This window comes from Enterococcus plantarum, from assembly GCF_001730295.1.
In the GTDB taxonomy this organism is placed as follows: Bacteria; Bacillota; Bacilli; order Lactobacillales; family Enterococcaceae; genus Enterococcus_L; species Enterococcus_L plantarum.
On sequence record NZ_MIKA01000001.1, the window covers coordinates 173,014 to 230,684 of the forward strand.

Sequence of the window (57,671 nt, forward strand, 5' to 3'; positions counted from 1 at the left end):
ACATTCATTTAAAATTATCATCTTTTGGATAGGGCAGAACATGCAAGGAGTAGTCGTCCTCGATTGTTTCTTCATAAGTTGATTCTTGATAATAATGATTTTCAGTTTCTTGTGTAAAATCGTTAGGATAAGCAGATTCGTTTTGAGTTGAATCGATTGCTAGTTGTGAGGCAGTAAGATTATTCTGTGCTAACCGTTCTTTCGCTGCTTCTACTGCTTTTTGAGTATTGTCATGGTGTGATTTGTGATTACCACCAGTGAATGTTAAATAAATAATCAACGCAATCATTATAATTGTTATTATAATTAAACCAATAAACATGCCAAATGAAATAAACATGATGGTAAACCTCCTTTATCTTTCCTATTCCACTTCAGTTTATCAAATGTTGCGCGTACAGTCATCTATTTTCTTATATATTCATAATTAAAATGAAGCAGAATAGTAGTAGAATAGGAAAAAACAAATAGAGAAAATGTTTAAAACGGAGCAGTTAGACAGAAAGAATCCAGCAATGACTTAAAAATTTATTTAAAAAGACAAGAATTCTGTAGGTATTGGATTGTTTGTGGTAAAATGTAGAAAGCAAGTTTTTTGGAGGAATGAATTTGAAGTCTAAAGAGTTATTACATACAATATTATTTTTTGTTGGTTTAGCAGCTTTACTATTTTTATTAAGACAATTTGTGTTCACGCCAGTTGTTGTCAAAGGGCATTCGATGGATCCGACTTTAGCAGATGGTGAAAGAGTAATTGCTTTAAAAAATACGGAAATTAAACGCTTCGATATTGTAACATTTCCAGCACCAGATGAACCTGATAAGAATTACATCAAGCGTGTGATTGGTTTGCCGGGTGACACGATCGAGTATAAGAATGATGTGTTGTATATCAACGATAAAGAAGTGAAAGAACCTTACCTTGATGAATTCAAGGGAGAAGTCAAAGACGGATTACCATTGACTCTTGATTTTACGCTGTCGGAAGTTACTGGTGAGAAGAAAGTTCCAGAAGGTGAATATTTTGTAATGGGTGATAATCGTCGGAATTCCAAAGACGGACGCATGATCGGTTTTATCAATAAGGATAAAATATTAGGGGATGTGAAATTTGTTTTGTGGCCCCTTGATCGATTTGGAACGATTTAATGAAATAACCATTCAATGACAATATAAGAAAGTTCTCTTTTAAGTAAGAGGCTTTTTTTTTTAATAGTAAAAATGATATCCACACTGGAATTATGATAAACTAAGAAGAGGAAACATTTATAAAGGATGTGAAAAAAATGAGTCTACAATTTATCCGTGGAACTGCTGAGATGGATTTAGAAGAAGCACTTTTACAAGCGTCTGTCCAGTGGTTATCTGATGAAGGGTCACATGAAGTTTTTTATTTAGTACCGAACCACATGAAATTTGAGCAAGAGATCAATGCACTTAAACGAATAAAAGAAATCCAAGAGAATCATAGTGATTCGATTGCAACGATGCGCTTTCAAGTATTTAGTTTTTATCGATTGGCATGGTACTTTTTACAGCATACACAATATTATGGCTCTGAAATCCTTTCTGAAGCAGGAGCCGCAATGGTCTTCAGAAAGATCTTATCAGAAAATGAAGAATCACTAAAAGTCTTTCGTGGGGAAGTCAATAAATCAGGATTTATTCAGCAGTTATTTGACTTGTATCAGGAAATGAAAGAAGGCAATATTGATTTAGATGAGTTATTTGGTCAATTATCGGGAACAAATTCAGATAGTAAAGAACAGGATTTACAATTAAAGATTCAAGATATTAAATTAGTATTTTCAAAATTTGAAGAAACAATGACTCAATACGGAATCAAATCAGCAGAAATTATTAATTATTTGACAGAATATCTAGAAACAAAAGACTTACACAATGTTTTATTCGTAATCAATGGGTACCATAATTTTTCCGCAAGGGAATTGAAATTGATTGAAACATTGATGCGTCGCGGAGGCGAGGTTAAAGTTTCTTTAGTGTTGGATAAAAAATATCCGAATGAGTTACCATCGCCAATGAACTTATTTTATGAGACAGGGACGACCTATCAAAAATTGTATCAAATAGCTAGAAACGCCAATGTAGCGATATTGCCGGATTACGTGGAAAAAAAGAAGAAATTGATTGCAAACGGTAGTATACAGACTCTTGAAAAGTATTGGATCGAGGCTCAAGAAAGTCATCCGAAAAAAGGCAAACGAGGAATCACGGATGACCATGTGCAATTTTGGTGTGCAGAAAATCCCAAGGAAGAACTCAATCACATTGCAAAAGAAATTAGAAGATTAGTTGTGGAAGAACATTATCGGTATAAAGATATTCAGCTGTTAACAAGAGAACTGGATAGTTACGAAACACTGATCGAACCGTTATTTTCGATGCATGAGATTCCCGTTTATTTGGATCGTGATATGGCAATGGAACAGCATCCTCTAGTTGAATTCATTCAGTCTTTGTTTGCGATACATGCGTACCATTATCGTTACCGTGATGTATTGCGTTTTTTAAGAACAGAATTATTTTTTCCAATTGAGGATCAAACCTCAGTTGAAGACTGGCAAATACAGCGAAATGAATGGCGTCGTAAAATAGATGTAGCTGAGAATGTTGTTTTAGCCTATGGATATGAAGGATATCATTGGGTGAAAAAGAAGGATTGGCACTTTATCCGTTATGATTTCGAAACAGAGCAGCAGGATGATACTGAATTAATTGAAAAAGATTCGAATGCTGTACGAAATATGATCCAACAAACTGTCCCAACGTTTTTTGAACAAATTCAAGAAACGAAAACAGGAATCGAAGCAGCAGACTATTTTTATCGTTTTTTAGTGAATAATGGGGTCGAAAAACAATTAATGATGTGGCGCAATCAAGCAATCGAGAAAGGTCAATTGGAAGACGCTCGTAATCATGAACAAACGTGGGAAGCATTAATGACGTTACTAGATGAGTATGTGACAATTTACGGAAATGATTCCTTTGATTTAACGCTTTTTGAAGAAATTTTTTCTAGTGGTTTAGAAGGTCTACGCTATAATAAAGTTCCGACTGCAATTGATCAGGTACAAGTTCGATCAATGGATCTTGCTCGACCAGGACAAGCTAAAATTGTTTTTGCTATTGGTTTGACGGATCAAGTATTGCCGCAAAAATTTGATAATAAGACCTTATTATCTGATGAGGAGAGAGAATACGTCAATGGACATTTAGACGATGGGCAATTTTTATTGAATGATACGAGAAAAAGCATAGCCAAGGAACCCTTTAACGCGTATATCATGTTTACGTCGGCGACGAATCGTTTGTATTTTTCTTATCCTACTGTGAAAGATACCGCTAAAGACGTAAAAGTATCACCTTATTTAATCAATATTCAAAATGACTTAGGGATTCGGATGCAACAAAGAAATGGACTCACAATTTTAGATAATGAACAAGTCAGTCTTGAACATATCGGGACATACCGAACATTAATCAGTGATTTAACCAATCTAAAACGACAAAAGAAGGAAACGCAAGAAGGAATGTTGTCTTTCTGGCTTGTATTAGAACGTGAATTAATGAAACAGTCACAAGCAGCACTGGCAACCCACGTTTTTGAAAGTCTTGGACATCAAAATTTACCAGAAAATCTAGAGGAACAGTTGGCAGATGAGTTATATACTAAGACTATTTATACTTCAGTCTCTAGAATGGAGAGTTTCTATCGTTGTCAGTATCAATATTTTTCACGTTTTGGATTAGGATTAAAAGAAAGAGATGTTTTTGGTTTATCGCCAGCTGCAACTGGAGACTTTTTCCATGAAGCGTTAGATCAGTTCTTTAAATTATTGATTATGCAGAACAAGCAATTATCTGAGCTGACAGATAGAGAAGTGAATGAGTTTACAGAACAAATCTTGAATACTGTATTTGGTGAGATTAAATTTTCGATTCTTGATACATCTAGTCGAATGAATTATATCCGTTATCAACTTGGCCAAACAATCAAAAAAGTGAGTTGGGCATTAAAACGTCAAAGTGAACGTAGTGGGATGACGACGATTCAAACGGAAGTTCTATTTGGACAAATTGCAAGCCAAAAAGGAATTAGAGGTCTAGAATTACCATTGAAAAATGGCGGTAATATCAGTGTTCGGGGGAAAATAGATCGTTTAGATCAGTTAGTGACACCAGATTCTCTATACTTAGGAGTCGTTGATTATAAATCTAGTCATAAGAAATTTAATATTACAGAAGCTTATTATGGCTTAGCGATGCAGATGCTAACTTACTTAGATGTTGCTTTGATGGATGCTGTGAGTTTGGTTGGTCAATCAGCTAAAGCAGCCGGATCATTCTATCTGCATGTTCACAATCCCATTCTTCCATATGAAACCGAAGATAAAAAAGAGCAGCAGCTGTTAAAGAAATTCCAATTTGATGGCTTGTTATTGAATGACCCAGTCTTGCTTGAGAATCTAGATAGAAGTTTGCAAGCCAAACAAAGTTCATTGATTTTCCCAATTGAGGAATCAGCCAAGGAATTGATCAAACCTGGGCGTCGTCAAGAAGATAAATTTGTAACAGAACCTGAATTGGAAGTATTATTGACTCACAACCGTAGTAAATTTATTGAGGCTGGTAACAAGGTGACAAGTGGTGAAATCGATTTAAATCCAGCCTATCAAGGAAAAGAACGCATCGCATGTCGTTTTTGCCCATTTAGAAGTGTGTGTAATTTTGATGTTATGTTAAAGGAAAACAATTATAATCGAATTGAGACCTTATCTAAAAAAGAAGTGATGGATCGGTTGATTGAAGACGAGCAGGAAGGAGGAGCGAGTGATGAGTAAAGTTATTCCATTACGTCCAGAAAATGAACAATTTACCGATAACCAATGGCAAGCTGTTTTTGATGGAGATGAAAATATTTTAGTCTCTGCTTCTGCTGGTTCTGGAAAAACAACGGTCCTTGTTCGTAGAGTAATCGAAAAACTCAAAAGTGGCGTTGATATTGATCGAATGTTGATTGTAACGTATACGGAAGCGGCAGCAAAAGAAATGAAAGAGCGAATTCAAGTCGCTTTACAAAAGGCAATAACAAACGAAAGTGAGCAAGATAGAAAACAACATTTTATGAGACAATTGACCTTACTTCCGACTGCGAATATCAGTACATTGCATGCTTTTTGTTTAACTGTGATTCGACGCTTTTACTATTTGATCGAAATGGATCCTGTCTTTCGATTGTTGACGGATGAGACCGAAATGTTACTGTTAAAAGAGGATGTGTGGGATGAACTTAGAGAAAAATTCTATGCTGAAAACGAAGAAACTTTTTATCAGCTGACGAGTAATTTTTCTAATGATCGTAGTGATGAGGGTTTGACGAAATTGATCTTTTCACTATACGAGTTTGCACGTGCTAATCCAGATCCAGACGAATGGCTGATTCATCTAGCAGATAGTTATCAAGTTGTTGGAAGTTTAGGTGATTCAGCGTTATTCCAAAAGTATTTAAAACCGCAAGTTATGGAAAGTCTATTGCGTTGTGTAGATCGTTATGAAGAGATGATTCGTATGTCGGAAGGCGAAGAAAAGTTAGAAAAAATCGCTATTCTCGCTAGAAATGAAAAAGAGTTCGTTGAAACCTTTACTAGTCAATTAGCAGATAATGATCTAGAGTCAGGATTTGACATTTCAAAAACAATTACCTTTGCCCGTTATCCTACAGTGCGTGATGAAGAGTTGAAAGAAATAGCAGCCCAGGCGAAAAACTTGCGCGAGCAAAATAAAAAAGCTATCAACGACATTTTAAGTAATCTCTTTACGTTGTCTCCAGAACAAATGAAGGAAATTTTAGAACAATCACAGCCGCTTGTGCAAGAAATGGCTAAAGTAGGAAAAGCATTTATAGAGACATACAGCAAACAGAAATTAAGAAAAGGTCTCGTTGATTTCAATGATTTAGAACATTTTACATTGGCAATCTTAGCAAAAAAAGAAGCAGGCACATGGCTTGCGACAGAAGCATCTAAGTATTATCGAGAGAAATTCGACGAAGTATTAGTCGATGAATACCAAGATATCAATCGATTACAAGAAACGATTCTTTATTGGTTAAGGCGACCAACTGCTGAGGAAGGCAACCTGTTTATGGTTGGTGATGTGAAGCAATCAATTTACTCTTTCCGTTTAGCTGATCCAACACTATTTATTGAAAAATATAACCAATATGGGCAAAATAAGGATGGAAAACGGATTGTTTTAGCTGAGAATTTCCGTTCTAGGAAAAATGTTTTAGATTTTACCAACTTAGTGTTTGAACAGTTGATGGATGAACGGGTGGGTCAAATTGCATACGATGAGGCAGCAAAACTTGTACATGGCTTTGACCAATTTGCTGAAGCTGAAAATTATGATACAGAACTATTGATTTATGAAAAGAAATCGGTGCAGTTGGAAGACACACTTAAACTAGATGATACTCAATTGATTTTAGAAGACAAAACTGAAGGCGAACTGCATATGACAGCGCTGAAAATCAGAGAGTTGATCGACAAGAAATTTTTGATCTATGATAAATCGACCAAAGAAAATCGACCACTGACCTATAAAGATATAGTGTTGTTGACACCAACGAAGAAAAACAATTTAACGATTTTAGAAATATTCAAACTAGCTGGAATCCCTATTCAAGTGAATGATGCGCAAAATTATTTCCAAGCGACAGAAGTTCAGACAATGGTCGCACTCTTGCAAATTATTGATAATCCGTATCAAGATATACCGTTAGCAGCCGTTTTACGTTCGCCCATTGTTGGGTTGAAAGAAAACGAGTTAGTGATGATCCGTTTGGCAGCTAAAAAAAGTTCGTATTACGAAGCGTTTTTGACATTTAATCAAAACGAAGCTGTTGAAAAAGAGCAACAGATATTAAAAGGAAAAACAACGAAATTTGCTGACTGGTTAGAACAATGGCGAGAAATTGCTAGACGGAACCAATTGTCAACATTGATTTGGCAAATTTATCAAGATACTGCGTATTTGGATTATGTTGGTGGCATGCCGGCTGGTAAACAAAGACAGGCAAATTTATTCGCGTTAGTTGATCGAGCAGCCAGTTATGAACAAACAAGCTTCCGAGGATTGTTTCAATTTGTTCGTTTTATTGAAAAAATGCAGGAAAAAGATAAAGACTTAGCTGAACCTGTGATTTTGAGCGAAGAAAATGCAGTTCGAGTGATGACCATTCACGCGAGTAAAGGGTTGGAATTTCCAGTAGTATTTATTCTAGATATGACTAAAGAGTTTAATCTTGGAGACTTGAATGAACGCTATATTTTCGATGATCGTTTAGGTGTGGGAATACGTTATCTTGACCAAACAGATCGAATGCTTTATGAAACTTTACCATTTCTAGCAATCAAACAGGCAAAACTAAAAAAATTACTATCAGAAGAAATGCGAAAATTATATGTAGCTTTGACCAGAGCAGAGCAAAAACTTTATTTAGTAGGATCATATAATAACAAAGAAGCGGCTTTTAAAGAATGGTTAAAAGTGGGAGATGTTCAGACGAAAGTCTTGCCTAGTGAAAATCGTTTACAGGGAAAAAGTAGCTTGATGAACTGGGTCGGGATGAGTTTGATTCGCCATCAAAAAATGGCTGAATTTCAAACGGAGTTCGTTGTGGAGAAAATTGCTGGAATCACCAACCATTCTGCTGGTTTTACTATTGGGTTTATGACTGAAAAAGACATCCAAGAACAGTTTGCCACACTCCAATTTGTTGAGACAAGTTCTGAAAAACGAGAATGTATTGAAAAAAGTGATTCAAACATTATAGAAAAAGGTCTTCGCCGATTAAATTATGACTATCCATATCAATTGTCAACCAAAACGACGAATTACCAATCAGTATCTGAAATTAAACGAGTATTCGAGGACCCAGATAATAAAGAAATCGCTAAAATTGAAGTAGACGAAAAAAATACAATGCAGCCAACACCTATGATTGTTCATCGAATGAGTGAAGGCGAGTTAGGTAAACCTAGATTTATTGAAACGATTAGAAAACCATCTGCAGCAGAAATTGGTACTGCAACACACTATTTATTGCAGCTTTTGGATTTAAATGAAGAACCGACGAAAGACAGTATTGTTCAATTGATCAATGAATTAGTTGAAACGAATATCATTCAAGATAATGTGGCAAAACAAATCAGTAGTGATGAAATTCTTTCATTCTACCAAACGAGTTTAGGTCAACAATTATTAGAAAATCCGGACAAAGTTGTTCGTGAACAACCATTTTCAATGTTGTTGAAAGCGGAAGAACTCATCAAAGATTATCCGAAGGAGACCCAAGATGATTTATTGATTCATGGAATGATCGATGGCTATCTTGAACAAGAGGACAACTGTATTCTTTATGATTATAAAACTGATTTTGTTCAAGACATTGACAATAGTGCAGAAATCAAAAAAATTATCTTGCGATATAGAGGCCAATTGAATTTATATCGAAAAGCATTAGCTCAAGCAACTAATAAGGATGTCAAGCAGGTGTTGCTCGTATTATTGTCTGCCAGAATTATTATTGATATGGACAAAGAAGAGATTGTTGAAAAAATGAATTAATGAAAGCAAACCTACTTACAAATTGTAAGTTGTATGCTATACTCAGTTCACGAGGTGAGGAAGATGGAGCAAGTAAAAACAACCGAGTTTTCATTATGTCCTAAATTCGAGAAAGCATTTGCGATTTTAGGGAAAAAATGGAACGGTTTGATCATTGATGTCTTGTTGGAGAACGGTCCTCAACGATTTGGTGAGTTAAGACAAAAAATCCCTGAACTAAGCGATCGGGTTTTGGTGGAGCGCTTAAAAGAATTGGAAGGCGAAGGGATTATCTCAAAAGCAGTTCGCTGTGATGAGAGTAGCCGTCTAGAGTATTTTCTCACGAATAAAGGCAAGGACTTACAACAAGCAATGGAACAAATTCAGAGTTGGGCAGAAAAATGGGTTACTTCAGAAGAATGCTGTTGACCTTAGACTTAATTTCTTGTAAACTGTAATCAATTGAATAACAAAAAAACAGTGATGGAAAAGAGTAGTTTTGTAGATACGGAAAGGGAAAACCTGTCATAGACTGGAAACAGGTTGCGTAATCGGAAAATGAAGTTCACTTCCGGAGTTTGTTTGTTCCAAAGAGAACAGACCGGTGAAAGCCGTTATAAGAATTGAGTGCATGATTTTTTGTCATGAAGTAGGATGGTATCACGATAGCTCGTTCCTTTTAAGAGGAGCGGGCTATCGTTTTTTATTTGATTCATGCTTTAGAGGCATGTGTACATAATGTCTACAGCCTGGAACTCAGTTCAATTATCAAACAATAGAAAGGAATAGAGACATGACATTAAAAGCTCAATTAGAAGCTTTACGAGATGAAACATTGAATAATATCCAACATGTTACTGATCTTAAAGCGCTAAACCAAATCAGAGTAGAAACATTAGGAAAAAAAGGCCCCATCACCGAAGTGTTGAGAGGGATGAAAGATCTATCAGCGGAAGAACGTCCAGTAGTTGGAAGTTTTGCGAATGAAATTCGTGATCTATTGACTGAAGCTTTAGAAACACGGAAAGAAATTTTAGAGACTGAGGCATTAAATGCAGCTTTAGACCAAGAAACAATCGATGTAACGTTACCTGGTAAACAACTGGCTCATGGGACTCGTCATGTGTTATCTCAAGTAATGGAAGAAATCGAAGATATTTTCGTTGGCATGGGGTATCAAGTTGTAGAAGGATATGAAGTTGAGTCAGATCATTACAATTTTGAGCGTATGAACTTACCTAAAGATCACCCAGCTCGTGACATGCAAGATACATTTTATATTTCTGACGAAATTTTGATTCGTACACATACATCACCTGTACAAGCTAGAACTATGGAAAAACATGATTTTTCAAAAGGCGCATTGCGTATGATTTCTCCAGGGAAAGTATTCCGCAGAGACACTGATGATGCGACACACAGTCACCAATTCCATCAAATCGAAGGCTTAGTTATCGATAAAAATATTACAATGGGCGACCTCAAAGGAACACTGGAAGTTGTTATGAAAAAAATGTTTGGGGAAGATCGTAAAATCCGTCTACGTCCAAGTTATTTCCCATTTACTGAACCTTCAGTGGAAGTTGATGTTAGTTGCTTTAAGTGCGGTGGTGCTGGCTGTAATGTCTGCAAACAAACAGGTTGGATCGAAATTTTAGGTGCAGGGATGGTTCATCCAGATGTCTTATCAATGTCAGGAATCGATCCAAATGAATATACCGGTTTTGCTTTTGGCTTAGGTCCAGATCGTGTAGCAATGTTGCGTTACGGCGTTAATGATATTCGTAATTTCTATCAAAATGATTTACGTTTCTTAAATCAGTTCAAGGTAAAGGAGTAGTCGACGATGTTAGTTTCTTATAAATGGTTAAGTGAGTATTTAGATCTTTCAAAAATTTCTGCAAAAGAATTATCTGATCAAATGTCTTTGACTGGAATCGAAGTCGAAGGCGTTGAAGTACCAGAAGAAGGCTTGAAAAAAATTGTCGTGGGTGAAGTCAAAGAATGTGTACCTCATCCAAATTCAGATCATTTATCGATCTGTCAAGTTGACATCGGTGAAGAAGAATTGTCGCAAATCGTTTGTGGTGCACCAAATGTCAAAACGGGCATTAAAGTGATCGTAGCTTTACCAGGTTCTCGTATCACTGGGAACCAAAAAATCAAAAAAGGTAAAATGCGCGGTGAAGTATCAAATGGCATGATTTGTTCATTACAAGAATTAGGCTATTCTGATAATGTGATTCCTAAAGCATATTCTGATGGAATTTATTATATGCCAGAAGATGCAGTTAACGGGGAGGATGTCTTTTCTTATTTAGATATGGATGATCAGATTATCGAATTATCCATTACACCTAACCGTGCTGATGCTTTAAGTATGCGTGGCGTTGCATACGAAGTAGGGGCTATTTACCGCCAAACACCTAAATTCAATGATGATTATGTAGATGAAGATACTAGCGAAACAGCAGAAAACTATCTTTCTGTTGAAGTGGAAGATAAAAAAGATGTACCAGCGTATCAGATCAGAATCATTAAAGATGTAAAAATTGCTGAAAGTCCATTGTGGTTGCAAACGCGCTTGATGAATGAAGGCATTCGTCCAATCAATAACGTAGTGGATGTAACAAACTACATTCTTTTACTATTTGGTCAGCCGTTACATGCGTTTGATTATGATAAGTTAGAGAGTCAAACGATTTTAGTAAGACGTGGCAAATTGAACGAAGAAATTGTTACTTTGGATGGTGAAACAAGAAAAATATCTGAGGAAAATATCGTCATTACAAACGGAAAAGTTCCAGTGGCTTTAGCTGGTGTAATGGGTGGTGCGAATTCAGAAATCACTGATGGAACAACTACTGTTGCCTTAGAATCAGCGTTATTTGATTCTCTATCTATCCGTAAAACATCAAAAGAGTTTAATTTACGTAGTGAATCTTCAAGTAGATTTGAAAAAGGAATCAATCATGCAACGATTGGCGAAGCTGGTGATGTAGCGGCTGCGATGATTGCTAAATTAGCGGGCGGGACGGTCGTTTCTGGAAAAGTGATTGGCTCTGAATTAACTCTTGAAGATGTAGTAGTAAGTGTCACGATTTCACGAATCAATGAATACCTAGGTACTGAAATGGATCAAGCAACCGTTAGTGAAATTTTTGATGCGTTAGGATTTTCGTACGAACGTGATCAAGATAAATACATTGTGACAATTCCACCAAGACGTTGGGATATTTCAATTGAAGCAGACTTGATCGAAGAAGTTGCGCGTATTTATGGCTATGATAATTTGCCATCGACGTTACCAAAAGGAGAAACAGTAGCTGGCAGTTTAACGAGCGGTCAACTAGCAGTTCGTAAAATCAAAAGTTTGTTAGAAGGCTGTGGGGCCAGTGAAGCCATCAGTTATGCTTTAACAACCGAGGAAAAATCTCGTCAATTTATGATGAGAGAAAGTTTAACAACAAGTTTACAATGGCCAATGAGTGAAGAGCGGTCCGTTTTAAGAATGAATTTGATTTCAGGTTTATTAGACGATGTAGCCTATAATGTTGCACGTAAAAACAACAATGTTGCTCTTTATGAAGTTGGGCGAGTGTTCTATCAGTATAATGACCCTAAAAAGGAATTACCATATGAAGAAAATCATTTAGGGATCGTATTATCAGGAAGTAGTGCAGTGAAAGATTGGCAAACAAAAGAAGTGCCCGTTGATTTTTATACAATTAAGGGAATGCTTGAAGTGTTATTCGATTCTGTAGGAATTTCTGACAAGATCGTTTACGAAGCAACAAAAGGTAATCAAGACTTACATCCAGGTAGAAGTGCTTTAGTAAAATTAAATGATAAAGTGATCGGTTTTATCGGACAAGTTCATCCAACAGTCGCGAAAGAATATGAGATTCCTGAAACATATGTAGCTGAATTAAATCTTCAAGCACTTATAGAAGAAGAAAACGATGCGTTAGTTTATCAGCAAATTTCCAAATTCCCAGCAATTTCAAGAGACATTGCGTTATTAGTGGATGAAACTGTTACAAACCAAGATTTAGTTGCCATCATTTCAAAACATGCTGGTAAATTCCTGCAATCTGTTCATTTATTTGATGTTTACCAAGGAGAGAATATCGCTGAAGGAAAAAAATCAATGGCGTATAGCTTAACGTTTGTAAATGCAGAAGCAACGTTAGTAGATGAAGAAATCACTTTTTCAATGGAAAAAGTGGAAAAAGCATTAGTAGAGGAATTTGATGTAACGATACGATAAAAAAATAAAAGTGTATCGCAAATCTATCAATAGTTTTGCGATACGCTTTTTATTTTTTATGCCCAATTTCTCGAAAGCCATCTTGAAAATTGGGAAATTGAAAAGTTGATGACGAAATACATCAAAGCCACAAGACCATAAATAGCAAAGACTTGTTCAGTTTGCGCGTAACGTCCCATTAAAATATAAGATTTACCAAATAGTTCTTGTAATGCAATGACCGAGTACAAGAAACTAGTATCTTTGATCACGGTCACAAATTGAGAAACGATAGCTGGCAATACATTTCGAATCGCTTGAGGTAAGACGATATGCAACAGAATTTGAACATTACTAAACCCTTGTGAACGGGCAGCTTCTTTTTGTCCTTTGTCTACACCGTTCAACCCACCACGGATAATTTCAGCTAATGCAGCAGTAGTGAAAACAGTGAAACTGACAATACCAGCTGGAGTAGATTTGATTTTAAAAATCAAGAAAATGACATATATCCATAATAAATTAGGAATATTCCGGACAATTTCGATATATAAACTAGCTAAAAATTTTAGAAATCCACTTTTTTTGTTTCTCAATACGGCTAAAAGGGTTCCAAAGATTGTACTTAAAACGATTGAAACAAAAGAGATATAAAGAGTAAGCTTCAAACCATCGAATAAAAAGCGCAAATTATTGCCGGTCAGAAGTTGACTCATTTGATCTGAAAAAGACATGTTTGCATCCTCCTATCTGGTATAAGCTTTCTTGTTATTTTCTTCAAGTTTCCTAGCTAAATTAGCGAGTGGGAAACAAAGGATAAAGTAAAGTAATCCTGCTACAGTAAACGCTGGAATATAATTCAAATTAATTGAAGACCAACTATTCGCAGTGAACATTACATCTGCTCCGGATATAATCGCAACGGTCGACGTGTTTTTTATCAAGTTGACTATTTGATTCGTAAGCGGTGGTAACATAATTCGCCATGCTTGTGGTAAGACCACGTAGCGCATAGTTTTTCCATAAGAAAAACCTTGAGAATAAGCTGCTTCAAATTGACCTTTTGGAACAGCACCAATTCCAGAGCGAACAACCTCTGAAATATAAGCACCATGGTATAGACCAACGCAAATAATAGCAATAGTCGTGGTTGAAAAAGTCAACATCGGACTAATTAAAGGAAACCCATAATAGACTACGATAAATTGAATCAACAAAGGGGTATTTTGAAAAAACTCAACATAAATTCGACTGATTACATTTAAAAATTTATTCTGCATAGCGGATAGACTACCGAAAAAAATTCCTAATAGCATAGCAACAATCAGTGAGCCAATAGCCAATAAAATAGTATAGAGGAAAGCATCGCCAAAAAGTTTCCAGTCTTTAAATAATGCTTCCCAACGATAGAGTGCAAAAGGACCTGCATTCGCTATAATGAACATGTATTTTCCTCCTAAATTCTAATAAATTGCATAGAACCGCGAAGTGCTAGTCTAGATTCCACGTTTTGTAAATTTTTTCTAAGGTACCATCTTTTTCCCATTTTTCAATGGATTTATTCAACTGATCATTCAATTCAGTATTGGCTTTTTTCGTTGCGATGCCATATTCTTGTGGTGAGAAACCATCTTTAAGGATTTCTGTACTAGCGTCGACATATCCTGTCAAAATCGATTTATCAACTGAAAAAGCATCGATTCGTTTTGAAGTTAAGGCAGTTTTTAGTTCCGGATAAGAACCAAGTTCTTGGTATTTAAAGGATACACCTAATTCTTTCGCTTGTTTTTCAATGGCTTCTTTTGTAGTCGCTGATTGAACGACGCCAATAGTTTTTCCATCTAAACTAGCAGTATCAGTGAATTTATCTGCCTTTCTAACTAAGAAACCAACTTCGTCTTTATAATAAGGTGTTGTGAAATTATACGTTTCTTTTCGCTCATCGGTAATGGTAAACGTCGCGATGACCATATCCAATTCACCATTATCTAATAAAGGACCACGAGTTTTAGCTGTTACACCAACAAACTCAACATTATCCTCGCTGCCTGTTAATTCTTTTGCGATTAGACGAGCGATGTCTGGTTCCATTCCCTCGTTTTTATTTGTGTCTGGATTCATATAGCCGAAATTAGGGACATCTTCTTTTACACCAACTTTAATAACACCAGCATCTTTGATTTTTTGAAGAGTAGTGGTTCCTTTACTGCCAGAATCAGCAGAATTCTTATCATCTCCACCGTTACCACAACCTACAATTAAACCGAGTAATAGAGTAAGGGATAATGCTGCCACTAATTTTTTTGTCTTTTTCATTTTAAAATTCCTCCTTGTAACTGATTTTGTGTATTAATTATGAATAATTTTGCTTAGGAACTCTTTCGCACGTTCATTTTGAGTATTAGTGAAAAAATGTTCGGGTGTTCCTGTTTCGATAATTTGACCGTCATCCATGAAAATGACTTTATCAGCTACTTGGCGAGCAAAGCCCATTTCGTGGGTTACACAAATCATCGTGATGTTTTGTTTGGATAAATCAACCATAACATCCAAAACTTCTTGGATCATTTCAGGATCAAGTGCCGAAGTCGGTTCATCGAATAGAATGATCTCTGGATGCATATTCAATGCTCGTGCAATAGCTACTCGTTGCTGTTGTCCTCCAGAAAGTTGAGCAGGGTAAGCATTCGCTTTATCAGCTAACCCGACTCTCTCTAAGTATTCCATGCCAGTCTTGGTTGCTTCTTCTTTACTAACGCCTTTGACTTTAATGGGTGCTAGCGTAAGGTTTTGGATGATTGTTTTGTGTGCATACAGATTAAAACTTTGAAAAACCATGGCCACTTTTTGGCGAACCTTTTGAACGGGAGCTTTCGGTTCGGTAATGTCGATTCCATCAACAAATATGTGTCCATCCGTGACTTTTTCTAACCGATTGATACAACGAATCAAAGTACTTTTACCAGAGCCGGAAGGGCCGATGATTACGATCTTTTCTCCTTCGTTGACTTTTAAAGAAACGTCCTTTAATACGTGATGTTCCCCAAAAAACTTATTTACATGTTCCAACGAAATCATGGTCATTCTCCTTTATGTATAGAATTGTCACATCATTTTTAAAATAAGCGATGCGATAGTGAACAAATAAATGATTGTATACTTTAAAATAACGATTGATATTATTTTAAACTGAGAATACGGTAAGATTCTTTTATAAAACTACTTATCCAATGTGTTAGGAATAGTGTGGAACACAGTAGTTATATAATGTTCTTTTTATAAAAACAGTTTTCTTTTTTATTTAATCCTATCATCATAAATCTATCCATTCGTTAATGTTAGAAATTATAACATATGGAAAATGAGATTGCTAGTTTTTTTTACTTAAAAATAAAAGTCCTTAAAAAGCACACAAGAAATAAAATTCCCGTATAAAGAATGATATAATAGAAGCAATTGATGTTGAAGCTTGAAAAAAAGTAGTAAAGAGTAGAGAATAAGAGTGTTGAAAAAATACTGTAAAGGTTTGATTGACTTGAAGATTCATGAAGCAATAGGTTTTATAGATTCCGGTGTCGGAGGACTGACGGTAGTGAAAGAGGCATTAAGGCAACTACCAAATGAACGTTTGATTTACCTTGGAGATACAGCACGCTGTCCTTATGGGCCGAGACCAGCTGAACAAGTAATCGAATTTACTTGGGAAATGACCAATTTTCTTTTAGAAAAAAATATTAAAATGTTAGTGATCGCCTGCAATACTGCGACAGCAGTTGCATTAGAAGAAATCAAGGCGAAATTAGATATCCCTGTTGTAGGTGTGATTATGCCAGGAACAAGGGCTGCATTAAAAGCAACGAAAAATAGTCGCATCGGTATTATCGGCACTGTTGGAACAATCAAAAGTCGCGCTTATGAAGAGGCATTATTAAGTAAAGCACCCAAAACATTTGTTTCAAGTTTGGCTTGCCCAAAGTTTGTTCCAATCGTCGAAAGTAATGAGTTTCACTCATCTGTAGCAAAAAAAGTTGTATCAGAAACGTTAAACCCATTACAATTAAAGAACTTAGATACCTTAGTTTTAGGTTGCACTCATTATCCATTATTACGCCCTTTGGTTCAAAACGTTATGGGAGACCAAGTAAAATTGATTGACTCTGGGGCCGAAACAGTGAGTGAAGTTAGTATGCTATTGGACTACTTTGATATAGCGAATACCCCACAACACCAAAATGAACCAAATGAATTTTATACAACGGGCTCTGCGAAAATGTTTCACTCCATTGCTAATGACTGGTTAGATATTGAGGTATTAAACGTTGAGCAGGTGCGATTATCGACGAAGACATGTGGAGGAAGATAAATGATTAGACATGATGGAAGACAAGCGAAAGAATTAAGAAAAATTACCATTGAGACGAATGTTTATAAATATCCTGAAGGATCAGTAGTAATTTCGTTTGGCGATACAAAAGTAATTTGTTCTGCGACGGTGGAAGAAAAAGTCCCACCATTTTTAAGAGGTGAAGGAACTGGTTGGGTGACAGCTGAGTATAGTATGTTGCCAAGAGCCACTAACACAAGAAATATCCGTGAAAGTGCTAAAGGTAAGTTGACTGGACGAACAATGGAAATTCAACGCTTGATTGGGCGTTCATTACGTGCTGTAATCGATTTAAAGAAACTGGGAGAAAGAAGTATCATCGTGGATTGTGATGTTGTACAAGCAGATGGCGGAACTAGAACTGCTAGTATTACAGGTGCTTTTGTCGCTATGAAGATCGCAGTAGATAAAATGATTAAAAGAGGAGAATTACAAGAAAATCCAATCAAAGAGTATTTAGCGGCTGTTAGTGCTGGGATTTTAAGTGATGGAAATTGTGTTCTTGATTTAAATTATTTAGAAGACTCTGCTGCTGCTGTAGATATGAATTTAGTAATGACCGAATCTGGTAACTTTGTTGAACTCCAAGGAACGGGAGAAGAAGCAACTTTTTCAGGAGATGAGTTGAATGCACTCCTATTCTATGGCAAAACCGGCATTGAACATTTGATTGCCTATCAGAAAGAAGCGTTAATGACTCAAGTAAATGAAAAAACGTTTACTTCAGAAGAACAAACTATCGTGATTGCGACGAGAAATTCTGGAAAAGCGAAAGAATTCAAAAAAATGTTTGCTGAAAAAGGCTATCAGGTCAAAACATTATTGGATTACCCAGAAATACCGGATGTTGAAGAAACTGGGAAGACGTTTGAAGAAAATGCTCGTTTAAAAGCAGAAACGATTGCGGATCATTTAAAACAACCAGTTTTGGCGGATGATTCAGGATTGATTGTTGATGCATTAGGTGGCAGACCAGGGATTTACTCCGCACGTTTTGCTGGAGAGCCCACGAATGATGCTGCGAACAATGCTAAATTACTACATGAATTAACGGGAGTACCGAAGGAAAAACGAACGGCTACCTTTCATTGTACGCTCGTGTTCGCTGCCCCGAATAAAAAAAGTTTAGTTGTTGAAGGGAATTGGTCAGGAGAAATTGGAACGATTCCAAGAGGCGAAAATGGCTTTGGCTATGATCCTTTGTTTTTCGTACCAGAAGAGCAAAAAACAGCGGCTGAACTTTCAGATGAACAAAAAAATGAAGTCAGTCATAGAGGTCAAGCTGTGGCAAAACTAAAAAATCAATGGGTAGAATGGTTGGAAAACTAGGAGGTTGTACATGAAATATCTAGTAGTAAGTGATAATCATGGTGATCGTGATGTGTTAGTTGATTTAGCACAAGCTTATCGAGGGAAAGTGGATAAAATGTTTCATTGTGGGGATTCAGAATTAGCGCCTACTGATGAGTTGTGGGATGATTTTATAGTTGTAAAAGGCAATTGTGATTATGATCCTGATTTTCCCAACACAATCGTTGAAAAAAGTGGATCAGATACTATTTTTATGACACATGGTCATCTAGCCAATGTCCGCTCAGGTTTGACAAGTTTAGCATTGCAAGCTGAAGGAGCCAAAGCCAATGTGGCATTATTTGGTCATACACATGAGATTGGTTGCGAAGTCCGGGCAAATGTTCTTTATTTGAATCCAGGGAGTATCAGTTTACCTAGAGGGCCGATCCAACTTAAATCTTACGCAATTGTTGAGAGCACACCAGATCAATTTATTGTTCAGTATTATGGTCGGGATCACAATCCGTATAAAGAACTGCATTTTATTTTTAATAAAAAATAGCTTTTAGATGAGGCTGGGACAGAAACTTATTTCCGAAGGGATTGCTTCTGCTCCCGCCGTTTAATCGCTAAATGTGAAGAAAATCAGTTTAAATCTTAATTTTTTTTAAGAGTTATGAAAAAAGTTTGAATTTGAAGACATTTGCATCCGTTTTCTGTACAATGATAGTTGTGGCAAAGAAAATGAAATGGAGGCACTCCAATGATTGGAACTGCTGTAAAAGAATTATTATTAGAAAAACAAGAAACATTTTTAATACCAGCGGAAAATGTCGCAAACGTAATGTGTTTGAATCCGCTAAGTCATGCTCTATTGGTTCTATCCCAAGTGAAATATTCAAAAATCCCTGTTCTAGATAAAGGTGATCGTTTTGTCGGATTGATCAGCTTATCTGATGTAGTGGATAAAATGTTCGATATTAGTTCTGTTGATTTTGAGAAATTAACTAGTTTTACGGTAGCCGATGTGATGGAAGTCAACATTCCAGTGATTGGTGAACAGTGGGAATTAGAGGATGTTCTTCATTTGTTAGTCGATGCAGCATTTCTGCCTGTAGTAGATGACAATCAATGCTTTAAAGGGATCATTACACGCAAAGAACTCCTAAAAGCAATTAATCATATGGCTCATGAGTTAGAACGGAAAAATGTTATTTTACCTAAATCCGATGGAGAGTCTATAGAAATGAAAGTGATTTGAGTATCTGAAATTAACTATTCACATTTATCTGATTATTTGATAAGCTAAACAATGAAAAGAGTTTAAATAGTGGTTCAAAAGGAACAGCGAATTTGGAGTGTATCTATTTTATAGTTGATACGTTGCAATAGGCTGAGAATGGTCAAATCGTATACTTTTGTGCAACACTCTTAATTTGAAGGGAGTTAATTTGATGGACGCATATGAAATTATTAATTATATCGGGAATGCTGAGAAAAAGACACCGGTAAAAGTTACTTTGAAAGGGAAACTGAAAGAAGTAACTTTTCCAGATGAAATTCAAGCATTCACGAATTGTAAAACCGGGACTTTATTTGGTGAATGGAAAGTAATCAAAGAATTTTTGGAAAATAATAAAGAGAACATTATAGATTATGTGATTGAAAATGATTCACGCAATTCAGCGATACCTATGTTGGATATCAAAGAAATCAACGCACGAATCGAGCCAGGAACAATAATTAGAGATCAAGTGGAAATTGGGGACAATGCTGTAATCATGATGGGTGCCGTTATTAATATCGGAGCTGTGATTGGTGAAGGTACAATGATCGATATGGGTGCAATTTTAGGTGGACGTGCAACTGTCGGTAAAAATTGTCATATTGGTGCGGGAACTGTTTTAGCCGGTGTAATTGAACCACCGAGTGCAGAACCTGTCGTTATTGAAGACAATGTCTTGATCGGCGCAAATGCTGTTGTGTTAGAAGGAATTCGAGTAGGCGAAGGCGCTGTTGTTGCAGCTGGGGCTATTGTAGTTGATGATGTTGCACCTTATACTGTCGTTGCAGGAGTACCAGCTAAAAAGATAAAAGATATAGATGCAAAAACGAAAAGCAAAACGAACATGATGGAAGAGCTACGTAAATTATAAACAAAAACATAATACAATTGATTTTGGAAAATGAGGTTGGAATGTAACTCGCAGAGTTATGTCCAGCCTCATTTTTTTGTTATATTAAACTTTCAAATATGTAAGATAAATGTTTGCTTATTCAATTCTCTAATCGTTTGTTACTGCTTATAATCGAGTATATAAGATAAAATAGGAGGAACAAGTATTATGAAAAGCAAAAAAAAGAAATTGGTTATTGGTGGTATTCTAATTGGTGTCTGTTTGGGCAGTTATTTGCTATTTTTTTCAGGTAAAAAAAAGGTTGAACCAAGTTATAATGTGTTTACGTTAAAAGCAATGGACCCACTTATTTTAAAAGGGGAAGTTAAAGCATCTCAAACAGAAGATATTTTTTATGACCAGACTTTAGGGACAGTTAACAATATTCCAGTAAAAAATGAACAAGAAGTCAAAAATGGAGATATTGTACTTAATTATTTAAATGGTGAGGCGCAGACGCGAGTTGACCAACAACAACGATCTGTAAATAAAAGTAGCTTATCAGCGCAACAGGCAGCTCAAAATTTAAGCTTGGCACAAGCACGTTATAATGAGGCTCAAGCCAACGTTAATCAAGCAAATGCTGACTATAATCAAGAAATAGATCCTGAGAAAAAAGAGGAGTTAAAAGGAAGGATCGAACAATTAAAAGCAGAGGCGATTAGTACTAACAATGAAGTGATCCAAGCGCAGCAAGCGTTAGATTTAGCTTATGTAGATGTGAATGATGAATCTGCAGCTTTAGAATCAGAACAAGGAAAAGTAACGTCATCTGTTAAAGCTTCAATCGATGGGGTAGCGATGGTCAATGAAGCAGGAAAGAAATCATTGGAACAACCTATAATCCAAGTGTTAAGCAAGACGAAGCAAATTAAAGGAATCGTTACAGAGTATGATCTAAATAAACTAAAAACGGGCCAAGAAGTCAGTGTGACTTCAATTGGTTCCAATCAAACTGCTAAGGGGAAAATTAACAGCATTAACCAGTTGCCTAAATCGACAAGCGGGAATGATTCAGAGATTCCGACTTATGAATTTATTGTGGATGGTGATTTCCCATGGGCATACGGGTCATCTACTCAAGTTTCATTACCACAAACACAATTAGTCTTGCCAGATAAGTCGATTGTAAAAAGAGATAATGAAACGTTTGTATATGTTTATAAAAACGGTCGAGCAACGAAAACAACTGTTAAGGTTTCAGAAGTAAATGGAATAAAAAATGTGGAGTCCGGTGTGTCAAAAGGAACAAAAATCATTGGAAATCCAGATGATAACTTAAAAGATAATGCAGAAGTGCAGGTGGTTGAAAATGATTAAACTTGAACAAATCAACAAATTTTATTCTTTGGAAGAAGAAAAACTCCATGTTTTAAAAGATGTTAACTTTGAAATCAAAGAAAAAGAATTTGTGGCGGTGATGGGGCCATCTGGTTCAGGAAAATCGACCTTGATCAATCTAATAGGGTTCATTGATAAAAAATTTGAAGGAAAATACTTATTTGAAGGTAAAGAGATTACAGATTTTTCTGATCAGGAGCTTTCTGCTATTAGAAATAAATCAGTCGGCTTTGTTTTTCAAAACTTTAGTCTAATTGAAAATAATACTGTTTTTGAAAATGTTGAGTTGCCATTATTATACAATGGTTCAGCTTATACAAATACCAAGGCAAGAGTACAAGAAGTACTAGAAAAGGTCGGCTTAGTTGATAAAGGAAACAAGTACCCAAAACAACTTTCTGGTGGGCAGCAACAGCGAGTCGCTATAGCAAGAGCAATCGTGAATGCACCAAATTTTATCATTGCTGATGAACCGACGGGGGCTCTAGATTCGAAAACGTCGGAAGAGATCATGCAATTATTCCAAGATTTAAATAAAGATGAAGGAGTAACGATTATTTTAGTCACTCACAATCCAGATATGATCCATTATTGCGGACGTCTAATTCGCGTTAAAGATGGTGTTATTGTGGAAGAGGAGCTGATTAAATGAATAATTATGTCATTTGGAAGACCGCTCTAAAATCAATTTTAAAGAATAAAAAACGCAGCTTTTTAACAATGTTTGGTATCATTATTGGAATTGCCTCGGTGATTACGATTGTTTCTATCGGTAACGGATTTAAACGGGATATGATCGATAAAATGTCAATGGTAAATACAAATGAAAATGTTAGCAATATTACGTTTAACTACTATGATGTGTCTAATGCATTTACCGAAAGTGACGTTTTTAAAAAAAGTGACCTTGACTTGATTAAGAATCTAAAAGGGATTAGGAAAATCGATTTTTATAAGCCAAAACAAAAATTGACCGAACGGCAAGTAGAATTAAATGTTCGCGGTAAAAAATTAACAAAAAAAATAGAACGTGTTGAACAGACCTCTGAACCTTTGCTGGTAGGGCGTCAAATTGATCCTAATGACAACGAAACCTTAAATAAAGTGGTTGTCATTGATGAGATATTAGCACAAAAACTATATGATGATCCAGAGAAAGCTGTTGGAAAAGGATTCGAAGTGATGAATGAACTCTTTACAGTAGTGGGCGTTATCGCAAGTAGTAATGGGACGTTATCTATGGAAAACCAAGCAGCATTGGCTTACTTTCCAATAAAAAGTTACGATCATTACTTCAATAAAGCTGAAAGTCAATCAATCTTGAATATCGAAACAGAAGTGGGAGAAAATCAAGAAGAGATATTGAAAGAAGTGTTAAAACAACTTAATTTTAATGGTAGTATGAGAAATGTTGGAGAATATGAAACCTATAATCCAAAGTCTGATATAGAGCAGATGGGAAGCATTTTGGATAATCTTACACTATTTATTTCGGCTGTAGCAGGTATCTCGTTGTTTATTGCTGGAGTAGGTGTCATGAATATGATGTATATTTCTGTTTCAGAACGGACAAAAGAAATCGGAATCCGACGTGCCTTAGGGGCGACAGAGAAAGATATTAGAAAGCAATTTTTAACAGAAGGACTGACATTGACATTACTGGGCGGTTTAATTGGTTATTTATTAGGAATGATTCTTGGGTTACTTGCTTCTATATTTTTACCTTTCTCGGTACGACCAGATTTGTTTACAATTGGTTTGGCTGTAGGTATTTCTGTATTAATAGGAGTTGTCTTTAGCTATATGCCAGCATCAACGGCGTCTAAAAAAGACTTAATCGATATTATGAAGTAGTAAAAGTAGTCTGTTTCATGAATTGCAGAAAAATCCAAAAATTTTCTTGATGAAGGATTGACAGAAGACTCTTTTTATTCAACAATAGATATAGTGAAATAGAAAAGAGGCAGATGAATAGTGATCAAAGAACAGTTAATTGAGATTCGTAGACAACTGCACCAAATACCAGAAATTGGGTTAGAAGAAGTAAAAACTCAAAAATACTTATTAGAAATTATACAATCGATCAATAAAGTTTTTATAGAATATAAAACCTGGCAGACGGGGATTTTAGTGTTCGTTCATGGGAAAAATCCTAAAAAAACGATCGGTTGGCGCGCTGACATTGATGGGTTACCGATAACAGAGGAAGTCATTTCTGATTTTCAGTCTATACATAATGGCTATATGCATGCATGTGGGCATGATTTTCATATGACGATTGGCTTAGGTTTGTTGGATCAAATGACCAAAGAACAACCTGAAAATAACTATTTATTTTTGTTTCAACCTGCAGAAGAAAACGAGGCAGGTGGGATGTTAATGTATGAAGATGATGCATTTGGATCTTGGCTTCCGGATGAATTTTACGGACTTCATGTAAATCCTGAGCTCCCTGTTGGTAAGATTACAACTAAAGTAGGGACTCTTTTTGCAGCGACTTGCGAAGTTCAAATCAGATTAACGGGTAAAGGTGGACACGCAGCATTTCCTCACGCGTCTAACGATATGATTGTAGCTGGAATGAGTCTTGTACAACAAGCACAAACCATTGTCAGCCGAAATGTTAATCCAGTTGAAGGGGCGGTTGTCACGTTTGGAACATTTAATGCAGGGTCCGCGACAAATGTAATTGCTGGAGAAGCAACGATTTCGGGTACGATTCGAACGTTGACAGAAGAGATGAATCAATTGACGCAAATCAGAATCAGAGAAATCGGTGAAGGGATCGCGAAGTCATTTAATTGTATGGTAGAGGTATCTTTAGATCAAAAAGGATACGTTCCTGTCATTAATAATAAGCAAACAACAGAAAACCTTATGTCATTTATGGAACATGAAGCAGATGTTCTATTTGAAGAGGCAGAAGTGGCTATGACGGGTGAAGATTTTGGCTATTTATTATCGAAAGTACCTGGAACGATGTTTTGGTTAGGAGTCGATAGTAAGTATGGATTACATTCTGCAAAATTTGAGCCTAAAGAAGATGCGATTCCATTTGCTGTAGAGCATGTTAGTAATTTTTTAAAATCATTAGATAACTAAAAGAACGAGGTTGGGACAAAAGTGTTTAACTCCGAGAAATAAGAAGGAATTTACGAAAATTGCTCTTCAAATTTTTGTGACCAAGTAGGTACTGTGCAACATCAACTTGTTCCTTGTTGTGTTTTACAGCAATTTCGGCTTATTACCGAAGGAGTTGCTTCTGCGCCCACCGTTTATTCGATTACTAAGAGCCTGAAACATAACCTTTTTAGTTATGTTTCAGGCTCGTTCTTTTAAGTTAATGTGATGGGGGTATTTGGAATAGTAAAGTTCGCTTCAGATAATTTTTTAACATATTGAGCCAAAAATTCTTCTCTGATAGGGGCTTGTTTTCCATTCAAGACGTACATTGTTGTGCGAACAGCGAAATTTCCATTTCCAAGATCAACCATGCCAAAAATTGTTGGTCCCGTTTGAATACTTTCTGAATACTTTTCCTTCAATTCAAGATTGACTTGGTCAATGATAGCTATGATTTTGTCGTATCCTTCATCCGGAATGATCCGAACGTCGATCAAAACTTGCATATTTGAGCGAGAAAGATTACTTATCGTTGTGATATTTCTATTTGGGATAAAATGAATTGTTCCATCTAAAGCTTTCATTTGAGTGGTTCTAAGCCCCACTGCTGTCACGGTTCCTTCAATACCAAGAGCGGTTAAACGAACATAGTCCCCAACATCCATTTGTTGTTCTAAAATAATGAAAAAACCAGTAATGATATCATTCATAAAGCCTTGTGCACCTAAACCGATTGCGACACCCGCAATACCAGCTCCCGCAAGAAGAGAGCCAACTGGAACGCCTACAACTGTTAGTAAAGAATAAACAAAAAAGAAAAAAAGTGTATATTGAAAGGCGTTGTTGATCAAGGTATGAAGTGTTTTTAAACGACTTTCACTGAACGATTGTTTTTTGCTATAATTCCCGTATGTTTTATCGATAAGAGCTTTCCCTATACGATTTAGAAAAGCGAAAAGAAGAATCAAAAATAAGAGATAAATCGTTTTTTCAATTAAAGTTGCAATGATCTGATCCCAATTAATGCCATTCCAAAAGCGCTGAAAAGCGTTGACTTTATTTTCTGTAGCGGTTTTTAAATCAAGTGTCGAATCCATTGTGCTTTCAAGTGTTTTACTGGATAGTGGTTGCCCAAGAATAAACAAGGATATCCCAACTTTCTTTTTTAATCTATGATTACTCTATTATTATACTAGAATTTGAAAAAAGATGTCATTATTTCTATAAAAAGCTTAACAAATTCATTTGAAATGTGTTACAATATTCTGAAAATAAGGAGTGATCGTATGACAATAGATTGGGATAACTTAGGTTTTGATTATATAAAGACACCATTTAGATACATTTCTACTTGGAAAGATGGTCATTGGGACGAGGGTAAACTAACAGAAGATAATATAGTGCATATCAACGAAGGATCAGCAGCGTTACATTATGGACAGCAATGTTTTGAAGGTTTGAAGGCTTATCGTTGTAAGGATGGATCGATTAATCTATTTAGAGTCGATGAGAATTCTAAACGAATGAATCGCAGTGCTAAGCGACTATTGATGGCCGAAGTGCCAGAAGACAAATTTATCCATGCAATTGAAGAAGTGGTAAAGGCGAATGCGGAATTTATTCCTCCTTATGGTTGTGGTGGTACATTGTACATACGTCCACTTCTGATCGGTGTTGGGGAAGGGATCGGTGTACATTCAGCTCCAGAGTTTCTGTTTACTGTTTTTTGTATGCCTGTAGGTGCGTACTTTAAAGGCGGATTAACTCCGACAAACTTCATAGTTTCTGATTATGATCGTGCAGCACCGCAGGGGACAGGGGCAATTAAAGTTGGTGGAAACTACGCTGCGAGCTTATTACCTGGTGAAGAGGCCAAAGAGAAACACTTTTCTGATTGTATTTATCTTGATCCAGCAACACATACTAAAATCGAAGAGGTTGGCTCCGCTAATTTCTTTGGGATCACTAAGGATAATCGTTTTGTCACACCATTGTCACCATCAATTTTACCAAGTATAACGAAATATTCACTGCTTCATTTAGCTGAGCATAACCTTGGAATGGAAGCCGTAGAAGAAGATGTTTACGTTGATTCATTGGATCAATTTAAAGAGGCTGGAGCGTGCGGAACGGCAGCGGTAATTTCACCTATTGGTGGTATTCAAACATATGATGATTTCCATGTATTTTATAGTGAAACAGAAGTTGGGCCGGTAACACAAAAACTTTATGATGAACTAACTGGGATTCAATTTGGTGATTTACCTGCACCAAATGGCTGGATTAGAAACATAAAAATATAACATTATTAAAAGAAGATTGGCGAATAGCATAGTATAAAGAAAATGACGAACAAGGTTCGTTGTTTTCTTTTTTACTTTTATATAGAGTATAAAATCGTTATTTTAACAACTTTTTGATCATAAACTAAAATAATTGCGTATTACTATTATAGGAATAATGATCAAGAAGGAGATAATTTATATGAAAGAAAAGATACTAGTTAGTATAGTAATAGAATTAATGATTAGCTTAATGATTTCACCAGTGTTAGCTAAGGCTGAATCACTGATAGATTTCGAACGACGAGAAGAGTCAAGTGAGGATAAGGTTGAGAGAAACAGTTCAGAAATCAACCAAAAACAAGAGGCATTGCAACCTCGTGAAGATACTCAGACTATTTCAGAATCTGCAAACGATCTATCTGAGAATTCTGAAGAAGAGCAAAATAGGAGCATTCCAATTTTACAAGAGATGATGATCATAAAAAATCAAACAACAGAAAATTTCATCGAAGAAGTTAGAGAGTTAGCTCGAAAAATCGCATGTGATTATGATTTATATGCTTCGGTGATGATTGCACAGGCTATTTTAGAGTCTGCATCCGGCAGTAGTACTCTAGCCACAGCACCTAATTATAATTTATTTGGCATTAAGGGAGACTATAACGGCATGACAGTTGTGATGAAAACACAAGAAGAAGATGGTGAAGGAGCGCTGTACACTATTAATTCTGAATTCAGAAAATATTCTTCGCTTAAGGAGTGCTTAGAAGATTATGCTTGTTTATTAAAAAATGGGTTAGTGGGAAATCCTGAATTCTATAAAGGCGCTTGGAAGAGTGAAACTATGAATTATCAAGAAGCAACAGCTTTTCTGACTGGAAGGTACGCAACGGATAGTCAATATGCTGAAAAGTTAGATCAGCTGATCTCTATTTATGAGTTATCTGCTTATGATGAATTCCAAGAGAAAAACACTATTCAACCAGAAAATCTGTCAAATAGAAACGTGAAAGAAACTATGGCGACAGTTAAAAAAATAAAAAATGTACGAAGATTAGTAACGAATAAGTCAAAGAAGAAACGAATCAGAGATTTTGTGGAAAACGTAACTTCTTATATTGATAAAATTTATACTATTAGTGAAAAAATAGGTAAACGAATTCTAATCTTTGAAAATAAGTAGGTAGATTTCTTTATTAGCTGACAAAAATGAAATGCAACGATAGACAATCCAGTTATTTTCCATCTCCTACTTTAAGGAGTATACTAAAATTGTATTCACCTTTTCAAAGAAAGGAATGGAAAAAATATGTCTTTAGAAAAAACAAAAGAGCTAGCGAATGGTTCTATTATTCCTCGTTTAGGTTTAGGGGTCTGGAAAGTGCAAGATGGGGAGGAAGCAGTTAATTCAGTGAAGTGGGCACTACAAGCTGGATATCGTTTGATTGACACTGCGGCAGCTTATAAAAATGAAGCCAGTGTAGGCGAAGGTATTCGTGCTTCGGGCGTGCCTCGTGAAAAGATTTTTGTTACGACTAAATTATGGAATGCGGATCAAGGATATGATTCAACTCTAAAAGCATTTGATGAGAGTTTAACTAAACTTGGTTTAGATTATATTGATTTATACTTGATCCATTGGCCAGTTGAAGGGAAGTACAAAGATTCTTGGCGTGCGATGGAAGAAATTTATAAAAGTGGTCGTGCTAAAGCAATCGGGGTTTCTAACTTCCATGAACATCATATTAAAGATTTATTAAAAGAAGCAAAAGTCGTACCAATGGTTGATCAAATCGAGCTTCATCCAACGTTGACACAAGAACCATTACGTAAGTTCTTAGCGGCTAACAAAATTGCTGTAGAAGCATGGTCTCCGTTAGGGCAAGGTAAAATTTTAGAAGAGCCTATTTTAGTTGAAATCGGTAAGAAATATAACAAAACAGCAGCACAAGTCATTATTCGTTGGCATTTACAAAGCGATAGCATCGTTATTCCAAAATCAGTTCACGAAGAACGTATCAAACAAAATTTTGATGTGTTTGATTTTGAATTGACAGACGACGATATCAAACGAATTGACGAACTAAATACAAATGAACGTTTAGGTCCAGATCCAGATAATTTTGATTTTTAATAAGAAAAAAATAGTGGGAAACTGGTTAAAACCAATTTCCTACTATTTTTATAGTTGATTCACAAAATAGTCAAATAATGTAAATTCTTTTGTATCGACATCAAAACGAAGTTCAGGATGCCATTGGACACCTAATATATTTTGGCTTTTATCAGCTGATTCAATAGCTTCAACAATTCCATCAGTGGATTTAGCGGTGATTTTCAAAGAAGATGCTAATGTATTGATTGCTTGATGGTGATAAGAATTAACGCGATATGTTTCTCCAAGTAAGTCGTACAGAGCACTGTCTTTTTCTATTTGAATTCCGTGGGTTGCAAATTGTGGTTGGGTAGGCTCTTGTCCATGTTGTACTTTCCACTCAGGATATAGAGAAAGATCTTGATATAAGGTTCCTCCTAAAGCAACATTAAGCAACTGCATACCACGACAAACTGCAAAAATAGGTTTACTTTGCTTGAGTGCTTCTTTGATTAAAGCCAGTTCAAAAATATCACGATTGCGATTTGTTTCTTCAAGTTTTGGATGAGGTTCTTCGCCAAAATAATCAGGAGAAATATCTTGTCCTCCTGCCAATAATAATTTATCGATTTGAGAAACATAAGCCGCAGCATGTTCTTCTTCACCAATGGGTAAAACAATCGGTAATCCGCCTGCTTTTTGAATTGCAGTTACGAATGCTTGAGGTGTATAACTTACATGGTTACCGTTGAAAATATCAACAGATTGAATAATTTGATTTCCAGCTATGCCGATAATCGTTGTCATTTGATCACGTCCTTGATTAATAGGTAGAGTAACAGTGTATCACTTTTTTATAAAATAAGGTTATAAAAAGAGCTGAATTGTAATTAAATCTAGAAACTTTCAGAAAAAGTAGTAAAAACAGTTGATCACATATTAGGTATGACCTAAAAAGTGATCAACTGCATTTTTTTATTATCGATTACGAATGACTTCGATTTTATATCCATCTGGATCCGTAATAAAGTAATAAGATGGTGGCGTTCCTGGTAAACCTTTCATGTCAGTAACAGTAAAACCAGCATTTTTTTGTTCCTCATGTAATTTTTCGATTTCGTCTGTGCTGATCGCAATATGGCCATAACCATCGCCTAAGTTGTATGCTTCATGATCGTAATTGTACGTTAGCTCTAGTTCATAACCATCACCAGGTAATATTAGGTAAACTAAAGTAAATTTATGTTCTGGAAAATCACGACGGCGGCTTTCTTCAAAATTAAATGCCTTTTGATAAAATTCCAGCGACGCTTCCAAATCTTTGACACGGACACAAGTGTGAGCCATTTTCATATGAGTCATCTTCCTTTCAAAAGTGAATATTATCGCAGATCGAATCCAACAAACTGCTGACATTTTTATAGTAGCATAGACTTTAACAGAATTGTGAGTGAAATGATTAGATATTACTTGTTCATGAGAAAATTCTCATGTAAAATTAGTTTAAAAGAAAAGGGAGTTGTTTTTATGGAAACACCGTCATTCGGTGAAAAATCGGAAATGTTGGTCTATAAGAAAAGACTAGGTGCTTACATTATCATATCAAGAAATAATGGCACAGAAATAGTGCTAATTCAAGCGCCGAATGGTGCATATTTTTTACCAGGCGGAGAAATTGAACTCGGAGAGACGAAGGAAACTGCGATTCATCGGGAAATGATCGAGGAACTTGGTTTTGAAGTAGTTATCGGTGACTATCTAGGGCAAGCGGATGAGTATTTTCATTCAAGACATCGAAATACAGATTATCATAATCCAGGCTATTTCTTTGTTGCAGACAGTTGGAGAGAAATAAGTGAACCTCTGGAAAAAACGAACACAATTCGTTGGGTATCAATCGATGAGGGAGTTAATTTATTGAAACGTGGTAGTCATAAGTGGGCGGTACATAGATGGAGAGACAATAAATAAAAAGAAAGTCAAAGAAAGCAAATCGAACATGATTTGTTTTTTTTATTGACTGAATGAGTATTGAAATAATCATAAGAAATTACATTAGTTTTCCTGGGAACAAAGAGTTTAGTATAGTATTTGTTTGCTGTCGATTCATTTAGTGGTATGAATAAATGGGATTAAAAACCGATTTGATTTAGATACTTTACATTTTCTGAAAACATTTTATCAGAGAGCGATTTTTGTTGAACTTCACCGATTCTGTAGGACCACTTTTTGTTTAATAGGTAAACAAAATAAGGCGACAAAAGAGATTGAAAACGTTTCATAAACAGATTATATTGAAAAGGAACCAACAAGTCGTACGCTTGGTAAAAATCTAAAAGGGGTGTTGCATATTGTTAAGTGAAATGATAAAAGAAGAATTTATTCAACTTGAAATTGAGGTAACCGATTGGGAAGATGCGATTCGTCAATCTGCTGAACCTTTACTTCTAGGTGGCAAAATCACCTCTGGTTATAACGAAAAATGATTGAAACAACCAAAGAATTAGGTCCATATATTGTCATCACCAAACATGTTGCGTTGCCACATGTTTGGTGATGGTGTGGAAAGATTGGGAATGAGTATTAACGTATTAAAGAACCCTATTGAATTTGGTAGCAAAGAAAACGATCCAGTTAAATATGAATTTTGCTTGGCAGCAACAGAAAATAATCGTCATTTAAATGCCATGGCAGAGTTAGTATGCTTATTAGATGACCCTCAATTTTACTATTTGCTAGATACTAGTCAAGATCCAAATGAGATTTATGATTATTTATCTGTAAAAGAAACGTTATTAGGTTGAAATTAGTAGGCGAAACACTAAAAAGCAGTTTGCGAATTAGCTGCAAACTGCTTTTTAATTTCACCATTAAATATAGTTCAACAATACTTCAGCAACACCGTCTTCATCATTACTGGTTGTTTGAATATCTGCAGCACGCTTGACGTTTTCAGTAGCATTTCCCATAGCAACACCGATACCAGCATATTCAATCATTGAAAGGTCATTTTCGTTATCTCCAATCGCCATTGTCTCAGATTGAGAAATCCCTAAATGTTCCGCAAGTTTTGCGAGCGCATTGCCTTTACTCGCTTCTTTGTTTAAAATTTCGTAGTAAAAATCTGTACTTTTAACTGTTGTATATTTATTACTAAATTCTTTTGGAAGTTGTCGAATAGCGTTGTCCAAAACGTCTGGCTCATCGATCATCATCATTTTAATGATGGACATATCTGGAGTCATCTCATCAACTGCACGATATTTCAATGGCATATCAACAAGATAAGCTTCATGCACAGTATACTTACCGATATCCCGATTAGCCGTATAAATCGCTTTATCATCGATCGTGTGTAGATGAGCTCCCACTTTTCGGGCCATTAGTTCGATTTCTAAAAAGTCGTTATAACTTAAAGTATATTGCGAAATGATCTCATTCGATTTGGTTGCTTGTACCAAAGAACCATTGTAAGTAATTACATAGTCATTTTCACCATATAGCTCTAACTCTGCTAACTGTTCTTTTACACCAGGTAAAGGGCGCCCCGTGCATAAAACGATATACATACCACTTTCGTTGGCTCTTTTTAAAGTGTCTTTCACTTTGGGGCTGATTTTTCTGTTTGAATCAAGTAATGTTCCATCAATATCTATTGCAACTAATTTGACTGACATAAGTTCCTCCTAATATCTTTTCTTTAATTTTTCTCTTCGACTAATGCACCGTTATGAATGTAAGCTGCAAATTCTCGATAGGTATCATCAAAGAGATCATAATGCTGCTGTCTTTTCGGATCAACCATTTCTTTGGGAAAATAAAAGCGTTCATCAATCTGTGTTTGACCAGCTAGTGCCGCCACTAGGTGACTGATTTTGGATAATTCGATCAAGGTACCATCTTTTTGCATGATCTCGATTTGGGTACGGTGGCTATTTTTTTCTGGACGATAAAAATCGTAAGGTAAGTCGTAACTTGAATTGATAGCAGTATAATATTTTGGATTATATCCTACTTTTTCAATCAATGCTTGCAGATGACGGATAGTTACAGAGTCTCGATCGCCAGAGAACGTTGCAGATTTAAGGGGTCTGCGTATTAAAAAGCGATTTGCGAGATCATTAAGAATCGGATCTGGTAAAGAAGTCCATTGAGTGAAATAGGTATTTAATACACCATCATCTAATTTTAAATATTCCTGTAATGAGAAATTCCCTTTGAAGAAGGGGACTAAAAGTTGAGAATGTAATTGATAATCTTCTGGTTGTTGTTCATATAATTCTTTTGCTCGGTGTAGTAAGTGATCCAAAATCACTTCCATTCCACGAGAAACAGGGTGGAAGTAGACTTGAACATACATTTGATATCGACTTACAATATAATCTTCTACCGCATGCATTCCGTTCATAGCAAAAGCTAAACCATCTTTGTACGGTCGGATCACCCGTAATATTCTAGTTAAATCAAAAGTTCCATATTCTGTTCCAGTAAAATAGGCATCGCGCAATAAATAATCCATACGGTCAGCGTCAATTTGACTAGAAATCATCTGGACTACCTGAGGATTAGGGTATTCTTTCGTAATGACACTTGCAACCTTATCAGGAAAATCAGCAGAAACACGATTCAATATTTGAAAAACTTCTGTTTCTGGTGAAGTGATGATTTGCACTGTGATTGCTTCGTGATCTGTATTAAAAATATGTTCAAAGGTATGAGAATAAGGTCCATGACCGACATCATGGAGTAAAGCTGCACAAAGTGTTACTAACCGCTCATTATCATTCCAGCCTTCGTCACCTAAATGTTCACTGGAATAATTGCGTTGAAAAATATCGCAAATACGCCGTGTTATTTCATAGACACCTAGAGAATGAGCAAAACGGCTATGTTCTGCCCCATGAAAAGTAAAAGAAGAGGTACCTAATTGCTTGATTCTCCGAAGCCTTTGAACTTCTGCTGAATTGATCAAATCTAAAATCACTTGATGTTGTACGTGGATATAATTGTGAACAGGATCTCGAAAGACTTTTTCAATTGGCAAAATTTGATATTTATAAGGGATTGACATAGATTCACTCCTTTTGATTAGTAGTTCGTTGTTTCTAGTGTTTAAGCAAAACAACATTTTTCCTTTTGCTGCTAAACACTTTAATCATGAACGGATACTGTTCTTTACTATTCTGTTGAAGCGGAATTAATCTAATAACTGATTTCGTTGCTTCATTTTATTTCGTTGCTTTTCTATTTCTGTTGTAAACCATTTTGAATTTAATAATTCAGGTACTGTTCGACTATCCATAGTAATTGGGGCGTTATCTAATAATACGCTAATTAATCGTTTTTTCACGTCATCTACTGTTATTTTTTTTTGAAGGAGATCTTCTAAATTTGCCATAACAGTTGGATCAACAGGAGGGTACCCATTTTTACCGAAATCTTCTTGAAGACTTGCTTCGTAAAAACGCCGGACACTTTCACCACGTTTTTGTTGATCCCCATTGATGCTCAAATAAATCATGATGGCTGTGCCGTCCTTCACACGACGTTGCGCAATGCCAGCAAATTTTTTTCCATGGATACTTAAATCGAATGTACCGGGACAATAAGATTCAGTGATTTCGAAAGCTTCTATCTTATGATCAGAGTCCTCAAATGCGCACTTGATCCATTGCCACATATAAGTATAAGCTTCGTCGATACTCATTTTTTTATCGCCTAAATTAGGCAAGATCAATGAAACGTTCAGTACCCCGACATCCGCAATTACACCAAGTCCACCAGCATTGCGGATCACGACCTTGTAGCCATCTTGTCGTAAAGACGTTAATCCCTTGCTTAAATCAGTAACTCGCGTATCTTTCATCCCAAGAATCATCGCTTGGTCAAGCTGCCAGAAATGAATGAATGGCTGTTGATTGATTCCAGAGAAAGTGGTGAAAGTATCTGTCAAAGCAAATGGAAGAAAGTAGTCTTTTTCGGTCAAACAGAGTTGATCGTATAAAAAGACTGTATTCTTTGTAAATAGTTGTTTTAAATTAGTCATCTTGGTCTTCATCCTGTTTTACGCGGGAAACGTAATCCTTTACTTCTTTATTCATTTGATTATATTCACTCGTAAAACGCACAGGTTTACTGATAATCCTCATCGGCATGGTGGCTAAAAATTTACTGAAATCTAGTCTGGCTTCTTCAGTTAAACGACCAGGCTTAGAAATCAAACGCTCATAAAGATAATGATAAAACTGATTCATTGCATCAATATCGATACTCATCTGATTATGACACTCTGTACATTCTATACTGGAAATAATGTCATTCATATATTGAATGTCGTGGAGTGTTTCTTGTTGGCAGTGCATACAAAACAACATTGCTTGTTTATCGTGAAATAACATTTGTTCCACCTCCATATTCTATTATATACGATTTAGACAAAAAATCATGCTTATCCATGTAGAAATAACAAGGAAAGTAGATATTTTTAAAGTAAATCAAAAAAACGGAGAGAAAATCTTGCTATCAATCTAAGAAAACTATAGAATATTTACATATGATACGAAGCGGAACAAATGTAAAAGGGAGTGTGGAAATGAATCAAAAGACGAGCGCGTATCGACAATTCAATGTGATTGATGATCTAGAAGCTCTGAAAAAGATGTGGGAAATTCGCATCTTTGAAGAAACAATCCAAGAGCTTTTTGATGCAGGAGAATTGCATGGTACGATGCACCTTTGTATTGGACAAGAAGCAACGGCTGTTGGTGGAGCGGGCATTTTAGACCAAAGTGACTGGATTGTTTCGACACATAGAAACCATGGTCATTGTATCGCAAAAGGAACAGATATCAGAAGTATGTTTGCTGAAATGCTCGGAAAGAAAACTGGAACAAATGAAGGCAAAGGTGGGAGTATGCACATTGCTGATTTGGATATGGGAAATCTGGGATCAAACGGCATTGTCGGAGCGGGCTTTCCAATTGCAGCTGGAGCTGCTTTAAGTGCGCAAATGCAAGGAACGAAGCAAGTTGTATTATGTTACGCTGGAGACGGTGCCACCAATGAAGGCAGTTTCCATGAAGCATTGAACTTGGCGTCTATTTGGCAGTTACCAGTTATTTATTTCATTGAAAATAACCAGTATGGAATGAGTAGTTCTATTGAACAAATGGTCAACATCCAGAAGCTTTCTGATCGAAGCAAAAGCTATGGTATCGAAGGTATAACAATTGACGGCAATGATTTATCCGTCGTATCAGAGACCGTTTCGCATGCAGTAGCTAAAGCTAGAAGTGGTGGTGGTCCAACCTTGATTGAAGCGTTAACTTATCGTCACAAGGGACATTCGAAATCAGATAAATTAAAGTATCGTTCCGAAGATGAGTGTCATGATTGGCAAGTAAATAACGATCCGATTTTACGTCTAGAAAACGAATTGATACAGAACAAGAGAATGAAAGAAGAGGAAATTCGGCAGTTGGAAATGTCGATCAGAAGAAATTTTTCTGATTTAGTCGCTTCTGTAAAAGGAGATAGTGAACCAACGATCAAGGATTTATGGACGCATGTCTATGCGGAGGCTGAAGTATGAGGACGATAACTTATCTACAAGCAATTAATGAAGCGTTGGATGAAGCTTTAAAAAAAGATGAACGTGTTTTTCTTTTAGGCGAAGATATTGGCGTTTACGGCGGCGGTTTTGGTGCTACTCAAGGACTTCAAGAAAAATATGGAAAAGAACGTGTTCGAGATACACCTATTTCAGAAAGTGCGATAGCAGGAGTTGCGGTGGGAGCAGCGATGACAGGGATGCGTCCAGTAATGGAATTACAATTTTCTGATTTCATTACTGTCGCCATGGATCAGTTAGTGAATCAAGCAGCCAAAATACATTATATGTACGGAGGTAAAGCCAGCGTTCCTTTAGTGATGAGAACAGCTTCTGGCTCAGGTACTGGAGCAGCAGCACAACATTCACAGAGTTTAGAAAACTGGATGGCGCATATACCTGGGCTCAAAGTCATCCAACCAACTACTGCTTATGATGCAAAAGGATTGCTCCATGCTGCAATCCAAGATAACAATCCGGTAATGTTTTATGAGCACAAACTTCTGTATAAAACAACTGGGTTTGTTCCGAAAGAACCGTACACCATCCCTATCGGTGTGGCTGATATTAAACGAAGGGGTTCAGATGTCACAATTATTGCAACAGGAATTATGGTCAATAAAGCGTTGGAAGCGGCTGAGATTTTACAAGAGAATAGTATTTCTGTTGAGGTGATCGACCCTAGGACTTTGGTTCCACTAGATGAAAAAACTATTTTGTCTTCTGTTAAAAAAACGAAACGAGTGATTGTGGCGACAGAAGCAGTTAAAAACAGTGGATTCAGTGCGGAAATCACCTCGATCATTGCCGAGTCTAATTGTGCGATGCTGTTAAAGGCTCCGATTGTTCGTTTAGGTGGCGAGTTTGTTCCGATGCCAGCACAAAAACAACTAGAAGCACACGCGACACCTCAGGTAGCTACAGTGGTGAACGCGGCTATACAACTAATAGCAGAAGTCGAGGCCTAAAAATGAAGATAAGTGAAAATCACAGAAAAATGTTGAAAATTGTGACGATGTACTACGAGCAAGGTCTAACTCAAGCCATAATTGCAAAAAAAATGGGGATTTCAAGACCGGTTATTTCAAAAATGTTACAACAGGCTAAAGAATCAGGAATTGTTTCAATTTCGATTAAAGATGAGTCTGCTTATGCAGTACAACTTGGCTTGCGCTTAGAAAAAAAGTATCAGCTTGATGATGTGATCGTAATCCCTACAAATGAGCAAAAACAACACGAAATTGTAAAAAAAGAAGTGAGCAGGACAGCTGCTTACTATCTTAAGGAACGTTTAAAGCCTGAAATGGATATCGGACTATCTTGGGGGACGACATTAGCTGACTTGATTGATGAGATGCCGTATCAGTCCTTTCCAACCATCAACGTTTCACCGTTAGTTGGTGGAGTGTCCAGTGAGCATCTTTATTTCGATACAAATCATTTAGTCTTTCGATTAGCGGAAAAACTAAATAGTCGTTGCCAATATTTTTATGCGCCTGCTTTAGCGGAGAGTATAGAGTTGGCCAATATCTTAAACCAATCGCAACTAGTTGGACAGGCGTTAGAACAAGTAAAAAAAGTTGATTTAGCAATAATTGGAGTAGGGAACCCTAATCAGAGCTCAACCTGGAAACGTCTTGGCTATATCGGAACAAAGGAATTGCAAATCATAAGTAAAACAGGAGTCAAAGGCGATGCAGTAGCTTCCTTATTTGACAAAAATGGCCAAACAGTGAACAATGAAATAAGTAAGCGGATGCTAGGAATCAAAGTGGAAGATTTAGTGAACATACCAGAAGTAATGGTTATTGGTTGTGGTGAAGAGAAAGTTGACAGTATTCAGCCACTATTACTTGGTAAGTGTTGCACTATTTTAATTATTGATCAAAAGATTGCTGAAGCATTGATTGCCAGATAGACTAGTATATTAAGCTTTTATGTAATCCAAATTCATATGCTAAGTAATTTAGCTTTTAAATTTATTTGGCTTTGCAGGCTAGTTTGTCGAAAAAATTAAAAATAGAACGTGACAAAAAGCGTGACACGAGACTGAATGAGTCTAATATGCTTTTAATGAAGGAGAGTGCTTTTAATGGATTTATCACAAGGAACCCCCGTATCGATTCAGTTGAAGACGGTAGTCGATCAAGCGGGTGAAAAGAAAAACTTTTATTTTGATTTGGATGGTCAAATCGTGAAAATTGGCGATACTTTATATATTCGTTATAAAGAAGAGCAAGAAGAAGGAGAGGCTGTTCCTGTAACAATCAAAGTTGAACCCGATGGAAAAATTCAATTGATCCGTGCCGGTGGTCTTAGAATGCGGCTAAAATTTGCTTATCAAGAACGCTTAGATACTAGTTATAAAACTCCTTATGGTTTATTTCAAATTACGACATTTACACGTAATTTGCGCTTCAGCCTCAAAGATCAACCGGTTGCAGGAAGCATTTTGATCGATTATGATTTGTATTCTCAAACCGAAAAAATTGGGGAATATCATTTGGAACTAGAATTTACAGCATAATTATGTAATAATCAATTGATTTTTTCTTCATGTTTTTGTATGATAAGGAGTAGACTGTGAAAGGACGTGTACCGTTTGGAAATTAATGTATTTGACGGGTTGAACAAAGATGAATTATCCATGATAGAAGTTGCGCACGCAATTTTAGAACAACGTGAAGATGTGATGGACTTCTCTGATTTAGTAAACCAAATTCAAAATTATCTTGGAAAATCTGACAGCGAAATTCGTGACTCTTTAGCACAATTTTATACTGACTTAAATATTGATGGCAGTTTTATCTCTCTTGGAGATAACCGTTGGGGCTTGCGCTCATGGTATCCAATCGATTCTATTGACGAAGAAGTAACACACGGTTTAGAAGAAGACGAAGAAGACAAACCACGCCGTAGAAAACGTAAGAAAGTCAATGCTTTCATTATTGATGCTAATGATGAAGATGTGATCGACTACAACGATGATGATCCGGAAGATGCTGAACTTACGGATGAAGATGACGACGATATTCTTTACGATGATGATGACGATGAAGAAGACGAAGAGATTAAAGCGTATAACTCAGATCTTCAAGAAATCGGTGCGGATTCTGATGATGAGGAAGAAGAATTGCCAGGAATTGAAGAAGATCTTACAATCATTGATGAAGATGATGTAGATGATGATTTTGATGATGAAGACGAATATGTGGATCCTGAAGAGGAAGCATAATGTCTCAATTGACGAGTGTTCTCATAATGAGGACATTCGTTTTTTAGTTAAATAGAAAAAATGAATGAAAATGATTGACAAATGGTCTATATCTTTGTAAACTATGTCTGTTAACAAAAATGAATAGCGTTTTCATGTGACTAGATAATACTAGGCATGGAAGAATTTCAAAAAAAATATGATATACTCATATTTTGACGGGATTGTTCTATGCTTTTTTTGTTGTCTTGGCATAAGATGGCGAACAATTTACTTCTGCAGAAGAGGAATGTTTATGAAAATCAAAAAGGTGCTTAATCAAAATGCTGTGCTCGTCATTGACGCTGGACAGGAAAAAGTCGCGGTTGGTAAAGGCGTGGGATTTAACAAAAAGAAAAATGATTTGTTATTCCCGCAACAAGTAGAAAGAATGTTTGTAATGGAACCTGATGGCTTGAGAAAGCTTCAAGTTTTATTATCGCAAATCGATGAAAAATATTTTTTTGTCACGGAAGAAATCATTGCTCATGCTGAAACGATCTTGGGTGAAAAATTGAATGAACATATCAATATTGGTTTAAGTGATCACATTGCATTTGCTGCAGAGAATATCCAAAATAATATTATTGTAAGAAATAAGCTTTTGAATGAAATTGAAATTCTTTATAGTGAAGAATTCTCAATTGCACAATGGGCAGTGGATTATTTGACGCAAACATTAGGCATTCCGTTTAGTTATGATGAAGCAGGGTATATCGCAATCCATATTCACAGTGCTCGCAGTGGTCGAACGGATAACAGTAAAAGTATTCGTGAAGTCACTATTGTTTCAGAAATTATTCATTTAATCGAGCAAGAATTAGGAATTAATATTCATGATGAAAAGATGAGCTTAAGCTATTCACGGCTAGTCAATCATCTACGCTTGTTTATTCACCGTTTTCAGCAAAGTCAGTATGCGGTTTTGGACGATGAAATTTTGGATGTTGTGCGTAAAAAATACGCAGAAAGTTACGAAATATCGAAAAAAGTTCAAGTTTTGTTAATGAGAAATTTTCACTACCAAGTACCAAATGAAGAATTGGGTTATCTTGCTATTCATATCGAACGGCTGAAGATGATCAAATAACAGACAAGGAGAGAGAGAAAAAAATGAAAGCGTATATGCAAAGAATGGGACGCTCGTTGATGCTTCCTGTAGCGGTATTGCCAGCTGCAGCAATTTTAATGGGTATTGGGTATTGGATCGATCCAAACGTAATGACAGGTTTAGGTGATCCAAATTTTCTATCTGTCTTTTTAGTTAAAGCTGGTGGCGCAATTATAGACAATCTACCTGTTTTATTCGCGGTAGGTTTAGCATTAGGTATGTCTAAAGATAAAGATGGGGCTGCAGCACTTAGTGGACTTGTTGCGTTTTTAGTTGTAACAACGTTACTTTCAACTGCGGCAGTTGGCGCAATGAAAGGTATCCCAGTTGAACAAGTGGATCCTTCTTTTGCTAAAATTAGTAATGCATTTATCGGGATTTTATCTGGGCTAATCGCTGCATCAATGTACAATCGATTTAGCCAAGTGAAATTACCGATGGCTTTATCCTTCTTTAGTGGTAAACGACTAGTTCCAATTATGACAGCCTTAGCAATGTTAGTCGCTTCAGGCGTGTTGTTCTTCTTGTGGCCAATTGTTTTCTCTGGTTTAGTGACTTTTGGTGAGTCTATTTCTAAATTAGGTGCGGTAGGTGCTGGTCTTTATGGATTCTTTAACCGTTTATTGATCCCAACTGGCTTACACCATGCATTAAACTCAGTATTCTGGTTTGACGTAGCAGGTATCAACGATATCGGCAATTTCTTATCTGGTACTGGCGAAAAAGGAATCACAGGGATGTACCAAGCTGGTTTCTTCCCAATGATGATGTTTGGGTTGCCGGCAGGCGCTTATGCAATTTACCGCAACGCACGTCCAGAAAAGAAAAAAGCAACTGCATCATTGATGATTGCAGCAGCATTTGCTTCTTTCTTTACTGGTATCACTGAACCATTAGAATTTTCATTCATGTTCGTAGCATGGCCATTATACGTTTTACATGCAATTTTGACTGGGATTTCTTTATTCATTTCTGCATTCTTCCACTGGACAGCAGGTTTTGCTTTCAGTGCTGGTTTAGTCGATTTTGTGTTAAGCTTACGTAATCCGATTGCCAATCAACCTTATATGTTGATTGTTCAAGGGTTAGTTATGGCCGTTCTATACTTCTTTGTATTTGATTTTGCCATCAAAAAATTTAACTTGATGACTCCTGGTCGTGAAGAAGGTGACGGCGAAGAGACACCTGATATCGATACAACTGGCGATAATAAATTTGCAGTTTTAGCTAGTAAAATTTACCAAGGACTTGGTGGGGATGCTAACGTTACATCAATCGATAACTGTACAACTCGTTTACGTTTGACTGTTAGCGATACTGGCAAAGTTGATCAAGCAAAGATCAAAGCAACAGGCGTTCCTGGTGTGAAAGTAATTGATGATACAAATATTCAAGTAATCGTTGGGACAGAAGTGCAATTTGTAGCAGACGAAATGAATAAAATCCGCAATGGCGCAACTCCTGTTGCAAGTGAAACTGTAAAAAAGCCTGAAGTAAAAACAGAAGCACCAAAAGCAACTGCAAAAGAAACTGAATTATATGCTGTTGCAAACGGAAAATCCATTCCAATTTCAGAAGTTCAAGATGATGTTTTCTCAGCTAAAATGATGGGAGACGGTTTTGCTGTTATCCCAACGGATGGTGAAGTAACAACACCTGTTTCAGGTAAAATCACAAGTATTTTTCCAACAAAACATGCTTTAGGAATCCAAACAGATTCTGGTATTGAAGTATTGTTACACATGGGATTAGATACAGTTGAGCTAAAAGGTGCTCCCTTTACTTTACACGTTGAAGAAGGTCAAGTATTGAAACAAGGCGATAAAATCGCAACAATTGATTTAGTAGCTTTAGAAGCTGCTGGTAAAAAATCTGATTTGATTGTTGTGTTCACAAATCAAGATGTTGTTGAAAGCTATGTTCTAACGAACGCAAATCAAACAGTTTCTGCTAGTGAGTCAATTGGTAACGTAACTGTAAAATAAATAAAAAACTATTCAAGGTATTTCCCTTGGATAGTTTTTTTCTATTGTTGCAATATTATTTTTCTATGATAGGGTTAATGTATTAGTATTTTTATTATTTTTTTTAAAATAGCGCGATCATTTTTAAAATAAATAAAATTGATACTAAAAAGTGTTTGGAAAATTATATAGTTAAGTGAATACTCTCTAGTTAATAGGAGTAAGTGATTGATAGCGAATGAAGGTGATACTGTTATGAAAGAAAATACAGCACAATTATTGACGTTAATTCAAAAATCTCAAATCAAAGATCTATCATTAGCTGATAGTATAGAGCTTCGCCGATTATCCGCTGAGTTTGCGAATGTGTGTGGTGAAATCGTTGAGAAAAAGATGGATCAGTTTTATAAGAAATAAACACTAGAATAAGTAGAATAGGTTGGGACAGAAGTGTTTAACTCCGAAAAATAAGAAGGAATTCACAAAAATTACTCTTCAAATTTTTGTGAATTTCGGCTTATTTCCGAAGGAGTTGCTTCTGCGCCCACCGTTTATTCGGTCACTAATAGCCTGAAACATAACCTTTTTAGTTATGTCCCAGGCTATTTTTTCCCATTGTTTTTTTTACTTATAAATAGTAAGCAAATAACTTGTGAATTCTTTTAAAAGGAATATAATAGCACTATAAAGGTCAGGGATGGTCAATTATCGATTGACTTTCCACTGTATCTTTAAACAAAATAGGAGGTTTGTAAAATGGCAAAACAACAATATGACAGAAGTAAACCACATGTAAACATCGGCACGATCGGACATGTCGATCACGGAAAGACTACATTGACTGCTGCAATCACAACAGTACTAGGAAAAAAAGGCCTAGCAAACCCACAAGACTATGATAGTATTGATGCAGCTCCAGAAGAACGTGAACGTGGCATTACAATCAATACCTCGCATGTCGAATATGAAACAGAGGCTCGTCACTATGCTCATATTGATGCACCAGGTCACGCTGACTATGTTAAAAACATGATCACAGGTGCGGCACAAATGGACGGTGCCATTTTGGTAGTATCAGCAACAGATGGCCCTATGCCACAAACAAGAGAACATATTCTTTTATCACGCCAAGTAGGGGTAAAACATTTGATTGTGTTCCTTAATAAAATAGATTTAGTTGATGATGAAGAATTAATCGATCTTGTTGAAATGGAAGTTCGTGAATTGCTAAATGAATACAATTTTCCAGGAGATGACACGCCAATCATCAAAGGTTCTGCTTTAAAAGCTTTACAAGGTGATTCTACTGCAGAAGCTGCAATCATCGAGTTGATGGATACGGTGGATAACTATATTCCTACTCCAGAAAGAGATACAGATAAACCATTGTTATTGCCTGTGGAAGATATTTTTTCAATCACTGGTCGCGGTACAGTTGCATCTGGACGGATCGATCGAGGGAAAGTAAGTGTTGGGGATGAAATCGAAATTGTCGGTATAAAACCAACTACGCAAAAAGCCGTGGTAACAGGAATTGAAATGTTCCGAAAAACGTTAGACTATGGTGAGGCTGGAGATAATGTTGGTGTTCTTTTGAGAGGAATTACTCGTGATGAAATTGAACGTGGACAAGTTATCGCAAAACCTGGTTCTATCACTCCACACACAAAATTTATTGCGGAAGTGTATGTTTTAACAAAAGAAGAAGGTGGAAGACACACACCATTCTTCACAAATTACCGCCCACAATTTTATTTCCGGACAACGGATGTAACAGGAGTGGTTGAATTACCAGAGGGAATTGAAATGGTGATGCCAGGAGACAATATAACAATTGATGTTGAATTGATCCATCCAATCGCAGTTGAGCAAGGAACAACATTTTCTATTCGTGAAGGCGGACGGACTGTTGGATCTGGTATGGTCACCGAAATAGAAAAATAGCAAAAACGGATGACGATAATTATTTTAAGGAATGGCATGTTAAAAGAGAAGGCACTGTTCCATTTCAAGTTATGAGGGACGTCAACGGAGCACACAAAGTCAGTATTCCGGGAACAGCATGTCTGAATGGCGAATTTGAACTAGTGACAAAATAAGAGGAGAGCCGGAATGATTTCAGCTCTCCTCTTATTCATTTATCGTTGATACCTATTTCTAAGAATCCGACGAACCCCGTGTATTTTCTTTTGTTTTTCAATCGGGGCATTATCTATGATCAATAAAGCAATCATCACATAAGCGATAAAACTTTTTCTTGAGTAAAGTGTATATCTAGATATCCATTCAGAAGCATACTTATTTTTGTAATCACGCAATCCTTGGAAAGAGTAAAAGCGTGACCCAAATTCGTAGACTAGATAAGCAATTCGTTCTTGAAAGAAGCTTTTTCTAGATGTTCCAACATTCGATAATGGTGCCATACCGAGATTAAAATAAGTAAACCCTTCATCCTTCATATAATTGAATAATGAAATAAAGAGGTAATCCATCACACCGGAAGGAGCTTGTTTACTGTATCTCATCAAATCGATCGTACCTTCTTCTTTGGTGTAAGTCGGTATGATATTGGCAAAAGCGACAATTTGATCCTCTTGATTTTTCGTAACGGCCAGTTGTCCTCGTTGCAAATAACTTTCAGAGAAAAAGCCTAACGAGAAGCCTTTTTCTTTTCGACTGCCTAACCATTCATCTGAAACTTGTTTTAATTCCAACATCAATTCTTTGGAAAAGGGTGGCTGCAATACTTCGAATCGGTAATTTTCTTTTGCAAAACGATTCATAACAGCTCGCTCGCTTTTCATCTTTTTCCCTGATAATGTGAAATTCGGTAAGTCGACATGCGCTTCTTCGCCCATTTTTATGAAGTCATAACCAAATTCGTGTAAGAACATTACGATTTCTTCAGAAGTTTCATAAAAAACTGGTAGATAACCCCAGCGGTCTGCTTCATTAATGAACTGTTCCATCGCTACTGAAAAGTCTTCTTTTTTCCCGGAAGGATCACCCATGATGACACACTTATTATTAAGTGTTTTAAATTGTAACATCACCGTATCTTCACCAGTTTGATCTGTGTAGATATACATATCCTTGTCTTTAAGGAAAATCAGCTGACTATCCGTATTACCACCATAAGTATTCAAAAGAGCAAGGGCACGTTCTTCGTCTAATTGCATGCCCATTTTATGTCGTTTCCCTTCAAGATATCGAATGAAAAGGTAACTAAATAATGTTACCAGCAGAATGCCGATCAAGCCGGAAAACCAAATTTTTTCTGACGGAAAGAAAAAGAACGAAATAAAGTGATGCTTATGGTGAGGGAATGTTGGTAAATTATAAACACCAATCACAACATATAAAATCGTTAACGCTAGAAAAATAATTCCATCTACAGTGATCATTTCCCAAGAATAGACTAACTGTTCTCTGAATAGTTCTCGTTTTGAAAAAATGATTATGATTAGCAGAAGGCCTAGAAAAACAATAACACCCCAGCTAAAATCTTTGATAAACGTATAAACTAATGTGATGACTATTAACACGATTGTCGGTAAATATGCCCGTTTGACTCTGGCCGCAATACCTCGTCCCATGATCAGCAATAGAAATCCTAATAAAATAGCAGGAAGTTGCGTGATAATATGAAACGAAAGTGGGTTTAATTTTTTCAACCAATCAAATTGGCTAAAGGCTTCGGGTATTGTAGCAGAAAGAACAATCATGATCCCTGAAAAGTACATGAGAAAAACGACAAATTTGTGTGCTAATTCAGTTGATAATTCTCTGGGAATACCAGAATAACGAGTATTTAAACTATGGCTTAGATTTTTTATAAAGAAGAGAATCCCAATCATAAATGGTACAATGTAATAAAATAGACGATAGAGTAGTATCCAAGCAATCACCACTTCTCGGTTGACACCTAAAGCCGATAACCCAACAATCATCATGATATCAAAACTACCCAATTCACCTGGAATCATAGAGACGATCCCGATGACAGACGCCGCAATGAATAGCGGAATAATTTGAAGTGGATTTAAATGAACGCCCATTAATTGACCGATTAATAAAAAACTGCCTAAAACTCCTGTCCATTCTAAGAAGGACGTTAAAATAAGGCCGATACGTGTTTTATTGTCGATATCTCCAATATACTCATCTTTTTTGATCAGACTTGTAATCAAAATAACTGGAAAGTATAAGCTGCCACCTATCAGCCAAATCCAATATTGTTGCAAGTAATCATTTGTATGACCAAACAGGACTAAGAGAAAAGCAATCAGACTATAGATTGATAAACCAGACATAAGAAAAATCAAGATTTTCGACAAGGCTCTAACGACCTTTTTGCCATCTTTTTCTTTTCCGTAAAATTCTGACCGTAAACCGACACTGACTAATCCACCAAACCCAGCGATATTATTGATAGTATTGATCATCCAACTCGTTTCTATGAGAAAGGACTTTTTCGGTTTTTGTTCTAGTATTCTGTTGAGAATCACATCATAACCGATCATTGGAAAGACAGCGATTAGTCCAATCAACAACATCAATCCGATTTTCCACAGCGCAAGATCTTGAAAAATATCAGCGAGTTGATCGAAAGAAATTGTTTTTCCTATAGAAAGTAATTCTCTAAAAACAATTATCACTACTGAAAAAATAAAGATGGTTTTAAAGTAACTAGCATGATCTTTGATCCATTGAAGCATTTTTTTCATTTAATAGCACCTACTTTTCTTGTAAGAATGTTAAAATTTCTTGATTGAATGTTTCAGGGTCTTTTTTCGCAAAGGAATGTCCTTGCTTTGGTACCAAAACAAATGAAGCGTTTGGTATTTCTTTTGCTAGATAAAGTGAATGGGCTCGTTTGATGATATCATATTTTCCCACAATAACTAAGGTTTTTGCAGAGAACTGCTGTAAATCTGATTTAGAAACGCCGATATCACGCATCATTAAACAAACAGTTTGGAGCTTCTTATAGGCTTTGTCATTAAATAAGGCAACAAATTTCAGGAAAATATAGTGTATTGTTGTCGCTATCCTTATAGGGGAATAGACGCCACTTACTACGGTATTTCCAGCGTTTAGTACTAAACGGTGTATCTTTTCAGGATATTTTTTAGTGAAAACCATTGCCAAATTAGCGCCATCACTAAAGCCAATAATGTTCGCTTTGACAACCTGCTCTTGTTCCATGACAGAATATAGGTCTTCAGCCATCTGATCAAATGTCAGTTTATTGCTAGTGTTCGTTGAGCGTGCATGTCCACGACTATCAATAGTGAACACTGTGAAATAGCGACTAAACTCAGGTACTTGTTTTTCAAAATAGTCACCGCTACCGCCATTCCCATGAAGAAGAAATAAAGGAAATCCTTTGCCAGATATTTCATAATAAATCAGACTATTATCTGCTGTGACTAGCGTTCGTTTTTGTTTTTCCATACCGTTACCACCTTATTATTCTTAGTATATCGGTTTCTGCTCATATTTCAAACTGAAACGAATAAAATGATTTCGAGTACTTTATTAAAGAATAATAAAGAATTAGTCTTTTTTTAGATTTTTTTTACATAATAAAGTATGATAAAATCTACTCACAAAAAGTTTGGATGATAAAATGGGCAAATTGATGAAACTCACAAAAAGAATAGTACTATTGCTAGTTCTCTTACTAATTGTTGGGTTAGGATACTTTGGTTATAAGATTCGCCAAAATGTTCAGCAAGTGACGACTTACGAAGCTGAAGTAGAACAAGCAGTAAAAGAGAACAATATTCCCGAATACAAAAACTTAGTATTAGCAATTATTTACACGGAATCAAAAGGCCGTACGGAGGATTTGATGCAAAGCAGTGAAAGCGCGTATGGCAAACGACAAATGATTGGAACGACTAAAGAAAGCATTGATGCAGGAGTGGCTTTTTTAGCCCAGTCAATCAATCAAGCCAATGAGGCTGGCTGTGACATATGGACAGCAGTACAAGCCTATAACTTTGGCTTAGATTACATTTCATTTGTAAAAGAACGTGGTGGTAAAAATTCGATTCGTTTAGCAGAAGAATACTCAAAGGAAGTATTGTCTCCTTTATTAGGGAATACAGAACAAAAAACGTATCGTTACTATCGTCCACAGGCGCTTGTTTATAATGGTGGATTTCTATACAGTAACGGTGGCAATATGTTTTATGCTGATATCGTTAGGATGAATGAGCAGTTTATAAAGTGGCTAAAGTAATTTAAATACCAAAAAGAATGATCCTTAAGAATATCGTCTACTAAAAAGTGCGAATTCTTAAGGATTTTCTTGAAGTTCTTTCTATTAACAAGTAAACTAAAGAGGATGTATTTTTAACAAGGAGAAAGTAGGGAACCGAATCCATGACAAATAAGTTTGATCTGAAACAAGGATTGACTCAACTAGAGGTTGAGGAACGAAAAAAGCAAGGACTACAAAATGACTATGAAGAAAATGTCGCTAAATCAACTAAGGACATTGTTTACGATAACGTCATGACATTGTTTAACTTTTTAAACTTTGGCATCGCACTTTGTCTGCTTTTTGTTGGAGCCTATTCCAATTTAGCATTTTTAGCGATTATTTTAGTAAATATGGGGATGGGAATTTATCAAGAAATCCATGCTAGAAATTTAGTGCAGAAATTATCGATTGTAGCTAAAGAAAGCGTGCATGTGATTCGTGATGGCAAAGAGATAGAAATCGATACCAAAGAATTAGTGATGGATGATCTTGTTGTGATTTCTGCTGGAGAGCAAGTTCCTTCTGATATGGAAGTGTTGGATGGGAAAGCCGAAGCCAATGAAGCTCTATTGACTGGTGAATCAGATCTGATTGAGAAAACTGAGGGAGATATTTTGTTATCTGGTAGTTTTCTAGCAAGTGGTCAAGTATATGGGAAAGTGATCCATGTTGGGGCCGATAATTATGCGGTCAAGATTACCGCAGAAGCCAAAGTCCACAAACCAATCCAGTCTGAATTGGTCAATTCAATTCGAAAAGTCTCTAAATTTACGAGTTTAGTGATTATTCCTTTGGGGATCATTTTATTTATAGAAGGCTTTATGATTCGTGACTCTGGTATAGAAGCGTCAGTAGTTGCATCAGCCGCCGCTTTACTTGGAATGTTGCCAAAAGGGCTGGTACTATTGATCAGTATCACGCTAACGACAGGCGTTGTAAAATTAGCCAAAAAACGTATTCTTGTTCAAGATATGTATTCAATTGAAACATTAGCTCATGTTGATACACTCTGTCTGGATAAGACGGGAACGATCACTGAAGGGAAAATGAAGGTTCAAAAGGTTGAAGTTTTACATGCAAACTATCGTGAGAATTTCCCACAAATTATCGGTAGTTATCTAGCTGAAAGTACAGACAACAATATTACGATGCAGGCCATTCGAGATCATTTTGAATTGTCCAATCGTTTTGGTGCCGTCAAGACTTTACCGTTTTCATCTGAAAGAAAATGGGGTGCAATCGAGTTTAACGAATTAGGGACTGTTTATCTTGGGGCGCCTGAAAAACTAGTCGCAGTTGACCGTTTGCCAAAAGAAGTGATTGAAGCACAAGAGAATGGTTACCGTGTGTTGATGTTGGGAATTGCGGAAAACATGCCATTGGACGAAGAGAATATGCCCTATTTAGAACCATTAGCTGTTTTAGAAATCGATGATCCAATTCGTCAAAATGCCAATGAAACGTTAGCATATTTACGTGAAGAAGGGATCGACTTAAAAGTTATATCTGGAGATAACCCTGTAACAGTTTCTAATATTGCTCGTCGTGCTGGATTATTCGGCTATGAGTCTTATATTGATATGTCAACGATGGAAACAGAAGCAGATATACGCCGAGCTGTTCATGATTACACTGTTTTTGGTCGAGTGACACCTCAACAAAAACGGACGATCGTTCGTGAATTAAAAGATAATGGTCATGTTGTCGCAATGACAGGGGATGGCGTTAATGATGTTCTCGCTTTAAGAGAAGCGGATTGCAGTATTGCGATGGCAGAAGGGGACGGCGCAACTAGACAGATTTCAAATTTAGTATTGTTAGACTCTGATTTCACAACATTGCCAGATGTATTGTTTGAAGGTAGACGTGTTGTGAACAATGTCACGAAAGTTGCAAGTGTATTTTTTATTAAAACAATCTATTCATTTATTCTATCAATGATTTGTGTGTTTACGACAATTGCATTTCCTTTCATCCCAATTCAAATCACATTGATCGATCTGGCAATCGAAGGGTATCCTGCATTCTTCTTATCATTTGAAAGTGATAAACGAAAAGTACGAGGTAAATTCTTACCGACGGCATTGAGAAATGCATCTGTTAATGCGGTTTTAGTCGTATTAAATATCGTTGCGGTTTATTTGATGGGACAAAACCAGGATTTTACGCAAATGGAGACAACGACATTAATGTATTACTTATTGATCGGTATCAGTTGTATGGCGGTTGTTCGTGCGTGTTTGCCATTTAATCCATTAAGAATTTTCCTAGCTGTTACAACTGTTGGAGGTATTTATGTCGCTGCGATGCTGTTTCACAGCATTTTAGAAGTAGGATTCTTAAATCATCAGACATTACCGATTTTTGCAGTAATGATGCTTATTAATATTATTGTTCGAATCGTGATTGGTCTTTTCCAAATGAAACGTGCAGGAAAAACCATTAAAGATCTTTAAAATGGAGTAAAAAGTGTGAAAAATAGGGAGAGGTATTTATGAGCGGAGAATATCAAATGCGCAAGACTATCGGAAAATGTTTTCGGTCCCAAACAGATAATTTTAACGGCGTCATCCGAATCTACGGCAGTCCATACATGTATCGTGTAATAAACGGCATCCCTGAAAAGGGGGCGATGTTGGAAGTCGTGGAATTTTCAAGTACCGAATTATTTGTAACTGTAAACAACTACTTATTCGAAAGTGATGTGAATTATATTGATAATCCTTAATATTCTAATTTTTATGATTATTCTTGTTCTAATTTTGGTTCTTATTTCAAAAATGGTGATCATTGTCCAGCAAGGTGAAGTAAAAATCGTTGAAAGTTTTGGTAAATATGTTAAAACAATCGATCCTGGATTACATTTTCTAATTCCGGTACTCTACAAGGTAAGAGGCAAAGTGTCATTGAAACAAACGCCTTTGGAAATCGAATCACAAAGTGTGATTACTCGTGATAACGTAATCGTAGAGGTTGATGAAGCAATCAAATATCATGTGACGGATGTTCGTGCATTTGTTTATGATAATGAAGATTCTGTTACATCTATGATTCAAGATTGTCAGTCAAATCTACGTGGAATCATCGGGAAAATGGACTTGAATGAAGTGCTTAATGGAACAGAAGAGATTAACGTAAGCTTATTTGAAAGCGTCAAAGATATTACAGCAGGTTACGGATTATCGATTGACCGTATTAATATCGGTGAAATTTCAGTATCCGATGAAATTGTTAACTCAATGAATAAATTGATTACAGCCAGTCGTGATAAAGAGTCGACGATTACAATTTCAGAGGGTAGAAAACAATCCATTATATTAGACTCTGAAGCGAATGCATCGCAAATGCAGATCGATGCTGAAGCGCGTGCAAAACAAACGAAAATTGATGCCGAAGCACGTGCTGAACGAACAAAGATTGATGCGGATGCTGAAGCAGAAAGAATTCGTATAACAACAGAAGCTGAGAGACAGCGCATTTTAGCCTTGAATCAAGCAATTAAGGAAAGTGACTTAAATGAACAGGCCTTGGCTTATTTGGGAATAGAAGCATTTAAACAAGTTGTTAGAAGTGACACAAATACAGTTATCCTACCAAGCAACATGACAGAACTAGGGAATATTCCTGTAGTTAAAGAGTTGTGGGATGCACAAGATAGTAAAGAGTAATTATAAATATGGTGTGGAGTAATCTACAAAATTGACAGAAAAAGCAGATGAACGTTATCTGTTTTTTTGTTTTCTTAAACTAATTCAGATTACCATATTTATTTTATGTAAACCTTTTTTAATAAAATCCAAGGTTTATGAAAATAAGAGTGCAATTTACTTGAAAATTATGTTTAGTATGATACAATAAAAAATGTGTAATTGTGTCTTTTGAAAGTCGCGCTGAAGTTTTCAGTGCTTTTTTACTGACTATCGCATAAATTAGCGTTTTGCTATTTTGGAGGTGAGAACAGTGGCACAAAGAATTCCTCAAGAAGTCATCGAGGAAGTGAGACAACGTACGAATATTGTTGATGTGGTTGGACAATATGTTCAATTGAAGAAATCCGGTAAGAATTATATGGGTCTTTGTCCGTTTCATGAAGAACGTTCCCCTTCATTTTCAGTAGCAGAAGACAAGCAAATTTTTCATTGCTTTGGCTGTGGAAAAGGTGGAACTGTTTTTAATTTTCTGCAGGAAATAGAAGGAATCAATTTTCCAGAGTCCGTACGAAGAGTGGCTGAATTAGAACAAATACCTGTCAATATCGACTGGGTCAATACAATGGAGTCAGAGGCATCAGAAAACGTACAGAATCGAAAATTGATCGAACTGCATAAAAAAGCTGCGGATTTATACCATCATGTTTTGATGAACACGCAAATTGGTGAACCTGCGTTAAATTATTTAATAGAGCGTGGTTTGACTAAAGAGCTCATTGAAACATTTAAAATTGGATTTGCTCCTCAAAAACGTGATTTTTTAAGCCAAGTATTTCAAAACGAAGAAGTAGCAGAACAGTTATCCAAAGAGTCTGGATTGTTCATACAACGGGACAATGGTGAGTTTTTGGATCGTTTTTACCAACGTGTCATGTTTCCAATCACTGATGATCGTGGGAATGTAATAGCTTTTTCAGGAAGATTACTTAAAACAGAAGATTTTCCAGGGGACGATATGCCGAAGTATTTAAATAGTCCGGAAACTAATTTGTTTAATAAAAGAGATACCTTGTTTAACTTTGATAAAGCACGTAAAGAAATCAGAAAAGAAAATACTGTCTTTTTATTTGAAGGGTTTATGGATGTTATCGCAGCTTGGCAAGCAGGAATCACGAGTGGCGTCGCTTCTATGGGGACTAGTTTGACTAATGAACAGATCCGTAAACTTGAACGTGTAGCGAAAGAACTTGTGGTTTGTTACGATGGTGATACAGCTGGAGTAGAAGCGACAAATCGTGCTATTTCTTTGTTGAGTGAGCATAGTCGTTTTCAATTAAGTATCGTCAGTATTCCTGAAAAACTGGATCCAGATGAGTATTTAAGAAAATACGGTAGCGATTCATTTCGCGAGTTAGCACTTCATGGTCGTGAAACTGTTTTTAGTTTTAAAATGCACTACCATCGTTTAAATCGCAATATGAACAATGAAAAAGAACAACTGGATTATGTGAATGATTTACTGCAAGAATTGCTTTTGGTGCAATCACCATTAGAACGAGATCGGTATTTGAATCAGTTAGCACAAGAGTTTCAGTTATCATTTCATTCCCTAGAAGAGCAATTAAAGCAGCTAGAAACGCAACAACGCTCTACTAAGAGAAGGGAACGCCAGCAACAAACAGCACGACCGCCACAAATTTACGAGATCGACGATATGTTGGAGCCACCGGAGATGCTAGAAGAGAGTACTACTCCTCCGTCGGTCGAAAATAAATTACCGTTGACACAAGTAGAGAAAGCAGAGCGCACATTGTTGTATCGTTTAATGAATGAACAAAGCGTCAGAAATCAAGTCGTTCAGCTGCCAGAGTTTAATTTTGCCCATGATCATTACCAGGAGCTTTACTTGTTATTAGATAGTTACATGAGTATTCATTCTGAGTTTTTACTTGCTGATTTTATTGATTATCTAAAGGAAGAAACGATTAAGAAATTAGCGATTGATATTTCTTTACAGACAATTTCTGAAGAGAGTTCGGATCGTGAAATTGCCGATGTTATAAGAGTAATCGAAAATTCTAGCTTAGAAGATCAGATTAAAGAAAAACAACGGCAAAAAAAAGAAGCAGAACGTTTAGGGAATAAGCAGGTAGTAGATGAACTATCGATTGAAGTGATAAATCTAGTCAAACAATTGCAAAAAAGTCGTATACTGTCTTAATTTTTAGATGATGTATTTGACTATTATTTATATATTTAACCGAATGGAAAAATGAAGGGGGCCTTCTTTCATGGAAAAAGAAACAGAAAAAAAATATGCAGCTGCATTGGCAGCCTTTATCAAAGAAAACAAGCCTAAAGGCAATGTTTTTTACGATGATTTAACAAACACATTAGCAACACCATTTACATTGAATGCCGATGAAATGGAAAAGCTGATCCAAAAAGTTGAAGATGCTGGCATCAGTGTCGTTGATGAAAATGGTGATCCGAGTGAACATAGTCTAAAAAAAGACGAAAAAGTTGCTGAAAAAGCCCAAATGGAAGATTTATCTGCCCCGACTGGTGTTAAGATCAATGACCCAGTTCGTATGTATTTGAAAGAAATCGGACGTGTTCAATTATTAACGGCAGCAGAAGAAGTAGAATTAGCTTTAAAAATCGAAGAAGGCGACCAAGAAGCGAAACAACGTTTAGCAGAAGCTAACTTGCGATTAGTTGTTTCAATTGCAAAACGTTATGTTGGTCGTGGTATGCAATTTCTTGATTTGATTCAAGAAGGAAATATGGGTCTAATGAAGGCCGTTGAAAAATTTGATTATCGCAAAGGATTTAAGTTTTCAACTTATGCTACTTGGTGGATTCGTCAAGCAATCACTCGTGCAATCGCTGACCAAGCTAGAACGATCCGTATTCCTGTGCATATGGTTGAAACAATCAATAAATTGATCCGTATTCAACGTCAATTACTGCAAGATCTTGGTCGGGAACCAACACCGGAAGAAATCGGTGCAGAAATGGACCTACCAACTGAAAAAGTTCGTGAAATCTTGAAAATTGCTCAAGAACCAGTTTCATTGGAAACACCAATTGGTGAAGAAGATGACTCTCATCTTGGGGATTTCATTGAAGATCAAGATGCAACAAGTCCTGCTGAACATGCAGCTTACGAATTGCTGAAAGAACAACTAGAAGATGTACTTGATACCCTGACTGACCGTGAAGAAAATGTACTACGTTTACGTTTTGGTTTAGACGATGGTCGTACAAGAACATTGGAAGAGGTTGGTAAAGTGTTTGGTGTGACTCGCGAACGGATTCGTCAAATCGAAGCGAAAGCATTACGCAAATTACGCCATCCATCTCGTTCTAAACAATTAAAAGATTTTCTAGAATAAGAAGATTTTTTGAAACATTTGAACAGCTCTTTTCGATTTCTTTCGGAAAGGGCTGTTTTTAACAATCGTAACAAAAAAGTTAGATAGTACATATTGGAAGAAACGTGATTTTATGGTAGATTAGATTTACGAATGTGTAGAATGTGAGGCGGAATGAATGACGAAACAATGTCCGAATTGCGGAACAGAGTTAGACAATCAAGAAAAGGTCTGTCCCGAATGTGGTTATTCCTTTAAAGATAAAAAAATAATTGAAGACAAAAAACCAGAAAATAATACCAAAGATAAAAAAACAGAGGATACTTCTAATTTTTTGAATAAAGAAGAAAACGAAAATATTGAATGGTCAGAACTAAAAGATATGAGTATTGGCCATGTAATGACAATGTTTAATGAACAACAACCGGACGAAAAAAATAGTGAAATATCCATTGATGATGAAAAAGAAAAGATAGATGAAAAGGGCGATGAAACTGAAAACAGCGTTAATTCATCCGATAATAGAACAGATGAACTTGTAAATACTGCTGCTTTGGATCAGTACATCAATGAACATAAAAATGATAAATCGATTTCGGAAGCACCAACTGAAACAAAAAAGACTGTAGAAATCGATGGAAAATCAGAATTAGAAGAGGAATCTGTAACAATTGATGAAGAATCGAAATCAAAAGACAAAGGACAAGATGAAGTGAAATCAAATGAGTCAGATAAAAAAACAGAAGCGACGGATACTGAGACAGAAAAAGTAAATAATCAGATACCAAAAGAAGAAATTACAAAATTTACGAAACCCGCAGACAATTCTGCAGAAGCAAAAACTATTGGCCC

General features: G+C 36.2%; 51 protein-coding genes, 1 pseudogene and 1 other annotated feature (1 of these 53 running past the window's edge). Of the genes and pseudogenes, 38 read left to right on the forward strand and 14 right to left on the reverse strand.

Annotated features, from left to right (window positions below; translation table 11 throughout):
* Nucleotides 1–4: 4 nt before the first annotated feature.
* Nucleotides 5–340, reverse strand: coding sequence for a hypothetical protein (locus BCR22_RS00755; protein ID WP_069653090.1), 336 nt, complete (start codon nt 338–340; stop codon nt 5–7).
* Between the two features lie 263 nt (nt 341–603).
* On the opposite strand from BCR22_RS00755, the gene lepB reads away from it, so the two are divergent.
* From lepB to pheT, 6 genes are all read left to right on the forward strand, one after another.
* A complete protein-coding gene (gene lepB / locus BCR22_RS00760; protein ID WP_069653091.1) occupies nt 604–1,149 on the forward strand; it encodes a signal peptidase I in 546 nt (181 codons plus the stop codon).
* A 137-nt stretch (nt 1,150–1,286) separates the two neighbouring features.
* On the forward strand, nt 1,287–4,865 hold the full coding sequence (locus BCR22_RS00765; protein ID WP_069653092.1) for a PD-(D/E)XK nuclease family protein: 3,579 nt from the start codon (nt 1,287–1,289) through the stop codon (nt 4,863–4,865).
* Nucleotides 4,858–8,655 carry a helicase-exonuclease AddAB subunit AddA gene (gene addA / locus BCR22_RS00770; protein ID WP_069653093.1) on the forward strand — a complete coding sequence of 1,266 codons (3,798 nt, stop codon included), beginning with the start codon at nt 4,858–4,860 and terminating at the stop codon, nt 8,653–8,655. The genes BCR22_RS00765 and addA overlap by 8 nt, the downstream gene beginning before the upstream one ends.
* 63 nt (nt 8,656–8,718) lie before the next feature.
* Complete coding sequence (locus BCR22_RS00775; RefSeq protein WP_069653094.1) at nt 8,719–9,063, forward strand: winged helix-turn-helix transcriptional regulator; 345 nt, start codon at nt 8,719–8,721, stop codon at nt 9,061–9,063.
* A 42-nt stretch (nt 9,064–9,105) separates the two neighbouring features.
* Nucleotides 9,106–9,315 (forward strand) — a binding site (T-box leader).
* A 112-nt stretch (nt 9,316–9,427) separates the two neighbouring features.
* Nucleotides 9,428–10,474, forward strand: coding sequence for a phenylalanine--tRNA ligase subunit alpha (gene pheS / locus BCR22_RS00780; protein ID WP_069653095.1), 1,047 nt, complete (start codon nt 9,428–9,430; stop codon nt 10,472–10,474).
* 6 nt (nt 10,475–10,480) lie between these two features.
* Nucleotides 10,481–12,904 carry a phenylalanine--tRNA ligase subunit beta gene (gene pheT / locus BCR22_RS00785; RefSeq protein WP_069653096.1) on the forward strand — a complete coding sequence of 808 codons (2,424 nt, stop codon included), beginning with the start codon at nt 10,481–10,483 and terminating at the stop codon, nt 12,902–12,904.
* 56 nt (nt 12,905–12,960) lie between these two features.
* Here the strand turns inward: pheT and BCR22_RS00790 are convergent, their stop codons facing one another.
* The 4 genes from BCR22_RS00790 to BCR22_RS00805 are packed head-to-tail and all read right to left on the reverse strand — an operon-like array spanning nt 12,961 to nt 15,961.
* A complete protein-coding gene (locus tag BCR22_RS00790; RefSeq protein WP_111248682.1) occupies nt 12,961–13,617 on the reverse strand; it encodes an amino acid ABC transporter permease in 657 nt (218 codons plus the stop codon).
* Between the two features lie 12 nt (nt 13,618–13,629).
* The gene (locus BCR22_RS00795; RefSeq protein ID WP_069653097.1) at nt 13,630–14,328 is read right to left on the reverse strand and encodes an amino acid ABC transporter permease; all 699 of its coding nucleotides are present in this window, start codon (nt 14,326–14,328) and stop codon (nt 13,630–13,632) included.
* A gap of 46 nt (nt 14,329–14,374) precedes the next feature.
* Nucleotides 14,375–15,199, reverse strand: a complete 825-nt coding sequence (locus BCR22_RS00800; protein WP_069653098.1) for a transporter substrate-binding domain-containing protein — start codon at nt 15,197–15,199, stop codon at nt 14,375–14,377.
* A gap of 33 nt (nt 15,200–15,232) precedes the next feature.
* On the reverse strand, nt 15,233–15,961 hold the full coding sequence (locus BCR22_RS00805; RefSeq protein WP_069653099.1) for an amino acid ABC transporter ATP-binding protein: 729 nt from the start codon (nt 15,959–15,961) through the stop codon (nt 15,233–15,235).
* 457 nt (nt 15,962–16,418) lie between these two features.
* Here BCR22_RS00805 and racE point away from each other — a divergent pair, with 457 nt between their 5' ends.
* The 10 genes and pseudogenes from racE (at nt 16,419) to BCR22_RS15900 (ending at nt 25,376) form a co-directional block, all read left to right on the forward strand.
* A complete protein-coding gene (gene racE, locus BCR22_RS00810; protein ID WP_141706520.1) occupies nt 16,419–17,246 on the forward strand; it encodes a glutamate racemase in 828 nt (275 codons plus the stop codon).
* Nucleotides 17,247–18,596 carry a ribonuclease PH gene (gene rph / locus BCR22_RS00815; protein ID WP_069653101.1) on the forward strand — a complete coding sequence of 450 codons (1,350 nt, stop codon included), beginning with the start codon at nt 17,247–17,249 and terminating at the stop codon, nt 18,594–18,596.
* Between the two features lie 10 nt (nt 18,597–18,606).
* Complete coding sequence (locus BCR22_RS00820) at nt 18,607–19,122, forward strand: metallophosphoesterase (RefSeq protein ID WP_069653102.1); 516 nt, start codon at nt 18,607–18,609, stop codon at nt 19,120–19,122.
* 201 nt (nt 19,123–19,323) lie between these two features.
* A complete protein-coding gene (gene cbpB / locus BCR22_RS00825; RefSeq protein ID WP_069653103.1) occupies nt 19,324–19,821 on the forward strand; it encodes a cyclic-di-AMP-binding protein CbpB in 498 nt (165 codons plus the stop codon).
* Nucleotides 19,822–20,014: 193 nt separating this feature from the next.
* A complete protein-coding gene (gene dapD, locus BCR22_RS00830; RefSeq protein WP_069653104.1) occupies nt 20,015–20,716 on the forward strand; it encodes a 2,3,4,5-tetrahydropyridine-2,6-dicarboxylate N-acetyltransferase in 702 nt (233 codons plus the stop codon).
* Between the two features lie 189 nt (nt 20,717–20,905).
* Complete coding sequence (locus BCR22_RS00835; protein ID WP_069653105.1) at nt 20,906–22,057, forward strand: efflux RND transporter periplasmic adaptor subunit; 1,152 nt, start codon at nt 20,906–20,908, stop codon at nt 22,055–22,057.
* Nucleotides 22,050–22,730 carry an ABC transporter ATP-binding protein gene (locus BCR22_RS00840; protein WP_069653106.1) on the forward strand — a complete coding sequence of 227 codons (681 nt, stop codon included), beginning with the start codon at nt 22,050–22,052 and terminating at the stop codon, nt 22,728–22,730. Before BCR22_RS00835 ends, BCR22_RS00840 begins: the two co-directional genes overlap by 8 nt.
* The gene (locus BCR22_RS00845; RefSeq protein ID WP_069653107.1) at nt 22,727–23,932 is read left to right on the forward strand and encodes an ABC transporter permease; all 1,206 of its coding nucleotides are present in this window, start codon (nt 22,727–22,729) and stop codon (nt 23,930–23,932) included. Before BCR22_RS00840 ends, BCR22_RS00845 begins: the two co-directional genes overlap by 4 nt.
* A 120-nt stretch (nt 23,933–24,052) precedes the next feature.
* Complete coding sequence (locus BCR22_RS00850; protein ID WP_069653108.1) at nt 24,053–25,180, forward strand: N-acetyldiaminopimelate deacetylase; 1,128 nt, start codon at nt 24,053–24,055, stop codon at nt 25,178–25,180.
* Nucleotides 25,173–25,376, forward strand: a pseudogene (locus tag BCR22_RS15900) (hypothetical protein). The gene BCR22_RS00850 and the pseudogene BCR22_RS15900 overlap by 8 nt, the downstream one beginning before the upstream one ends.
* Nucleotides 25,377–25,413: 37 nt before the next feature.
* Here BCR22_RS15900 and BCR22_RS00855 read toward each other — a convergent pair.
* Nucleotides 25,414–26,346, reverse strand: coding sequence for a mechanosensitive ion channel family protein (locus BCR22_RS00855; RefSeq protein WP_069653109.1), 933 nt, complete (start codon nt 26,344–26,346; stop codon nt 25,414–25,416).
* A gap of 141 nt (nt 26,347–26,487) precedes the next feature.
* On the opposite strand from BCR22_RS00855, the gene BCR22_RS00860 reads away from it, so the two are divergent.
* The 3 genes from BCR22_RS00860 to BCR22_RS00870 all read left to right on the forward strand — a co-directional run bounded on the left by BCR22_RS00860 (nt 26,488) and on the right by BCR22_RS00870 (nt 29,620).
* Nucleotides 26,488–27,504 carry a branched-chain amino acid aminotransferase gene (locus BCR22_RS00860; RefSeq protein WP_069653110.1) on the forward strand — a complete coding sequence of 339 codons (1,017 nt, stop codon included), beginning with the start codon at nt 26,488–26,490 and terminating at the stop codon, nt 27,502–27,504.
* A gap of 181 nt (nt 27,505–27,685) precedes the next feature.
* Nucleotides 27,686–28,669 (forward strand): glucosaminidase domain-containing protein, encoded by a 984-nt coding sequence (locus BCR22_RS00865; protein WP_069653111.1) that lies wholly within the window; start codon nt 27,686–27,688, stop codon nt 28,667–28,669.
* 126 nt (nt 28,670–28,795) lie between these two features.
* Nucleotides 28,796–29,620 carry an aldo/keto reductase gene (locus tag BCR22_RS00870; protein WP_069653112.1) on the forward strand — a complete coding sequence of 275 codons (825 nt, stop codon included), beginning with the start codon at nt 28,796–28,798 and terminating at the stop codon, nt 29,618–29,620.
* Between the two features lie 48 nt (nt 29,621–29,668).
* Here BCR22_RS00870 and BCR22_RS00875 read toward each other — a convergent pair whose 3' ends face one another.
* The gene (locus BCR22_RS00875) at nt 29,669–30,388 is read right to left on the reverse strand and encodes a gamma-glutamyl-gamma-aminobutyrate hydrolase family protein (protein ID WP_069653113.1); all 720 of its coding nucleotides are present in this window, start codon (nt 30,386–30,388) and stop codon (nt 29,669–29,671) included.
* Between the two features lie 171 nt (nt 30,389–30,559).
* The gene (gloA, locus tag BCR22_RS00880; RefSeq protein WP_069653114.1) at nt 30,560–30,934 is read right to left on the reverse strand and encodes a lactoylglutathione lyase; all 375 of its coding nucleotides are present in this window, start codon (nt 30,932–30,934) and stop codon (nt 30,560–30,562) included.
* A 174-nt stretch (nt 30,935–31,108) separates the two neighbouring features.
* On the opposite strand from gloA, the gene BCR22_RS00885 reads away from it, so the two are divergent.
* The 3 genes from BCR22_RS00885 (at nt 31,109) to BCR22_RS15605 (ending at nt 32,385) form a co-directional block, all read left to right on the forward strand.
* Nucleotides 31,109–31,552 carry an NUDIX hydrolase gene (locus BCR22_RS00885; protein ID WP_069653115.1) on the forward strand — a complete coding sequence of 148 codons (444 nt, stop codon included), beginning with the start codon at nt 31,109–31,111 and terminating at the stop codon, nt 31,550–31,552.
* Between the two features lie 380 nt (nt 31,553–31,932).
* Nucleotides 31,933–32,067, forward strand: coding sequence for a PTS sugar transporter subunit IIA (locus BCR22_RS15600; protein WP_240485834.1), 135 nt, complete (start codon nt 31,933–31,935; stop codon nt 32,065–32,067).
* A gap of 60 nt (nt 32,068–32,127) precedes the next feature.
* Nucleotides 32,128–32,385 (forward strand): PTS sugar transporter subunit IIA, encoded by a 258-nt coding sequence (locus BCR22_RS15605; protein WP_276205044.1) that lies wholly within the window; start codon nt 32,128–32,130, stop codon nt 32,383–32,385.
* A 66-nt stretch (nt 32,386–32,451) separates the two neighbouring features.
* On the opposite strand, the gene yidA is transcribed toward BCR22_RS15605, so the two are convergent.
* The 4 genes from yidA to BCR22_RS00910 all read right to left on the reverse strand — a co-directional run bounded on the left by yidA (nt 32,452) and on the right by BCR22_RS00910 (nt 35,979).
* Entirely contained in the window at nt 32,452–33,258 is an 807-nt protein-coding gene (gene yidA / locus BCR22_RS00895; RefSeq protein ID WP_069653116.1) for a sugar-phosphatase, read from the reverse strand.
* A 23-nt stretch (nt 33,259–33,281) separates the two neighbouring features.
* A complete protein-coding gene (locus tag BCR22_RS00900; RefSeq protein WP_069653117.1) occupies nt 33,282–34,652 on the reverse strand; it encodes an HD domain-containing protein in 1,371 nt (456 codons plus the stop codon).
* A 126-nt stretch (nt 34,653–34,778) separates the two neighbouring features.
* Nucleotides 34,779–35,627: a lipoate--protein ligase family protein gene (locus BCR22_RS00905; protein WP_069653118.1), complete on the reverse strand. Its 849-nt coding sequence runs from the start codon at nt 35,625–35,627 to the stop codon at nt 34,779–34,781.
* Nucleotides 35,620–35,979 (reverse strand): hypothetical protein, encoded by a 360-nt coding sequence (locus BCR22_RS00910; RefSeq protein WP_069653119.1) that lies wholly within the window; start codon nt 35,977–35,979, stop codon nt 35,620–35,622. Before BCR22_RS00910 ends, BCR22_RS00905 begins: the two co-directional genes overlap by 8 nt.
* Before the next feature lie 194 nt (nt 35,980–36,173).
* Here BCR22_RS00910 and BCR22_RS00915 point away from each other — a divergent pair, with 194 nt between their 5' ends.
* The 9 genes from BCR22_RS00915 to tuf all read left to right on the forward strand — a co-directional run bounded on the left by BCR22_RS00915 (nt 36,174) and on the right by tuf (nt 45,462).
* Nucleotides 36,174–37,172 (forward strand): thiamine pyrophosphate-dependent dehydrogenase E1 component subunit alpha, encoded by a 999-nt coding sequence (locus BCR22_RS00915; protein ID WP_069653120.1) that lies wholly within the window; start codon nt 36,174–36,176, stop codon nt 37,170–37,172.
* Nucleotides 37,169–38,158, forward strand: coding sequence for an alpha-ketoacid dehydrogenase subunit beta (locus tag BCR22_RS00920; protein ID WP_069653121.1), 990 nt, complete (start codon nt 37,169–37,171; stop codon nt 38,156–38,158). Before BCR22_RS00915 ends, BCR22_RS00920 begins: the two co-directional genes overlap by 4 nt.
* A gap of 2 nt (nt 38,159–38,160) precedes the next feature.
* Entirely contained in the window at nt 38,161–39,108 is a 948-nt protein-coding gene (locus BCR22_RS00925) for a sugar-binding transcriptional regulator (RefSeq protein ID WP_069653122.1), read from the forward strand.
* A gap of 174 nt (nt 39,109–39,282) precedes the next feature.
* Complete coding sequence (locus BCR22_RS00930; RefSeq protein WP_069653123.1) at nt 39,283–39,717, forward strand: YwiB family protein; 435 nt, start codon at nt 39,283–39,285, stop codon at nt 39,715–39,717.
* Between the two features lie 75 nt (nt 39,718–39,792).
* Entirely contained in the window at nt 39,793–40,425 is a 633-nt protein-coding gene (gene rpoE / locus BCR22_RS00935; protein WP_069653124.1) for a DNA-directed RNA polymerase subunit delta, read from the forward strand.
* Between the two features lie 274 nt (nt 40,426–40,699).
* Nucleotides 40,700–41,533 carry a PRD domain-containing protein gene (locus BCR22_RS00940; protein WP_069653125.1) on the forward strand — a complete coding sequence of 278 codons (834 nt, stop codon included), beginning with the start codon at nt 40,700–40,702 and terminating at the stop codon, nt 41,531–41,533.
* Nucleotides 41,534–41,556: 23 nt separating this feature from the next.
* Complete coding sequence (gene nagE / locus BCR22_RS00945; RefSeq protein ID WP_069653126.1) at nt 41,557–43,539, forward strand: N-acetylglucosamine-specific PTS transporter subunit IIBC; 1,983 nt, start codon at nt 41,557–41,559, stop codon at nt 43,537–43,539.
* Nucleotides 43,540–43,746: 207 nt separating this feature from the next.
* Nucleotides 43,747–43,935 carry a hypothetical protein gene (locus BCR22_RS00950; RefSeq protein WP_069653127.1) on the forward strand — a complete coding sequence of 63 codons (189 nt, stop codon included), beginning with the start codon at nt 43,747–43,749 and terminating at the stop codon, nt 43,933–43,935.
* Between the two features lie 339 nt (nt 43,936–44,274).
* Nucleotides 44,275–45,462: an elongation factor Tu gene (gene tuf / locus BCR22_RS00955; RefSeq protein WP_069653128.1), complete on the forward strand. Its 1,188-nt coding sequence runs from the start codon at nt 44,275–44,277 to the stop codon at nt 45,460–45,462.
* A gap of 194 nt (nt 45,463–45,656) precedes the next feature.
* Here tuf and mprF read toward each other — a convergent pair whose 3' ends face one another.
* Both mprF and BCR22_RS00965 read right to left on the reverse strand, forming a co-directional pair.
* Nucleotides 45,657–48,245, reverse strand: coding sequence for a bifunctional lysylphosphatidylglycerol flippase/synthetase MprF (gene mprF, locus BCR22_RS00960; protein ID WP_069653129.1), 2,589 nt, complete (start codon nt 48,243–48,245; stop codon nt 45,657–45,659).
* 10 nt (nt 48,246–48,255) lie between these two features.
* A complete protein-coding gene (locus BCR22_RS00965; protein WP_069653130.1) occupies nt 48,256–48,975 on the reverse strand; it encodes an alpha/beta fold hydrolase in 720 nt (239 codons plus the stop codon).
* A 175-nt stretch (nt 48,976–49,150) separates the two neighbouring features.
* Here BCR22_RS00965 and BCR22_RS00970 point away from each other — a divergent pair, with 175 nt between their 5' ends.
* From BCR22_RS00970 to BCR22_RS01000, 7 genes are all read left to right on the forward strand, one after another.
* Nucleotides 49,151–49,768: a lysozyme family protein gene (locus tag BCR22_RS00970; RefSeq protein ID WP_069653131.1), complete on the forward strand. Its 618-nt coding sequence runs from the start codon at nt 49,151–49,153 to the stop codon at nt 49,766–49,768.
* 143 nt (nt 49,769–49,911) lie between these two features.
* Entirely contained in the window at nt 49,912–52,248 is a 2,337-nt protein-coding gene (locus BCR22_RS00975; RefSeq protein WP_069653132.1) for a cation-translocating P-type ATPase, read from the forward strand.
* Between the two features lie 38 nt (nt 52,249–52,286).
* On the forward strand, nt 52,287–52,520 hold the full coding sequence (locus tag BCR22_RS00980; protein WP_083241713.1) for a hypothetical protein: 234 nt from the start codon (nt 52,287–52,289) through the stop codon (nt 52,518–52,520).
* Between the two features lie 52 nt (nt 52,521–52,572).
* Nucleotides 52,573–53,460 carry an SPFH domain-containing protein gene (locus tag BCR22_RS00985; protein ID WP_373681194.1) on the forward strand — a complete coding sequence of 296 codons (888 nt, stop codon included), beginning with the start codon at nt 52,573–52,575 and terminating at the stop codon, nt 53,458–53,460.
* A gap of 292 nt (nt 53,461–53,752) precedes the next feature.
* Complete coding sequence (gene dnaG, locus BCR22_RS00990; RefSeq protein ID WP_069653134.1) at nt 53,753–55,663, forward strand: DNA primase; 1,911 nt, start codon at nt 53,753–53,755, stop codon at nt 55,661–55,663.
* Nucleotides 55,664–55,733: 70 nt separating this feature from the next.
* Nucleotides 55,734–56,840 carry an RNA polymerase sigma factor RpoD gene (gene rpoD, locus BCR22_RS00995; protein ID WP_069653135.1) on the forward strand — a complete coding sequence of 369 codons (1,107 nt, stop codon included), beginning with the start codon at nt 55,734–55,736 and terminating at the stop codon, nt 56,838–56,840.
* A gap of 157 nt (nt 56,841–56,997) precedes the next feature.
* Nucleotides 56,998–57,671 carry the beginning of a cell division site-positioning protein MapZ family protein gene (locus BCR22_RS01000; RefSeq protein ID WP_069653136.1) on the forward strand. It continues 1,291 nt past the right edge of the window, so the window shows 674 of its 1,965 coding nt (coding positions 1–674); it begins with the start codon at nt 56,998–57,000; its stop codon lies off the right edge, out of view.

What these genes read in the sequence shown, in the direction of transcription:
- BCR22_RS00755 (WP_069653090.1), bottom strand. Translation starts at nt 340, where the DNA reads ATGTTTATTTCATTTGGCATGTTTATTGGTTTAATTATAATAACAATT.
- lepB (WP_069653091.1), top strand. Translation starts at nt 604, where the DNA reads ATGAATTTGAAGTCTAAAGAGTTATTACATACAATATTATTTTTTGTT.
- BCR22_RS00765 (WP_069653092.1), top strand. Translation starts at nt 1,287, where the DNA reads ATGAGTCTACAATTTATCCGTGGAACTGCTGAGATGGATTTAGAAGAA.
- addA (WP_069653093.1), top strand. Translation starts at nt 4,858, where the DNA reads ATGAGTAAAGTTATTCCATTACGTCCAGAAAATGAACAATTTACCGAT.
- BCR22_RS00775 (WP_069653094.1), top strand. Translation starts at nt 8,719, where the DNA reads ATGGAGCAAGTAAAAACAACCGAGTTTTCATTATGTCCTAAATTCGAG.
- pheS (WP_069653095.1), top strand. Translation starts at nt 9,428, where the DNA reads ATGACATTAAAAGCTCAATTAGAAGCTTTACGAGATGAAACATTGAAT.
- pheT (WP_069653096.1), top strand. Translation starts at nt 10,481, where the DNA reads ATGTTAGTTTCTTATAAATGGTTAAGTGAGTATTTAGATCTTTCAAAA.
- BCR22_RS00790 (WP_111248682.1), bottom strand. Translation starts at nt 13,617, where the DNA reads ATGTCTTTTTCAGATCAAATGAGTCAACTTCTGACCGGCAATAATTTG.
- BCR22_RS00795 (WP_069653097.1), bottom strand. Translation starts at nt 14,328, where the DNA reads ATGTTCATTATAGCGAATGCAGGTCCTTTTGCACTCTATCGTTGGGAA.
- BCR22_RS00800 (WP_069653098.1), bottom strand. Translation starts at nt 15,199, where the DNA reads ATGAAAAAGACAAAAAAATTAGTGGCAGCATTATCCCTTACTCTATTA.
- BCR22_RS00805 (WP_069653099.1), bottom strand. Translation starts at nt 15,961, where the DNA reads ATGATTTCGTTGGAACATGTAAATAAGTTTTTTGGGGAACATCACGTA.
- rph (WP_069653101.1), top strand. Translation starts at nt 17,247, where the DNA reads ATGATTAGACATGATGGAAGACAAGCGAAAGAATTAAGAAAAATTACC.
- BCR22_RS00820 (WP_069653102.1), top strand. Translation starts at nt 18,607, where the DNA reads ATGAAATATCTAGTAGTAAGTGATAATCATGGTGATCGTGATGTGTTA.
- cbpB (WP_069653103.1), top strand. Translation starts at nt 19,324, where the DNA reads ATGATTGGAACTGCTGTAAAAGAATTATTATTAGAAAAACAAGAAACA.
- dapD (WP_069653104.1), top strand. Translation starts at nt 20,015, where the DNA reads ATGGACGCATATGAAATTATTAATTATATCGGGAATGCTGAGAAAAAG.
- BCR22_RS00835 (WP_069653105.1), top strand. Translation starts at nt 20,906, where the DNA reads ATGAAAAGCAAAAAAAAGAAATTGGTTATTGGTGGTATTCTAATTGGT.
- BCR22_RS00840 (WP_069653106.1), top strand. Translation starts at nt 22,050, where the DNA reads ATGATTAAACTTGAACAAATCAACAAATTTTATTCTTTGGAAGAAGAA.
- BCR22_RS00845 (WP_069653107.1), top strand. Translation starts at nt 22,727, where the DNA reads ATGAATAATTATGTCATTTGGAAGACCGCTCTAAAATCAATTTTAAAG.
- BCR22_RS00860 (WP_069653110.1), top strand. Translation starts at nt 26,488, where the DNA reads ATGACAATAGATTGGGATAACTTAGGTTTTGATTATATAAAGACACCA.
- BCR22_RS00865 (WP_069653111.1), top strand. Translation starts at nt 27,686, where the DNA reads ATGAAAGAAAAGATACTAGTTAGTATAGTAATAGAATTAATGATTAGC.
- BCR22_RS00870 (WP_069653112.1), top strand. Translation starts at nt 28,796, where the DNA reads ATGTCTTTAGAAAAAACAAAAGAGCTAGCGAATGGTTCTATTATTCCT.
- BCR22_RS00875 (WP_069653113.1), bottom strand. Translation starts at nt 30,388, where the DNA reads ATGACAACGATTATCGGCATAGCTGGAAATCAAATTATTCAATCTGTT.
- gloA (WP_069653114.1), bottom strand. Translation starts at nt 30,934, where the DNA reads ATGAAAATGGCTCACACTTGTGTCCGTGTCAAAGATTTGGAAGCGTCG.
- BCR22_RS00885 (WP_069653115.1), top strand. Translation starts at nt 31,109, where the DNA reads ATGGAAACACCGTCATTCGGTGAAAAATCGGAAATGTTGGTCTATAAG.
- BCR22_RS15605 (WP_276205044.1), top strand. Translation starts at nt 32,128, where the DNA reads ATGTTTGGTGATGGTGTGGAAAGATTGGGAATGAGTATTAACGTATTA.
- yidA (WP_069653116.1), bottom strand. Translation starts at nt 33,258, where the DNA reads ATGTCAGTCAAATTAGTTGCAATAGATATTGATGGAACATTACTTGAT.
- BCR22_RS00900 (WP_069653117.1), bottom strand. Translation starts at nt 34,652, where the DNA reads ATGTCAATCCCTTATAAATATCAAATTTTGCCAATTGAAAAAGTCTTT.
- BCR22_RS00905 (WP_069653118.1), bottom strand. Translation starts at nt 35,627, where the DNA reads ATGACTAATTTAAAACAACTATTTACAAAGAATACAGTCTTTTTATAC.
- BCR22_RS00910 (WP_069653119.1), bottom strand. Translation starts at nt 35,979, where the DNA reads ATGTTATTTCACGATAAACAAGCAATGTTGTTTTGTATGCACTGCCAA.
- BCR22_RS00915 (WP_069653120.1), top strand. Translation starts at nt 36,174, where the DNA reads ATGAATCAAAAGACGAGCGCGTATCGACAATTCAATGTGATTGATGAT.
- BCR22_RS00920 (WP_069653121.1), top strand. Translation starts at nt 37,169, where the DNA reads ATGAGGACGATAACTTATCTACAAGCAATTAATGAAGCGTTGGATGAA.
- BCR22_RS00925 (WP_069653122.1), top strand. Translation starts at nt 38,161, where the DNA reads ATGAAGATAAGTGAAAATCACAGAAAAATGTTGAAAATTGTGACGATG.
- BCR22_RS00930 (WP_069653123.1), top strand. Translation starts at nt 39,283, where the DNA reads ATGGATTTATCACAAGGAACCCCCGTATCGATTCAGTTGAAGACGGTA.
- BCR22_RS00940 (WP_069653125.1), top strand. Translation starts at nt 40,700, where the DNA reads ATGAAAATCAAAAAGGTGCTTAATCAAAATGCTGTGCTCGTCATTGAC.
- nagE (WP_069653126.1), top strand. Translation starts at nt 41,557, where the DNA reads ATGAAAGCGTATATGCAAAGAATGGGACGCTCGTTGATGCTTCCTGTA.
- tuf (WP_069653128.1), top strand. Translation starts at nt 44,275, where the DNA reads ATGGCAAAACAACAATATGACAGAAGTAAACCACATGTAAACATCGGC.
- mprF (WP_069653129.1), bottom strand. Translation starts at nt 48,245, where the DNA reads ATGAAAAAAATGCTTCAATGGATCAAAGATCATGCTAGTTACTTTAAA.
- BCR22_RS00965 (WP_069653130.1), bottom strand. Translation starts at nt 48,975, where the DNA reads ATGGAAAAACAAAAACGAACGCTAGTCACAGCAGATAATAGTCTGATT.
- BCR22_RS00970 (WP_069653131.1), top strand. Translation starts at nt 49,151, where the DNA reads ATGGGCAAATTGATGAAACTCACAAAAAGAATAGTACTATTGCTAGTT.
- BCR22_RS00975 (WP_069653132.1), top strand. Translation starts at nt 49,912, where the DNA reads ATGACAAATAAGTTTGATCTGAAACAAGGATTGACTCAACTAGAGGTT.
- BCR22_RS00980 (WP_083241713.1), top strand. Translation starts at nt 52,287, where the DNA reads ATGAGCGGAGAATATCAAATGCGCAAGACTATCGGAAAATGTTTTCGG.
- BCR22_RS00985 (WP_373681194.1), top strand. Translation starts at nt 52,573, where the DNA reads ATGGTGATCATTGTCCAGCAAGGTGAAGTAAAAATCGTTGAAAGTTTT.
- rpoD (WP_069653135.1), top strand. Translation starts at nt 55,734, where the DNA reads ATGGAAAAAGAAACAGAAAAAAAATATGCAGCTGCATTGGCAGCCTTT.